Genomic DNA, 57671 nt, shown 5'->3' on the forward strand with positions numbered 1-57671 from the left:
GGAGAGCTCGTCCATGCCGAGGATGGCGATGATGTCCTGGAGCTCCTTGTACTTCTGGAGGATCCGGATGACTTCCTGCGCCACGCGGTAGTGCTCCTCGCCGACGATGGCCGGCTCAAGGATTCGCGACGTCGACGACAGCGGATCGACCGCGGGGTAGATGCCCTTCGAAGCAATCGAACGCGAAAGCTCGGTGGTGGCATCAAGGTGCGCGAACGTCGTCGCCGGTGCGGGGTCGGTGTAGTCGTCTGCAGGGACGTAGATCGCCTGCAGGGACGTAATCGAGCGACCCTTCGTGGAGGTAATGCGCTCCTGCAGCTGGCCCATCTCGTCCGCCAGAGTGGGCTGGTAGCCCACCGCAGACGGCATACGTCCGAGAAGCGTCGATACCTCGGAGCCGGCCTGCGTGAAGCGGAAGATGTTGTCGATGAACAGGAGGACGTCCTGATCCTGAACATCGCGGAAGTACTCCGCCATGGTCAGTGCCGACAGCGCGACGCGCATACGCGTCCCCGGCGGCTCATCCATCTGGCCGAAGACTAGAGCGGTGTCCTGGAGGACTCCCATCTCGTCCATCTCCAGGAGGAGGTCCGTACCTTCACGGGTACGCTCACCGACACCGGCGAATACCGACGTACCGGAGAACTCGCGCGCGATACGGGTGATCATCTCCTGGATGAGGACCGTCTTACCCACGCCGGCGCCGCCGAAGAGGCCGATCTTGCCGCCCTTGACGTAGGGGGTGAGAAGGTCGATGACCTTAATACCGGTTTCAAGGATCTCGGTCTTGCCCTCGAGCTGGTCGAAGGCCGGCGGCTGGCGGTGGATGCCCCACTGCTCGCCGTCACGACCCGTGCCCGGTGCATCGAGGCAGTCCCCGAGCGCGTTGAAGACGTGGCCCTTGACCTCGTCGCCCACGGGCACCGAGATCGGCTTGCCGGTGTCGGTAACGGTCGCACCGCGGACGAGTCCGTCGGTCGACTGCATCGAGATTCCGCGAACCATGTTGTCGCCGAGGTGCTGCGCGACCTCGAGGGTCACGGTCTTGGCGACGGACGGCAGATCGATCTCGACGGTGAGTGCGTTGAACAGCTCGGGCATCGCGCCACGCGGGAACTCCACGTCGACGACGGCACCGAGCACACGGGACACGCGACCGGTAAGGCCGGCGGTTCCGTTCTGGTTTTGCTCCATTACGGGGGTGCTCATTGGTTAATCACTTCCTGCGCTAGCGGATAGCGCACCAGCGCCACCGACAATCTCGCTGATTTCCTGGGTAATCTGCGCCTGGCGGGCCTGGTTGGCTTCACGGCTGAGACCGTCGACCAACTCGGTGGCGTTGTCTGTTGCAGACTTCATTGCGGTTCGGCGGGCTGCCGATTCGGATGCAGCCGCTTCGAGAAGCGCTGCGAATGCTCGTGAGGCAAGGTAACGCGGAAGAATCGCGTTCAGCAGCGTCGTCGCATCCGGCTCGAAGTTGAGCTCCGGCTTGATCTCGGTATCCGGATCGTCTTCCATGATTCCGTCACCGAGGTGGAGCTGTTCTTCGTCAACGACCGTCTGGATCGGGGCCAGACGGCGCGCCTGGGCCGTCTGCGTGAGCATCGACACGAAGCGCGTGTAGACGATATGAACCTCGTCGACGCCGGCATACGTTCCGGCTCCGTCGCCGAGGAATTCAGATCCGTCGACCTCTTCGCCCGCACCCGCCTGGAAAATTGCGGCGAGAAGAGAGAAGGCTCCGCGAACCTTCTCGTACTCCGGCTGCTCCGAGAAACCCGACCACGATCCAGCGAGTTCAATCTCGCGGAACTGGTAGTAGCCGATTCCCTTGCGACCCATGACGTAAAGGTCGACTTCCTTACCCTCCTTCTCGAGGAGAGCACGAAGCTCGGCCGTTTCCTGCAGGACCTTCTGGTTGTACCCGCCACACATGCCACTATCACTGGTCACGACCAGGATGGCGGCACGCTTCGGATCGGGATGCTCGTTGAGCATCTTGTGGTCAAGAGAGGAGGCCGAAGCGAGATCTTGCAGAATCGCGGTGACCTGGTCCGAATACGGGCGCGCCTCTGCGACACGTGCCTGCGCCTTCGGAATCCGGGACGTAGCGATCAGCTCGCGAGCCTTGGTGATCTTCTTGGTCGAGTTAACCGACTTGATCCGGCTTCGTAGTTCACGCAAGTTAGCCATTCGCTATGCCCTCCTCTCGTTGCTTCGACTGGTTGAATCCATCATCTGAAACGAAGCCGCCTTACGAGGTCTTCTTCTTGACGACGAGCTGGTCACGCTCGAGGTCTTCAGAATCAAGTGCGTCAGCGTTCTCCTCAACGACCCTGGAGCCGTCCGATGCTACGAAGCCCTGCTTGAAAACCTTCGTCTTCGAGTTGAGTGTTTCCTTCGACTCGTCGGAGAGAACAGCACCGCCCTCGATCTGCTCGTAGACGCCCGAAGCGCTGTGGTGAAGATCCGAGATCAGCTCGTCCTCGAAGCGGCGAACGTCGTCGACCGGGACGCTGTCGTAGTGGCCCTCACCCGCGAGGTAGATCGAAACGATCTGGTCCTCGACGGCGACCGGGGAGTTCTCGTTCTGCTTGAGAATCTCGACCAGGCGCGAACCGCGGTCGAGCTGCGCCTTCGAAGCGGCGTCGAGGTCGGAAGCGAACGTCGCGAAGGACTCGAGATCGCGGTATGCAGCGAGATCGAGGCGCAGCGAACCGGAAACCTTCTTCATTCCCTTGGTCTGTGCAGCACCACCGACACGGGACACCGAGATACCGACGTTCACGGCCGGGCGAACGCCACGGTTGAACAGATCTGACTCGAGGAAGACCTGGCCGTCGGTAATGGAGATCACGTTGGTCGGAATGAAGGCGGACACGTCGTTTGCCTTCGTTTCGATGATCGGCAGGCCCGTCATCGAACCGCCGCCGAGCTCATCCGACAACTTCGCGCAACGCTCGAGCAGACGGGAGTGGAGGTAGAACACGTCGCCCGGGTATGCCTCGCGGCCCGGCGGGCGGCGGAGCAGAAGCGAGATAGCGCGGTAGGCTTCGGCCTGCTTCGACAGGTCGTCGAAGACGATGAGAACGTGGTTGCCTTCGTACATCCACTGCTGGCCGATTGCCGAACCGGTGAAGGGCGCGAGCCACTTGAGGCCAGCGGAATCCGAAGCCGGAGCAGCGACGATTGTCGTGTACTCCATGGCACCGTGCTCTTCCAGCGTCGCCTTGACGCCGGCGATAGTCGAGCCCTTCTGGCCCACGGCAACGTAGATGCAACGCAGCTGCTTGGTCTTGTCGCCGGACTCCCAGTTGGCCTTCTGGTTGAGGATGGCGTCGATGCACAGAGCGGTCTTGCCCGTCTTGCGGTCACCAATGATCAGCTGACGCTGGCCACGACCAATCGGGGTCATGGCGTCGACTGCCTTGATGCCGGTCTGCATCGGCTCTTCGACCGGCTGACGCTCGAGCACCGAGGGAGCCTGGAGCTCGAGTGCGCGGCGTTCGGTGGATTCGATATCGCCAAGACCGTCGATGGCCTCACCGAGCGGGTTGACCACTCGGCCGAGGAAGTTCTCGCCAACCGGGACCGAGAGAACGTCGCCGGTGCGGCGGACCTCTTGGCCTTCTTCGATCTCGTCGAAGCTACCGAGAATAACGGCACCGATCTCGCGGTCCTCGAGGTTGAGGGCAACGCCGAGAATTCCGCCGGGGAATTCCAGAATCTCGTTGGCCATCGCGGACGGCAGCCCGCTGATGTGGGCGATCCCGTCACCGGTGTCAACGACGGTGCCGACCTCATCGCGAGAGGCGTCCTGGGACATGCTCTGGGTGTAATTTGCAATCGCGCTACGGATCTCGTCGGAGGAGATCGTCAACTCCGCCATGTGTTTCCTGCTCTCACTAAGTTCGTGGGTCGAAAGTTGCTTTCGACTCATATGTTGTCAGGTGGGTGGGCATCGACCGCGAGAACGGCTGCCCAGCTAGTTCATGGCTGCAGCACTAGGGCCGCAGCAGATCAATCACGGAATGTTGCGTCGCATCGCAGCCAAGCGACCCGACACGCTTCCGTCGATGACCTCGTCGCCCACCCGGATGACAAGACCACCCATAATTTTCGGATCGATGTTCATATGAACGGTCATAGACCGACCATAGATCTTTCCGAGCCGAGCCTTGAGGGACTCGACCTGTTCGCTCGAAAGCTCATTGGCGCTCGTGACATCGGCAACTGCCGTCCCCTGCAATTCTGCCGCCATCTGCGACAGTGCGTCCAGGTCGTCGGCAGGCCGATTTTCCGGTCGCGCGATGACCTGGGAGGCCAGGGCCTCGGTAACCGCGAGAACCTTCCCGTACACAAGTTCACCGAGCAGTGCACGCTTAGCCTTGATGGGCGCCTGCCGGTCGGCAAGTGCCTGCTCCAGCTCCGGGTTGCCGGCGATGATCCGTCCAAGTCGGAACAGCTCATCTTCCACTGCCGGAAGCTGGCCCTGTGCCGCAGCCGAAGCCAGCAGTGACAGGCGGCTCAGATCGACGAGGCTGTCACGCAGGTCACGGGGGTTCGACCACGTCTGCCCGACTGCATCCAGAAGCACGTCCAGCGTGCTGTCATCGATCTTCCAGCCGAACACCGAACGCGCGAGATCCTGACGAGTCGCGGCAGGAGCGGAAGAGTCCGCCACTGCGACTCGCAGCGTACGATCGCCCTCCAGAACCTCGGCGACCTGGAACAGCTCGCTCCCGAGCTTCGCTCCTGTGGCACCGCCGTCGGATTTGGCGCCTAGCGTTCCTTGCAACTTCTCGCGGCACTTAGCGAGTGCATCACGGCTAGCTGCGTGCATTGTGCGTCACTTTCCTTACTTCTGGCCGGGCCCGGAAACCTGATCAAGGTCTGCCAGGAAGCGGTCGATGGTGCCGGACTGCTTGACGTTGTCCGACAACTGCTCGCCCATCAACTTCTCGGCGAGGTCGACAGACTGCTTGCCGAGGTCGGAGCGAAGCTCCGTCACGATCTGCTGACGCTGGGCCTGCAATTGTTGCTGCCCATTGGCAACGATGCGATCGCTTTCCTTCTGCGCGTCGGCCTTCATGTCCGAGAGAATTTGCTGTCCCTGGAGACGGGCATCCTCACGGATCTTGGCAGCCTCACCGCGGGCTTCGGCAAGCTGCTCGTTGTACTTGTCGAGCGCTTCCTTGGCCTCGCGCTGTGCCGCCTCGGCACGCTCGATACCGCCTTCGATCTTCTCTGTGCGCTCTTCGAGCACCTTCTTCACCATCGGAAGCACGAACTTCCAGAAGACGAACAGAAGGATGGCGAACGCGATGAGAGACCAGACGATGTCGTAAAGGGCCGGCATCAAGATGTTCGGCTCTTCCTCCAGCGGAAGCGACTCGTCGCCTCCCGCTGCGAGTAATACGAAATCGGAGATCATCTAGTTGGTCCTATCCGGTACGTCGTTGGTCTTACTGGAAGATGAAGCCGGTGACGATGCCGATGAGGGCCAGGGCCTCGGTGAAGGCGATACCGAGGAACATCGTGGTACGAATCTGGCCGGCCATCTCGGGCTGGCGAGCCATGCCCTCGATCGCCTTACCGACGACGATGCCGATACCAATGCCGGGGCCGATGGCGGCGAGGCCGTAGCCCACTGCGCCGAGGCCGGGCATCGTGGTCGTCGTTGCTTCCTGGGCGAGAGTGACGATATCCATCTGGATTCCATTCCCTTTCAATTGGCCGGAGCGGACTGTCCGCCTACCGGTCAGGTCTTGTGGTGGTTTTTGCTGGGCAGGTGGTCTATGTAGATGGGTGCAGGGAAGCGCGTACTACGCCTCGACCGGCCCCACCTGGTCTAGTGGCTATCCGCGTGTATGGCTTGCTCGATGTATACGGCGGTCAGCAGCGCGAAGATGTACGCCTGGAGGAAGATGACCAGCAGCTCGAACAACATGAACGCGATGCTTACGACGAAGGTCACGGCACCGACTGCACTCCAACCGTTGAACTGCCAGAAGAAGAAGTTCGTGGCCGAGAAGAGCAGCACAAGCATGATGTGGCCGGCGAGCATATTCGCCATAAGACGAATCGTGAGCGTTGCCGGGCGAAGCACGAATGTCGAGAAGAACTCGATCGGCACAACCAGGAAGTGCATCGGCAGCGGCAAGTTGGGCACCACAATCGACTTACCGATGAAGCTGAAGAAGCCGTACTTCTTAGCACCGGCGTACACGAATGCGATGTACGCGATGACAGCCAGAACCAGCGGCATTCCGATTCTCGCGTTCGGCGAGATGTTGAGGAATGGGATGACCGAAGGCAGGTTGCTCGCCAGCACGATGAAGAAGATGGTCGCAACGATCGGCAGGAAGCGGTAGCCCTCCTTCTTGCCGATGATCTCTTCGACGATGTTGACTCGGACGAAGTCGATCGCGATTTCCGCGACGTTCTGCACGCCACGCGGAACGATCTTCGCGCCCCGGAGGGCGAAGAAGAAGAACAAAGCCACCAGAACGGTCATCAGCAGGCGGATCAGCATGAGCCGGTCTAGCTCAAAAGGGGTCCCGCCAAACAAGACCGTTTCAGGGAAAAAATCGTCCAACGTTGGGGCGTGAAATTCGCCCTTGAATGCCAGCGTTGTGGTGCTCAGCGTTCTCTCCCCTACTCGGGCCGCTTAAAAGCTGCGGTGCGATTTGTCATTCCGTGCCGTAATACACCGTGATGGCGTACACAGGCCAATGCCCGGGCTACTTGAATCTGCACAAAAGACGTGCAAGCGGCCCGTTTTGACACCGTAGAGAATCCTAACAAAGTCGGTAACAGTTTGGATAACGACCCCCCGGGATTTCGCCCGTTTTCCGGTCAGAAGAACCACGAACGGCCACCATCAACGGTACTGGCCGGTAATATAGTGCGAAACCGCCCGTCGGCAGTTTCACCGTTTAATTCGTCTCGTAAGCAGGCACTTCCGAGGGCTCGCGAATCACAGCACTGGAGTTCACTTCCGCCGCGCAGGTTATTCCGAGCCGGAAATTTTTCTCATGTCGCGAAGATCGTAGTACTGCGATCCGCGCCACGCCCCGCCGTAGAAACGGCCGGACGGACGGTCTCCTCGTCGTGCTAGCGGAAAATATCCGGCTCGACTGCGGGTGCCTTTGCCTTCACGATCGTCCAGGTCTCGAGCGACAAGACGACAACGAGAGACAGCACCATCGTGACGACGAGCGCCGGTCGCGAATAGAAGTCGAAGTCTCGGATGACGAACACAACGCCGAGAACGATGAGCAGCTTGAGCAGCCAGGTCCCCATGAGTACCGCGCCCATCGTCGTGGCCGGGGACTTTGCCGTCGCGAGTGTGGTGATCGCCGTCGTCAACACGAAAAAGCCACCGATGCCGGCACCGACCAGCGCGCCCCACACTCCTGGGGTTCCGTCTACGAGCATCCACAGCACGACCGAGAGCACGCTGAGTGCCAACCAACCGGCGATTCCGACGTAGAGGGCTTTGCGAAGCGCGACGGTATGCGCACTGATGGCGAGCTCGCGCACTTCGCTTTCGGTCTGCGGCGCGCCATTACGGTCTTCGCTCGGCGGGTCCTGCTGGACGGGCTCGTTAGTCATAGGGCTTCATTCTAATGTGGCGTCGCTGCTCGTCGACGGTTGGTTCAGAGAAGAGCGCAGCCAGAGCGGTGTCGCGGTGAAGATCAGCACGACGAGGAAGAGGATCCCGACGATCGGGAGGACGTACTTCGCCTCGAACACGCTGAGCGAGACCGCCCCGAAAGCGAACAGGGCGACCCAGGCGTAAATGACAATGGCGACGAGCGTCTGCGAGTGGCCGAGTTCGAGCAGGCGGTGGTGAAGATGCTTGCGGTCGGCGGAGAACGGGTGTTGACCGGCACGTACGCGCCGAACCACCGCGAGCACGAGGTCGAGAAGAGGCACAAACAGGGCCGCGCCGACGACGATGACCGGGGACAGCAGGACCAGCAGGTTCTGAGAACCGTACATCGATTGCGAGATTCGCCCCGAGACGTTGACGGACGCCGCAGCGAGGATCAAGCCGATGAACATCGCGCCCGTATCGCCCATGAAGATACGGGCCGGATGGAAGTTATGAGGCAGAAAGCCGAGGCAGGCCCCGGCGAGCACGGCGGTGATAAGCGCGGGCGGGTACGCGGACACCGCGCCGCCCTGCTGGAACAAGATCGCCACCGCGAACAGACACAGCGCCATGGCGACGATCGCGCCGATGCCGCCGGCCAGCCCGTCGAGACCATCGACGAAATTGATCGCGTTGACGACGACCAGCGTGAACAGTGCTGTTGCCACACCGGCCTGCAACTGGTCGAGAACGAGGATGTTGCCTCCCCACGGGAGGTAGACGAGGAACCACGTGACACCGCCGACGATGAGAACTCCGGCCGAGGCCATCTGCCCGACGAGTTTCGTCACGGCACCTAATTCGAGCGTGTCATCGACGAACCCGAGGAGAACGATCACCGCCCCTGCGGCGACGACGACCTGAACATCCGACGTAAATGGCGGGAAGGCGCGGTTGAGCGCCGGCAGGTTCGAGGCGAGGAACACCGCAACGCAGAAGCCGGTGAAAATTCCCAGCCCGCCGATCTGAGGTGTGGGGATAACGTGCACGTCCCGACCTCGCGGGTACTTCACTCCCCCGACCATCGGCGCGATGCCCTTCACCAATCCGGTGACGACGAAGGAGACGAGCCCCGCGACGACCGCGATGAGCACGAGCTCGCGATACGGCACACCGGCGCCGCCGACGAATCCGCCGGATTGCGCCAATACGGAGGTGTCCAAGGACATGGGAACCGCGTTTAGCCCTGAAGAGACTGTGCGGGCACTCCGAGAGCCTCCGCGACGCGGTCGGTCGTAATCGCACCTTCGCGGACGATGCGCGGGGTGCCGTGAGTGAGATCGACGATCGTCGAGGCCGTCCCGATGTCGGCGCCGCCGGATTCGAGATACACCGCGACCGCCTCGCCGAGCTGAGCTTTGGCGTCGGCAGCGTTCTGCGCCGGCGGCTGGCCGGACACGTTCGCGCTCGAGACGGCGAGCGGCCCTGTCTCACGAAGCAGCTCAATGGCCACCGGGTGCAGTGGCATCCGCAACATCACGGTGCCGGCGGTGTGGCCGAGATTCCAGGTGAGTGAAGGCGCCTGTGGCACGACGATCGACAGCCCGCCGGGCCAGAACGCGCGGATGAGCGTGCGCGCCTCGGCGCTCACGGACGGTACGAGCCCATCGATCGTGTCCCACGAACCGACCAACACGGGGACGGGCATGTCCGGGCCACGGTGCTTCGCTGCCAGCAGCGCGTTGACCGCGTCCGGGTTGAAGGGGTCCGCCGCGATGCCGTAGACGGTGTCCGTGGGCAGGACGACGAGCCGTCCCGAACGCAGCGTGTTCGCCGCCTGGGACAGGCCGACCTTTCGCCCGCTCTCCTCGCTGCAGTCATAGGTCAGACTCACCGCCCATGCTCCCTTCGGTGTTCGTGAATGAGTGGATTCGTGCCGTTCTAGCGCGTGTTCTCGGTGGATTCGCGTACGCGTACCGCCGTGACGAAACGGGGCCGACCGGCCAGGTCTCTATGCTGGTTCACCCTACCGAAGCCGCCGTGTCGACCGAGTATCTCGGTCACCGCGGCGCCGTTCGAGTCGTCGTGTTCGCACGCGAAGATCCCGCCGTCCGCCAACAGCCTCGCGGCCACCGGAACAAGTCGCTCGATGACATCGGTCCCCTCCGGCCCGGCGAACAGGGCGATCCCGGGCTCATGCTCGGCGACCTCGGCCGGAAGGTCCGCGCCCGAAGGAACGTAGGGCGGATTGCTGAGTACCGCGCTCGCCCGACCGTCGAGTTCGCGCAACAGCGATGCATCGGTCGCATCGGCATCGCACACCGTGACAGGCGTATCGCCCGCCTCTGCCCGCGAAGCGGCATTGCGGCGCAGCCAATCCAACGCCTTCGGATCAGCCTCCACCGCGTACACCTGCGCGCGTGGCATCGCGTGGGCGACCTCGAGCGCGATCGTCCCGCTACCGGAACACAGATCAATAACGACGAGCCCCGCATCTCCCCCATCGTGCGTCGCCGGCATGCTCCTCAGCGCCCAGTCGACGAGGAGCTCGGTCTCCGGGCGCGGGATAAACACGCCCGGGCCGACGGCCATATCGAGACGGCCACTTACGGCGGTTCCCAGGATGTATTGCAGCGGTTCGAGGGTATCGGCGCGGCGGAGCGCCCAGGAGCGCGCCTGCTTCGCGCGCTCGGCGGGGACGTCTGCGAAAGCCAGCGAGGCCCGCGAGGTGCCCAACGCCTGCGAAAGTATTGTCGCCGCTTCCGCGGACGCCGACTCGATCCCTCCCTCAGAAAGGAGGGAGGTGAGTTCGGCGAGAATGCTCGGTGCGTCCGACGTCATACGTGGTGATCCTGCGGCGAAAGAGGAAAGGATTAGGCCTCTTGCATGCGCTCGGCGCGCTCGGATTCGCGCAGTGCGTCGACGAGGGCGCTCATATCTCCGCCGAGAACCTGGTCGAGATTGTTGGCCTTGTACCCGATCCGGTGGTCGGCGATGCGGTTCTCGGGGAAGTTGTACGTGCGAATGCGCTCGGAACGGTCCACGGTGCGGATCTGCGCGGCGCGCTCGTCCGCGGCCTCGGCAGCGGCCGCCTCTTCCTGCTGCTGCAGCAGGCGGGCGGCGAGCACCTCCATGGCGCGCGCCTTGTTCTGCAGCTGCGAACGCTCGTTCTGGCAGGTAACGACGATGCCGGTTGGGAGGTGCGTGAGGCGGACGGCCGAGTCGGTGGTATTCACACCCTGGCCGCCCTTGCCGGAGGAACGGTAGACGTCGACGCGCAGGTCCGCGTCGTTGATCTCGATCTCCTCCGGGGCCTCGGCCTCGGGGAACACCATGACGCCGGCGGCAGAGGTGTGGATGCGGCCCTGCGATTCGGTCACGGGGACACGCTGGACGCGGTGCACCCCGCCCTCGAACTTGAGGTGCGCCCACACGCCATCGCGCGAAGGCTCTCGCGCCTTGATGGAAAAGGTCGCGTCCTTGTAGCCACCCATGTCCGACTCGGTGATGCCGAGGGTCTCGACCTTCCAGCCCTCTTTCTCGGCGTACTTGAGGTACATCCGAGCCAGGTCGGAGGCGAACAGCGCAGACTCCTCGCCGCCGGCACCCGGCTTTATCTCGAGCAGGATGTCGTCACCGTCGTGCGGGTCGCGCGGGGCGAGCAGGTCCGCGAGCTGCTCCTTGAGCCTTGCGACCTCCTCGCGCAGGCGCTCGGCCTCGTCCGCGAACGACTTGTCCTCGTGCGCAAGCTCCTCGGCCGCGGACAGGTCGTCCTCGGCCGCGGTGAGCTCGTTATGCACACCGACGACCGGGCCCAGCTCGGCGAAACGCTTGCCGACACGGCGGGCCTCCGCGGCGTTCTCGTGCAGAGCGGGGTCCGAGAGTTGCATCTCGAGGCCCTGGTACTCGGCGAGAACGTCGTCGATGGCGGAGGGTGACTTGCTGCTCACGTGTTCTTACTCCTCGTCCTGCGGCAACGTCGGCGTGGTCTTCGACACCTGGAGCAGGAACTCGTAGTTGTTCTGAGTCTTGCGGAGCTGGCTCATGAGCAGGTCGATCGCCTGCTGAGAGTCGAGCCCGGAGAGCACGCGGCGCAGCTTGTGCATGATCTGCGCCTCTTCGTTGCTCATGAGCAATTCTTCCTTACGGGTGCCCGAGGGTCCGACATCGACCGCCGGGAACACGCGGCGCTCGGAGATCCGGCGATCGAGCTTGAGCTCGGCGTTGCCGGTTCCCTTGAACTCCTCGAAGATCACGTTGTCGCCCGCGGATCCGGTCTCCACCATCGCCGTGGCGATGATGGTGAGCGAGCCGCCGAACTCGATGTTGCGCGCCGCGCCGAGGAATCGCTTCGGCGGGTACAGCGCGGTCGAGTCCACGCCGCCGGACAGGATGCGTCCGGAAGCCGGCGAGGAGTTGTTGTACGCGCGTCCGAGCCTGGTGATGGAGTCGAGCAGGACGACCACGTCCTGGCCGGCCTCCACCAGCCGCTTCGCCCGCTCGATGGCGAGCTCGGCGACCTGGGTGTGGTCTGACGGCGGACGGTCGAACGTCGAGGCGATGACCTCTCCCTCGACCGATCGCTGCATGTCCGTGACCTCCTCGGGGCGCTCGTCGACGAGCACGACCATGAGGTGGCATTCGGGATTGTTGTGCGCGATCGCGTTGGCGATGTTCTGCAGGATTGTCGTCTTACCGGCCTTCGGCGGGGACACGATCAGCGCACGCTGGCCCTTACCGATGGGCATGACCAGGTCGATCACGCGCGTGGAGAGCTTCGTCTTCTCGGTCTCCAGGCGCAGACGCTGGTTCGGGTACAGCGGGGTGAGCTTGCCGAAGTCCGGGCGGGCCTTGGCCTCCTCGACCGTGCCGCCGTTGATGGAGTCGACGCGCACGAGCGGATTGAACTTCTGGCGCTGATTGTTCTCCCCATCGCGCGGCATGCGCACGGCACCGACGACGGCATCGCCGCGGCGCAGCCCGTTCTTGCGGACCATGTTGATGGAGACGTAGACGTCGTTCTGACCGGCGAGGTACCCCGAGGTGCGCACGAACGCGTAGTTGTCGAGCACGTCGAGAATACCGGCGACGGGCTGCAGGACATCGCCTTCGCGAATCTCGCCCGAATCGCCGTCGTTTCGGTTGCGCCCGCGATCACGGCGGCGACGACCGCGGCGGCCGCGGCCGCCCTCGTCGTCCCGGTTATCGCGATTGTTGCCGCGGTTGTTGTTGCCGCCACCGCTGTTGTTTCCGCTGTTATTGTTTCCGCCGCCGTTATCGTCGGAATCGTTGCCGCGGTTGTTGTTGCCGCCGCCATTGTTGCGGTCGTTGTTGTTGCGATCGTTGTTGTTGCGGTTCCGGTTGCGATTGCGGTTGCGGTTGTTGCCGCGCCCCTGCTGATCGTCGCCGTCGTTGTTGCCGCCGCCATTGTGGTCGCGGTTGTTATCGCGATTTCCACGGTCGCCGTCGTTGTTATTACCGCCGCCGTTGTTGTCGCGGTCGCCGCGATCATTGCGGTTGTCGCGGTTGGAGCGGTTCTTGTCGCGATCGCCGCCCTTGTTGCCGCCGCGGTAGTCATCCCCGTGCTGCGCCGTGCCGTGCTGCGCACCGCCGTCCTGCGCCTGCCCGCTTCCCTGCTCTGCACCTATGACGGCGGAGTCGAGCGTCTGCTGGTCGGGCGCGCCTGCGCCGCGTGAGACTCTGCGCGAACGGCGGCCGGTGTCGGCGTCGCCCTGTGAATCGGCACCTGCGCCGTCAACGGAGGGGTTCTTCTGTGCGGCGGGAGCCTGCGACTTCGACGGGCCGGAGGTCCCGCGTGCCGAGTTGATCAAGGCGACAAGCTCGCCCTTGCGCTTACCCGAGAGGCTCTTGAGGCCGAGCTGCTGCGCGAGAGCCTTGAGCTCGGGAAGGCGCAACGTGCTGATATCGGTTGATGTAGAGGTTTCCGCTGAAGTCACGGAGGTCCTTTCTTTACCGGGAAACGGGTATGCCCGCTTGGTGCAGTGGTGATACCACTCGGTAATCCGGTCGCTAGAGGACCGATAAGTCTATGGAGGTGCACACCGACCGATGAACGTACGTAGGACCATGCGCCGAAAACGGCTGAATCGAACGTAGATGTGGAATCGAATCCCCAACCGCTTCGCTCGCGCGTTCTCGGGAACAAGCCACGACCGGAGGAAGCAGACGGACACGGATTTGAAGAATCCGCGTCAGATGTCGATATGCGTTTTTCATCGTACGCGAGATCGCGCCATTAGACTATTCCGACCCCGGAGCGTGTCCACTCACCTACTAATGTAGGTGGGCACACGAAAGTTTCGCGCACAGGAAGGCGGACCAGGTGAAGCTACGCAGCACGATGATGGCGTCCCCGCTCAACATCGCGCGAATCCTCTCCCACGGGGCCTCCCGCCATCACGCGTCGGTAGTCACCGAGGTACACCCGGACGACACGCAGAATCGGGCGACGTTCGCCGAAGTCGGCCATCGGTGTGCCGCGATCTCCGCTGCGCTGGAAAAGCTCGGGATCGGCGAGGGTGACGCCGTGGGGATGATGCTTTCCAACCGGTTCGAATCGTTCGAGCTCATGCTTGCCGTACCGGCAATGGGCGCGGTGATTCACCCCATCAACGTTCAGCTGAGTCAGTCGATGATCCTCGCAACCATCGCGTCGATCGATAAGTCGGTGCTGGTGACAGGCCCGGGCGCGCTCGAATACCTTGCGAAGCATCGCAAACGATTCCCCTCACTGCGGCATGTGATCCTCATCGGTGGCGACGTCGAGGACGTTGAGCCCGAGGGCTGGGAGGGCGTGTCCGTACACTCCTACGAGCAGCTCCTCGACGGGATGCCCTCGCACCGCGAATGGCCCGATACCGACGAGAACGCCCCGGCAGTCGTCTGCCACACCTCGGGCACGACCGGTATGCCTAAGGCCGTGGTCTATTCACACCGGTCGATCTATCTCCACGCGATGAGCATGGGCGCGGCCGACGGGATGGCGATCACCGCGCGAGACACGGTGTTGTCGATGGTGCCGTTATTCCACGTGATGGGTTGGGGCATCCCCTACGCGACGATGATGTTCGGCAACGACCTCGTCCTGGCGCGTTCGACCTCCGCTGAGACCGGTTCGCAGACGGCGGCGCTCGAGCGCGGCGTCTCCGCGACTCAACCCACCGTTATCGCCTGCACACCTGTGCACTTCGCCGCGTTCCTCCGCGCGATCGACGAACGCAGGGAGTTCCTCGACAACCTCGACCGCGTAATCCTCGGTGGCTCCGCGGTTCCCACGGCACTCTCCGACAAAATCGCCGCCGACTACGACTTCCACGTCATCCACGCATGGGGCATGACCGAGACCGGTCCGCTCGGAACCTCCTCGAACACACTCCACGGCGGGCATCCGATGTCCCAGGGCCGTTTCAATTCTCAGATGTTCGCGCGCGTCATAGATCTCAGCGGCACCCCACTTCGCGGGCAGACCGGGTTCGGCGAGCTCGAGGTGTCGGGCCCCTACGTGACCGGCAGCTATCTCAACGCCGACCCGGAACAAGACAAGAGCTTCGACGACGGCTGGTTCCGCACCGGGGACATCGCCCACGTCTCCGACGACGGCTACCTCACCATCATCGACCGGCTCGCCGATGCGATCCTTTCCGGCGGGGAATGGATTTCCTCGGTGGAGCTCGAGAATGCGGTGATGGAACTGCCGGAGGTCGCCGAAGCGGCGTGCATCGGCGTGCCAGACTCCTATTGGGGGCAGCGCCCTCTGTGCGTCGTGACCATGCACCCCTGGGCCGAGCCGACCACAGCGGAACGGCTGTACGCCGATCTGACGTCGGTGGCGGAATGGAAGAGGCCCGACCACTGGGCATTTCTCGACGAGATCCCGCGGACGAGCGTCGGCAAATTCGATAAGCGAACCCTGCGGCGCTGGTACGCGCAGGGCCGCTTCGACGTCAGCTCGACTAACCGGGACTAGTGGACCGCCGCGGCTCCACTTCTTACTTTGCCCGTGCTCCCTCGGCGACCGGCAGGTCGAGAAGCTTCCAGCCGCGCGACTCGGCGTCCGAGCGCAGCGACGTGGTGAGATCTCCGGTGTGCAGGCACAGCGTGGTGGGGCCCGCGCCCGACACTGCAGCCGCGAAACCGTGCCCGCGCAACAGCGCCATCAATTCGGTCGTCTGCTCGAGCGCCGGCGCGCGATAGCCCTGATGGAGACGATCCTCGGTAGCGGCAAGCAAAAACTCGGGCCGGCTCAGAGCAACAGTGAGTAGCGCCGCCCGACTCGCGTTGAAGGCAGCGTCCGCGTGCGGCACCTGCGCAGGCAGAAGCCCCCTCGTCTCCGCTGTCGAGGACGAGAATTCCGGAACGAACACCGTCGTCCGCAGCTCCGGCGAGGTCGGTACCCGCACAGCCCGGTAGCGCGGCGAATGTCCTGATTCCGCCTCGGTCCAGGCGACGACGGCACCACCGAGCACGGCCGCGGCGGCATTGTCCGGGTGGCCTTCGAATTCGCTGGAAAGCTGGACGAGCCGGTCGTCGTCGAGGGCGTTATCGGCCAGTGCGTTAGCCGCAACAAGCCCTCCCACTGCCGCTGACGCCGAACTTCCGAGCCCGCGGGAATGTGGGATGGAATTCTCGCATTCGATTTCCACTCCCCGCGTACCGATACCCGCAGCTCGGAGGCCGCCTTCGAGAGCCTTGTAGACCAGGTGCGAGGAGTTAAGCGGGACGGTCGACTCCCCTTCCCCTGAGACGCGTAGGGAGAGGCCCCCCGAGGTGGTGCGCACGCGAATCGTGTCGTAAAGACCGAGCGCCATCCCGAGCGTGTCGAAACCGGGACCGAGGTTCGCTGTCGACGCGGGCACGGTGACCGTGACCTCCCGCCCCTCGGGCAGCACTTGGCCCCCGGACGCCCCGAGAACCTCTGGGTACGCGGCTTCTCCTGCCGGCATCGGCAATCCCTTTCCCTCGGGCCGCTTGGCGGGCCGGCCCGAATTCTCTGCGCGCTCCGCGCGGAGCTACTGGTCTTCGCCTTCGAGGCGGATGACGCTCACGATCTCGCGCACCGAATCCATGTCACTCAACGCGGAAACCGTGGCCGCGAGGTCCCGCTCTGCCGCACGGTGGGTCAACACGACGAGCTCGGCGCCGTGTTCGCTCTCTGTCTGGCGGACCTGGGCGATGGAAACCCCGTGGTTGGAGAACTCTGCGGCGACCTGCGAGAGCACGCCGGCGCGGTCGTGGACGCTCATCGACACGTGGTACCTGGTGACGACGTCGTCGATGGTCGCCACGGGAAGCGCACGATAGGTCGACTCCCCCGGCGCGCGGCCGCCCATCACCTTGTTGCGTGCCGCGGCAACGAGGTCACCGAGCACGGCCGATGCAGTCGGCGCGCCGCCGGCGCCCTGGCCGTAGAACATGAGCCGACCTGCGGCCTCGGCCTCGACGACAACGGCGTTGTAGGCGCCGTCTACAGAGGCGAGCGGGTGGCCGAGCGGGATCAGCGCCGGGTACACGCGCGCGGACACCGCTTCCGTGCCGTCGGTTCGACGCACCTTTTCGCACAATGCGAGCAGCTTGATCGTGCATTCCATGTGGCGTGCCGACTCAAACTGCGCAGGGGTGATCGCCGATATGCCCTCGCGATAGACGTCCTTCGCCGTCACGCGCGAATGGAAGGCGATCGACGCGAGGATCGCGGCCTTCGCGGCGGCGTCGTAGCCCTCTACATCCGCCGTGGGATCTGCTTCCGCGTAGCCGAGCCGCGAGGCTTCCGCGAGGGTCTCCGAATACGCAGCGCCTGTCGAGCCCATTTCCGACAGGATGAAATTGGTGGTGCCGTTGACGATGCCGACAACTCGTTCGACCTGGTCCCCGGCCATCGAGCGGCGAAGCGGGCCGAGCACCGGGATCGCACCGGCGACGGCGGCCTCGAAGTACAGATCCGACTCGGTCGAATCCGCCGCCTCTGCCAGCTCGTCGGTGTATTCGGCGAGCAGAGCCTTGTTGGCGGTGACGACGGCCTTCCCCGCATTCAGGGCGCCGATGAGAAGCGGCTTCGCGATATCGATCCCGCCCATGACCTCGACGACCACGTCGACGTCGTCGCGCAGGGTCAAGCTCACCGGGTCGTCGGTAAGGAGAGACGGGTCGACGCCGCGGTCCTTGCTCGTGTCGCGCACCGCGATGCCGCGGATCTCCAGAGGCGCGCCAATTCGTGCCGCCAACTCGTCACCGTTGGTCTCCATGTAACGGAGGACTTCGGTGCCCACGGTGCCCATACCGATCAGGGCCACACCGACAGGACGCTTGGCATCACTCATGGATTCTCCACCTCGTCAACTTCCAGACCGATGAGGTCGTCAAAGGTCTCTCGTCGCAATACAAGCCGCGCCTTACCGTCGCGGACGGCGATAAGAGCGGGTCGGCCTACCAGGTTATAACGACTCGACATCGAATAGCAGTATGCGCCGGTAGCGGCGACCGCAACGAGATCGCCTCGACCGACGTCATCAGGCAACCACAGATCCCGAACCACGACGTCGCCGCTCTCGCAATGCTTCCCCACCAGCCGCGACACGACGGGCGGCGCCTCGGACGCGCGGCCCACCAGGCTCGCCGTGTATGACGCATCGTATAGCGCGGTGCGAACGTTGTCGCTCATTCCCCCGTCGACGGAAAGGTAGCGCCGCTGCTGACCGTCGGACAGTTCGACGTCCTTGACCGCCCCGATTTCGTACAAGGTGACCGTACCAGGGCCGGCGATGGCGCGGCCCGGCTCGACGACCACCGTCGGGAAGTCGATCCCGGCGTCGGCGCACTGCTTCTCGACATTCTCGACGAGCATGTCCGCGAGGTCGGACACTGCAGGCGGATTGTCCGAAGGAACGTAGCTGATGCCCAGTCCCCCGCCGAGGTCGACGGTCGAGATCGCGTCGAGCGCGTCGGCACCGAACTCGTCACGAATCTCCTCCATCAACCCGACGACGCGCCGCGCTGCGAGCTCGAAACCGTCGAACTCGAAGATCTGTGAACCGATATGGCTGTGCAGGCCGGTGAGCGAGAGGTTCTTCGACTCCAGCACCGCGCCCGTGGCGGCGAGCGCCTTCCCACCCGCAAGGGAAAAGCCGAATTTCTGGTCTTCGTGTGCCGTGGCGATGAACTCGTGGGTATGCGCCTCGACGCCGACCGTTACACGAAGGAATACCTCCTGGATGACGTCGTGCTCACGTGTAATCTCATCGAGGAGAGTGATCTCATCGGGCGCGTCGAGCACGATATGGCCGACGCCGCTACGGACGGCGAGCTCCAGCTCCGCGCGTGACTTGTTGTTGCCGTGCATCGTGATGCGCTCGGGGGGGAAGTCGGCACGCAGCGCGATGGCGAGCTCGCCGCCCGAGGCGACGTCGAGCGACAGCCCCTCGTCCTTGATCCACCGCGCGACCTCGGTACACAGGAACGCCTTCGAGGCGTAGTGCACGCGTTCGCCTCCGCCGAATGCCTCGGCGAGCTCACGGCACCGCGAACGGAAGTCGTCCTCGTCGAGGACGAACAGCGGAGTGCCGTATTCCTTGGCCAGATCGTTGACGTCGAGGCCGGCGATCGTCACGGCTCCGCCGGTTTCACGTGCGGCGTTCCGCGGCCACACTCTGGCATCAAGCGACATAAGTGTGTCCGCGTCGTCCGGCCGCTCACCGATAGTCGGCGCGTGCGGGTACTCGTGACGCGGGCCCGCCGGGTGCGCGCTCACATCCGCTCCGGTGCGGATACGCCGATGAGGCCAAGTCCGTTGGACAGCGTCTGGCGCGCGGACTGGCAGAGCGCCAGTCGAGCGGTGTGCAGCGGGCCGGGTTCTTCGTCGCCTTGCGGGAGAACACGGACGTGGTCGTAGAAGCGGTGGTACGACGCCGCAAGTTCTTCGAGGAAGCGGGAAATGCGGTGAGGCTCGCGCAACTCCGATGCCGTCGAAACCACTCGTGGGAACTCTGCGATCGTGCGGATGAGCTTGCCCTCGTACTCGTCGGTGAGCAGCGAGGTGTCGGCGCCTTCCGTGGTGACGCCCAGCGACTCTGCGTTTCGTGCGAGTGAGCACAGGCGGGCGTGGGCGTACTGCACGTAATAGACAGGGTTGTCACTTGTCGCCGAGGCCCAAAGCTCGAGGTCGATGTCCATCGTGTTGTCGACCGACGACCGAATGAGCGCGTACCGAGCGGCATCGACGCCGATGGCCTCGACGAGATCGTCGAGAGTGATCACCGTGCCGGCGCGCTTGGACATGCGGACCGGCTTGCCGTCGCGCACGAGGCTCACCATCTGGCCGATGAGCACCTCGATGGTGTCCGGGTCGTCGCCGAGTGCGGCCGCCGCAGCCTTGAGCCGTGCGATGTAGCCATGATGGTCCGCGCCGAGCATGTAGATGGCCAGGTCGAATCCGCGGGAGCGCTTGTCCTGGAAGTAGGCAATGTCGCCAGCGATGTATGCCGCGTCGCCGTCGGACTTGATGACAACTCGGTCCTTGTCGTCGCCGAAATCGGTCGAGCGCAGCCACCATGCGCCATCGGACTCGTAGAGGTTGCCGTTGCTCTTGAGGGTCGCGATCGCCTTGTCGACCTGCCCGGAGTCGAACATCGAATTCTCGTGGGTGTAGACGTCGAAGACCGTGCCGAACTCGGCGAGGGTCGACTTGATGTGGTCGAACATCAAATCGACTCCCTTCGCACGGAAGGTTTCGTTCTGCTCGGCCTCGTCGAGTTCCAGCGCGTCCGGGTAGGAGGCGAGAACGGATTTGGCGATCTCGTGGATGTATTCGCCCGCGTAGCCGTCCTCTGGCGCCTCGTCGCCCTTGGCCGCGGCGATGAGGGAACGGGTGAAGCGGTCGATCTGGGCGCCGTGATCATTGAAGTAGTATTCGCGAGTCACGGCCGCTCCTTGGGCGGCGAGAATGCGGCCGAGAGCGTCACCGACGGCCGCCCAGCGGGTTCCGCCGAGGTGGATCGGGCCGGTCGGGTTCGCGGAAACGAACTCGAGGTTGATCTTCTGCCCTTCCAGAGCATCTCCGCGGCCGAAAGCCTCCCCCTCGGAGAGAACGAGGTCGACGAGCTTGCCCTGCGAGCCCTTGTCCACGCGGACGTTGATGAACCCTGGCCCGGCGATTTCCGCGCACGACACGCCGTCGCTTTCGGCGAGCGCCGACGCGATCTCCTCGGCGAACTCGCGCGGGTTCGCGCCGATCTTCTTCGCCAACTGGAGAGCGATATTGGTGGCGTAGTCACCATGCTCGGGGTTCCGTGGACGCTCGACCGTTACTTCGTCGGGTACGACGGCGACATCGGCACCGCGACCGGAGACGAGGTCCAGGACGGTTTGGCGTATGAGGAGGGAAAGTTCAGCTGGGGTCACGGTGTTACATCCTATTGGTAGTTCGACTGTTTTCGCTGCCCGGGTCGACCGCATCCCACACGCGGAAACTTTTCGTTCTGTATCGGACGAAATGGGTGACGGCCAAGTGGGTTTGCTAGGCACGCGGTGCTACAGTTGCGTTGCGCCGATGGCCGGTCCCTTGCAACGATGTTGCGGATCGGCCACTGCTGTGCCCGCCCTCGTAGCTCAGGGGATAGAGCGTTGGTTTCCGGTACCAAAGGTCAGGGGTTCGAATCCCTTCGGGGGCACCATTTTCACGTCGTCAGCGCAAGCTGCCGTTTCTCTCGATTCCGCGCATGACGGCCGGTCGTAAGTCCGTCGATGATTCGTTTTACGTGCAGTCGCTCGGGAGAACGATGCCCTCGGCGCTACCGACCTTGCCGATTACCCGCTCGAATACCTTGCTCAAGGTACGTAGTTCCTCGTCGTTGAGATCATCGATAAACAGCGAGCGCACCTGCTCGACGTGCTGTGGCGCCGATGCTTCTATGGCCTTCTGCCCTGCTGTGGTGAGCGCGATCATCGTCCCGCGCCCGTCGGTTTCGCAGGCAGTTTTTGCAACGAGACCGCGCTTCTCCATCCGGCGCACCTGATGGGAAACGCGGCTCCGGTCCCAGCCCAGCTTCGTTCCGAGCTCTCGCGCTCGAAGTCCGTCGGCTTCTGCCTCCGAGAGTGTCACCAATACGCTGTAGTCCGCCAACGACAGTCCCGCATCTCGCTCGAGCTGACGATCGATCGCGAGATCCATGAGCTGCTGGAACTGAAGCGTCTTGCGCCAGAGGTTTTGCTCGTCATCGTTGAGCCAACGGACATCGTTCATACCTTCATGTTAGGTAAAAACTGTTCAATAGTCCTATCAGGAAGACGTGGTTGCTACTCAAACCACGTTTGGGTGGTCTTCCCTTGCGTCTCAGCGTGCACTTTCAAGCGGTGAGAAGGTCACGACATCGAATGCTGCGCGGCGTCGCCGATGGCGTCGAATCTCGCTTCATCACAGGTGAGAATGATGACTTGTGACTTCTTGCCGGCTTCGGTGAGCACTGCCGCCATGGCTTGTCGACGTTGCGGGTCGGTGAACCCCATCGTGTCGTCGAGAAATATCGGCACGGTGGCGTCACCTACTAGTTCGGCACACACGAGCCGGGTCAGCAATCCGAATTGCTCTTTCGCTCCACCTGAAAGGTGTTCGAAACTCACCGTCGTCCCGTCGAGCTTGCGTTCCTTGACGACCAGATGTTCATCAAGCGATACATCGAAGTCAGCTCCGAACACGAGTTTCCCGTACCGGACCAGGCGCTCGCGCAGAGGCGCAGAGTACCGGGAAATCAACTGCTGCCTATGCGTGTCCAGCGTGCTCAATAGCAGGTCCGCCGCGTTCGCTCGTGCCTGCATCGAATCGCAACGCTGCTGGGCCTCGCGCAATGCGATCTCCGCTTCGTCCTTCTTTGTTGCGATGCCTTGCTCGCTTTTGACCTTGATGTGCGCCTCTAGCTCGTTGTATTTGCGGATGAGGTCGTCGAGTACTTGTTGATGGCGTTTGAGCGATTGCTGCGTCGTGTCGAGATCATTCAGCTGCGCCTCGCGCTGTGCCTCGGCGAGGGTTGCAGTGATCTTCTCGCCTTCTTCGGCAAGGTCGTCCACGGACTTTTTCGCGGTTTCGAATGCGGTTTCCAGCGTTTCGTCGGACGCGGAATCACGCGCCTCCTTCAGGGCTTTCTCTGCCTTGTGATGGGCATCCCGTAGCTCTGCGAGCGATTCTCGGTGAGAGGCGGCCTTGCTTCGTGCCTCGGCGTCTCGAACCCTGGCCTGGTTGACGATCCCGGCAGCTCCTGCAAGCGCGCTGTTGGCCACTTCCAAATCTGCTTCCGCTTCGGCGAGCTGTGTCTTGGCGTCGCCCGAAGCATCGTCATCGTCGAGCGAGTCGCCGGGGTCGCTGCCTTCGCTGAGCTCTGCCAGCTTCGCTTCGAGATCAGAGATTCGTTCGCGATTCTCTTCCGCGGTGTTCTCGCCCAGCGCGGATTCCCTCTGGCCCGAACTTTCTGCGATAGCTGTCTCGAGGCCTGCCAGAGTTTTGAGATCGCTCTCTACATCGTCGATCGAGTCGTAGTCCCGGTCGGCGAGTAGTGCGTCGAGTGCCACCCTGGCGTCGTCGAACCGCGACTTTGCCTCGGCTGCATTTTTCGGTGGCACGACCGATACCGTGACTTCGCCGATCTCGACATGCACCGGGTTCTCTGCATAGGCAGACCATCCTTTGGCGGCGTCGACGGTATCACCGTCTATGACCGCTTCACCCACGCCTTCGATGGAGACGAGTGAGGACCCTGCCTTCAAGCCCGCATCGGCCTCGCGCATTGCAGAACGCGCCGAGCGAAGTTGCTCGACGTAGGAGTCGTCCGCCTTGATCAGTCGCTTTTGGGCGTTGAGATCGTTGACGCGGTTGGTGAGTTCTTCAACCCTTTCGCGTCGTCTCTTCCGCGACTCGAGTTCTCGTCTGACCTCTACCACTTCGACGCGGCGACGAGCGTCCGAGACCTTTCTCGCTGCATCGCGCGCCTTCGACTCGGCGCTCTCGTGCGCTTCGGTCGCTGTGGCAAGAGCGGTTTTGGCGGCGTCTTCCTCTTCCGTCGCTTGTTCGGAGGCCGCACCGGTCTTCTGCAGGCTGCCCCGACTCGCCTCCACCGCCTCGGCGAGCTCGCGCCTCCGGTCTCGGGTGTGTTCGGCGTTATCTAGCTTCGCCCGCGCAAGCTGCGAACGTTGCGCGAATTCTTCATGCGCACGTTTGGCATGTGCGAGAACCGAAGCCTTCTCTTCCGCCACGACTAGCGCGGACTTTCGCTCGTCGATCATGCGCTGCTTCTCGGTCCACTTGGCAGCGGATTCTGCGAGCTTGTCGACGTCGCCTTCGAGTTCCGCGGCGGCCATTCGCGCGGCGTCGTATTCCGCGGTGCGTTCTGCGACCTCGTCGTGAAGCTTCCGTAGCTCGCCGATTGGGGCTCCGCTCTTGCCCAAGTACTGTTCACGCTCGGCCTTGACACGGAGGAACAGCGAATCATCGGCCGCGGACAAGGTGTCGCCGGCTTCGGAGTCCAAGGCCTGTTTGAGCGAGCTGATTTCGTCCACCGAATGAAGCTGCGTTGACTCTTGGTCCTGCCGAAGACTGAGCTTCTCCCACAGCTTGATGTTCGCGGAGTCCTCCAGCTTGGCCAGAACGTAGTCGTGTGCTTCGTCATCGCGCAGCGCCGACTTCACCGGTGAGAGAAACTCGAGACGTGTTTCTGCTTTGGTCAAATAGATCTTGGTGTACCGAATACGTTCTCCGCCGATAGTCATCTCGGCGGAAATGGTTATCGGTGAATCGGCACCTACACGCACCGATTCTTTGAGGGCTCGAGGCTTGGACTTGGATTTCGTATTGATAAGGAGCCGGAATGCGTCGAACACGGAGGTCTTGCCGGACTCGTTGCGCCCTTCGATGAGCGTGATCCCGGTATCCCCGAACTCGATAGTCTCACGCTCAATGGCCTTGAAGTTTTCGATTGTCAACGAATGCAGGATCATGATTCGGCCTCCGCACGGGATAGTCGATACAGCAGCGCGAGAGCATCTTCTGCGGTGCGCGCATCCGCTCCACCGGCGATGGACTTCTCCGTGAGATCCTCGGCGGCGTCTCGGGCGTATCCGGAGAACAATTTCGCGATGTCGTCGAATGCCGGTCGCCGCACGATCGTCGACGCCTTTCGGACCCGCACGTTGGCGAAGAGCTCGGCGTAGTCCTCGACAAGCTGGTCGAGGCGACGTCCAAGCTCAAGCGATATCGTGCCGTTGAGCGTGAGCTTGACGATTGTCTTCTGCTTATCCTCGATCCCATCGAGACGGGACTTGAGCAGCTCCAGATCGCCTTCAGAGTCAAGATCAACATCGATTCGCATCATTTTCCACGTGCCCGTGCGGAATGTCTCCACCGAGCATTCGTCACCGACGATCTCGACGAGAAGCGCCTGACCGGAATCGGTCTCCCGATCGTCGAAGGCAGTAACCTCCGGCGCTCCCGAGTACCAAATGCGTCCGGTCGTACCGAGCTCGGTCACCGAGTGGCGGTCCCCGAGCGCGATGTAATTGGCCGCGCCCGAGGCAACCACGCGCTCCATGTCTGCAATCGAGAACTGCCCGCCTTCCTCGTCGTCCGGGTCCGTTCCGGAAAACACGAGGTCGGTGCCGCCGTGAAGCGCAAGAATCCGAACTCCCTCGCTGGCGCCGGTCGTGAACTTGCCGCCCAGATCGCCAAGATTCGCGGGCAACGGATACTTCGACACCACGGGCAGGCCGACAACCTCGACGCCTTCGCACACCTGGACAGGCTCCGTCGACTCGATGACGTGAACATTCGCCGGACGATAACGAGCGAAGGTATTCGACTGGTACACCGAACCCGCCGAATACAGGTCGTGATTTCCGGGAAGGATATATACGGGTATCTCGGTCTCCCCGAGCACCGACAGCGCCCTGATCACGTACTCGGTAGCCACAGTGTTGTCGTCGAACACGTCTCCGGCCGCGAGAATGAAATCCGCACGCTCCGCCTCGGCACGCGCGACGATCGCGCGCACGGAGTCCATGCGGGCATCGTCAAAGCTGGAATGTCGCGCCCCGAGGACGTGACGCTTCATCCCGAGCTGCCAGTCGGCGGTGTGAACAAACTTCACTGTGGACATGGCGCCCACCTTAGTAACCGGCTCCGACAAAGTGGCCTTCCTACTACTCCGGCGAAGGACTGGGGCCGTTACCCAACGAGTGGTACAGGTCCTCCAGGTCCGACAGGATCGCCAGCGTCGCCAGCGTGTTGCCCTGTGCGACGGCGCTCGCGAACGCTCGTGCGCTGGCTCCGTCGAGCAGATCGGAGACCGCACCGGACGGTACGGGTGGAGGCGGAAGCTGCGGGTCGGCGTCCCAGAAAGGTATGACGTCGGAGGTGCCGCTCGCGCCCGGCCGTGCGGCCCGCCCTCGTGATCCACCACTTCCGGCCCGAGGCGGATACCCCCGCATCCGGAAAAGGTCCTGCGGGCTTTTGTCGAGCCGCTCCACCAGTACGCAGGCCACTGCAATCGTGTGCAGGCATGGGCCGGGCTGGTCGGGGCACGAACACGAATGTCGAGTCTGCCCATCGACGGCGGGAAGAAGAACCGTGGCAAGGGCGTCATCGATGCTGCCGGCAAGCGCCGCGGCCAAGCCGACCTTGGTGACCTCGCCTTCGATGACGGGAACGTCGGCCGGGTCGGGCGGGGGAAAGTCGAACGTGACCTCGAACGGACTCGGCTGAGAGCCCTGCACGTGCGCGAACACCTTCTGCCAGCCTATTTGGACGTCGAGCACCCACCGATTGCGGGCCGCGGATCTGCCGCTGGTGATCGCGCTCCGGGTCGCCCTGGCCTCGAGGTCGGCCATCCACCGCCGCGACCACTGATGCTCACCGAAATCGCCTGTCTTGGTGGCGACGGGCACGCCCGGACCCTCCTGCCCGCGGAAAAGCGTACTCATCGGCGGGCCTTTCGTCGGGACTGCAACGGGGGCTGAGGCGTGGTCGACTGCAGGAAGGCATCACGTGCCGAATCCGAGTCCTCGCGCAATGCGACCAGGTCCATGAGCGCGTCATCGGACAGCGCCGTCACGCCGAGGGACCCCACGGTGATCTCCTGCAGTCCCTGTTTGTGGTCGAGCACGTCGGCAATACGTTCCTCGACCGTTCCGGGCGCGACCAACGTGTATACGTTGACATCGCGCTCCTGGCCGATGCGATGCACTCGGTCGGTTGCCTGGTCCTCTACCGCCGGGTTCCACCATCGGTCCAGGTGGACAACGTGGTTGGCAGCCGTCAGCGTGAGCCCGGTTCCGCCGGCTCTGAGTGAGGCGAGGAAGATCGGCGGACCGTCAGGGTCCTGGAAGCTCTCGACCATCCGCGCGCGTTCCTTCGCCGACGACATACCGGAGAGGAACGGGATCGGCTCGCCTGCCCGCCTCCCGAGGAAGGGCAGGATCATCTCCCCGAACGTGCGGTACTGGGTAAAGACGAGAACCTTCTCCCCCGCGTCGCCAGCTGTCGTGAGAATCTCGTCTAGCGCCTCGAGTTTGCCGGAACGATGCTCGCCGCCGCGAAGCAGCGCAGAACCGTCGGCCGCGTAGAGCGCCGGGTGGTCGCACACCTGCTTGAGTGCAGTGAGGCCGGAGAGGATCGCCCCCTTTCGTCCGCCGTCGGAGGCGTCCTTGACGTCCTCCATCATGTTCTTCACGACGGCGGTGTAGAGCGCCGCCTGCTCCGAGGTGAGGTACGAATCAACGCGGTGTTCCAGCTTCGCCGGAAGCTCTACGATGCCGGGATCCGACTTCGTTCTTCGCAACAGGAATGGCGCCGCCAGAGCGACAAGGCGGGTCGCGGTGTCGGTGTCCCCGCTCGTCTCGATCGGCGTGGAAAAACGAGAGCGGAACACTTCCGCGGACCCGAACATCCCGGGGTTACAAAAGTCGAGGATCGCACGCATGTCCTCGAGCCGATTCTCTACAGGAGTACCAGTGAGTGCGACGCGATGCCGCGCTGTAAGTAGACGGAGTGATTTCGCGGCCTGAGTGTCGACATTCTTCACCGTCTGTGCCTCGTCGATGACGATGCGCTGAAAATTAACGGCTTCGAAAGTGGAGAGGTCTCTGACGACGGTGCCGTACGTCGTCAACACCACGTCGCTTCGCTCCATGGCTACGCGCGCCGACTCCGAATCCGAGCGCTCGGGACCATGGTGGATCATCACGTCGAGATCCGGGGCGAACTTAAGGGCTTCCAGCTGCCAGTTCCTTACGAGGGACAGTGGGGCCACGACGAGCGATGGGCGCGCTCGGGTGTCTGCGGGAATCCGGTTGCGTTCGAGCGACTCGAGAGCGAGAACCTGCACGGTCTTCCCCAGCCCCATATCGTCGGCAAGGACGGCGCCGAGTCCTGCCGAGGCCATACCTGCAAACCATCGAACGCCGTCTGCTTGATAGTCGCGCAGGGTCGCCCGGAACGAGGACGGTATGTCTCCGAGCACGTCCTTCGGCTCCGGAAGCTTCCATTCCATCGTGTCGGGCGCCGAGATGGCGACGCCCTCTGCTTCGGGACTCAGCATGTTCGTCACGAACTCGCCGAGCGCGTGCTGCGCTCCGTCCCCCTCCGCGTCTTCGCTTTTGTCTGTGTCGTCCTCCGCTCGCCCTCGAGCCCTTTCCAGGAACGCGGAGGCCCGCCGCAGTGCTTCGCTGTCCGCACGCACCCAGCGCCCTCGTAGCTGCACCAGGTCGCTCGACGCGGCGACCATCTTCTGGAGCTCCACTTCGTCGATCGGTTCCCCGCCGACAAGGACCTCCCACCGGATTTCGCCGAGTTGCTGCACCCCGAGCCGGGCCTCGGATTCGACTGCGGCGACTGTCGGTGTTGCGCGTACCTCGGTGCGCACTCGCGTCCATGCACGCGGTAGGAGAACCTCGATACCACGCTCCTGCAGCGCGGCGGCTCCGCGCTCGACGAGCTCGACGATCGACTCAGCAGAGACGAGGAAATCCACACCGCCGGGGGCCGTCTCCGCCTCGGCGAGAGCAGGGAAGGCGATCTTGGCCGTGTCGAGTATCCCGACAAGCACAGGCGCGACGAGTTCGGGATCATCAAGTGCGTCGAAGGGACGAATCCCGTCGGCACCGATGCGCACGAGTACCTGGATACGCCAGAGTTCTTCAGTGGGTTCGAGTACGCGGAACACCACGTGGATGTTGGCGGCGCCGGCCTGTGTGGCGAAATCACGGGAGCGAGCGACCATCGAATGGGAGCCGGCGACGGCATTGTCCGTAGCGTCGACGAGAGCCTTGACGAAGCTCGGCATCGAGGGACGGACGGACAGTCGCCTGCGAGTTTCCGCATCGGCGATCCAGTCGGCGAAGGCTGCGACCTCTTCGTGTTCCATCGTGCTCAGTAGCCGAGAGACCGAACCCAGCCACGAAAGAATCTCGGGGCTTCGAAGCAGTTCCCAGCGCGCGACGAACTCGTCCTCGTAGGTGACGACAGGGACGACCTGGGCCTCGGCTACGAGTTCGCGCACGCCGGCTGCGAGTTGCGCCAACGCGCGCAAATCCGGGCCCGCCCATCGGTCCGCGTCCTCGGCCGTCGCGTAGTCGAGCAATTCGAGGGCGGACGCGGCACGCAGGTATTTGCCCGGCACCTTCGCAAGGCGCCATCTTCCCGAGACGGGGCCGCGCGCCTCGACCTTGTGGACGAGCCGAATGCCTTCGATGATCTCTACCACCCGGGCTGGGGCACTCGAACCGGAAATCGCCGACGGATCGGCTGCCGGCGCTACCGAGTCTGGCCGGCGAAGTCCGGTCTCACACCATACGGCGAGCGCCCCTTTGCCGAACACCCCGCGCAGACGGTAGGACGGCCGCGGCTTCACCACAGGCACGCACCCGAGAAATCCACAGGGCCGAATTCGTCCACAGAAGCGATTTTCGTGTCGCATTCGCGCGAGTGGAACCGGAGAGGTGCCGAAAAGTCAGTGACCATGGACTCCCCTTCCTCTCGCCGCGTGCACCCTTCACACCATAGTGCCGGTCATCCCCGACATTTCGCGGCGCCTGTCGTCGCAGCGATTGTGCGGCGCGGGCACCGGCTCGCCGGATCGGTGTCGTGGCCGGCGGTCGTGATCGTGGTGGCACTGTGTGTCGCGGTGGCCGCCGTGTTCCACGGCCCGGCGGAGGAGGCGGTGCCGGGCTCGCCGAGCAGGCCCGACGTCATACGCGCGATAGATTCGGTGGCCGAGGTCCCCGACCGACCCGACATTCCCGGGTATGGAAGGGACTGTCCGGGACCCTGCTCGTTCGGAAGAGCATGGTCCGATGCGACGGAGGCGCCGGGTGGCCGGAACGGCTGCACGACGCGCGAGGACGTTTTGGCCCGCGATATCCAGGGCGCCGAGCCCGTCCCTGGGGAGCGATGCGCTCGGACAGGCGGAGTACTTGTGGATCCGTATTCGGGTGAGTCGCTTACGCTGGCGGGGACGTATCAGTCCGTTCATATCGATCACGTCTACGCGCTGTCGGCAGCGTGGGACATGGGTGCTCACGCATGGCCGCAGGAAACGCGCGAGCGGTTCGCGAACGACGTCGACGCGAATCTCCTGGCGGTCGCCGGCCACGCCAATATGGCAAAGGGCGACGCGTTACCCGGCGAGTGGATGCCTGTGGAGCCGTGGCGTTGTTTCTACGCGTGGCGCGTCGCCGTGGCTGCCTCTACATATGACTTACCGCTCACCAGCGCGGACCTGAAGCAACTGCGCGCGAGTGCGCGGAGCTGCCCGGACGGCTGATGAGCGGTATGTGCGAGGCCTGGACGGCATCGCTGGGCCTAGCGGAAGCTTCGGCGATCCCCACGGCGATTGTTGTTTCCGCGGAATCCGCCCTTGCCGCGATCGCGATCTCCGCGGTCTCCACGGTCCCCTCCGGAGCGGTGGGAGCCGGGGCGGCCCGACGGCGGTCCGGCGTCCGGGCGGATGTCGATCGCCTGGCCGGAGACGACGATGTCCTTCATCTGGTCGATGTCACCCGAGCTGAGGTGCGAGGGAAGCTCGACGAGAGTGTGGTCGAAACGGATCTGAATCCGACCGATGTCCGAGCCCTTGAGCCCCGCCTCGTTGGCGAGGGCACCCATGATCGAGCCGGGCTTGACACCCGAACGCTTACCGACCGCGAGGCGGTACATCGAGAAGTTTCCGCCGGAATCGCGGCGGTTGTCGCGACGAGGTCCGCGATCGCCACGGTCGTCGAAGTCGCGGCGGGGACCACGGTCGCCGCGATCATTGCGGTCGTTGCGACGCTGCTTCGGCTGCTCCTTCATGAGGAACTCGTCGGAGTTGCGCGACTGGGTCGCAAGCGCGGCGGCAATGTCCTCCATGGCCACCGAATGCTCGGAAGCGTACTGCTCGACCAGGCGGCGGAACAGCGCCAGGTTGGCGTCCTGCAGCGACTCGGTGATCGACTCGGCGAACTTCGTCATGCGCATCTCGTTGACGTCGTCGACCGACGGCAGCTGGATCTCCTGCAGCGACTGCCGCGTGGCGCGCTCGATCTGCGAGAGCAGACGACGCTCGCGGGGCGTGACGAACAGAAGGGCGTGGCCGCTGCGTCCCGCGCGACCGGTGCGACCGATGCGGTGGACGTACGACTCGACGTCGTGCGGGATGTCGTAATTGACGACGTGGCTGATGCGGGGCACGTCAAGGCCGCGAGCCGCGACGTCGGTCGCGACGAGGATATCGGTGCGCCCGTCCTTGAGCTGGCCGATCGTCCGCTCGCGGAGGTTCTGCGGGATATCGCCATTGATCGGTGCCGCGGAGAAGCCGCGGGCGCGGAGACGCTCGGCGAGCTCCTCGGTTGCCTGCTTCGTCCGAACGAACATGATCATCGCGTCGAAGTCCTCGACCTCGAGCACGCGGGTGAGCGCGTCGAGCTTGTCGCGGTGTTGGACGATGACGTAGCGCTGCTCAATAGTCGACGCGGTGGCGGTCTTCGACTTGACCTTCACCTCCGCCGGATCGGTGAGGTACTGCTGCGAGATGCGTCGGATGCCGTTGGGCATGGTCGCCGAGAACAGCGCGACCTGGGTGGCCTCGGGGGTGTCCTCGAGGACGCGCTCGACGTCCTCCTGGAAGCCCATCGTGAGCATCTCGTCGGCCTCGTCGAGAACGAGGTGGCGAAGCCCGGACAGATCGAGCGTGCCCTTTTCGAGGTGGTCGATCACACGGCCCGGCGTACCGACGATGATCTGCGCGCCGCGGCGCAGCCCCGAGAGCTGGATGCCGTAGGCCTGTCCGCCGTAGATCGGCAGGATGTTGACGCCGCTGAGCTTCGAAGAATAGGTGACGAAGGCCTCGGCGACCTGGAGCGCGAGCTCGCGGGTCGGCGCGAGCACCAATGCCTGCGGGGAACGCAGCTCGTGGTCGATCAGCGAGAGGATCGGAAGCGCGAACGCGGCGGTCTTACCGGTACCGGTCTGCGCGAGGCCGACGACGTCGCGCCCCGAGAGGATCAGCGGGATCGTCTCTTCCTGAATCGCCGACGGCGACTCGTAACCGACTGCGGTGACAGCATCGAGAACCTTGGGGTGCAGGTTCATCTCGGCGAAGGTCGTGCCTTCGTTCTTCTTCTCTTCAGGCGCCGCGTCCACGTCGGCATTCGTCGAGTCGTCTTTGGCCGAATCGGCCTGGTCATTCTCCATTGAGGTCTCCGTTTCCGCGCCTCACTAAATGGAGGAGTGGATCACTGGCCGCACAATCGGCCGTATAGTTTCGTCAGGTTCTCGGCCGGATAGTCGGCCACGAGCGAATCGCCGGCCTCGGTACCGGAATCCGTGATTGGGTGGGCGTCGATCGTCCTCAAGCACGAAATGGTGCTCATCAAAGACTTGAGTCTACGCCGCGACGCCCCGATTCTCTCGGCACGTCTGATGGGTCGTCTGATTCGTTCACCTCATCAGCGGTGACCCGATCGGCTGGCCGCACTGTAGGCAGGCCGAGCCATGCAGTACCAACGATAACGCAAATCGCGCCCGCAGCCGCAAACGCCCAGTCATACCCCACTTTATCGACGATCAGTCCCGCCGCGATCGGGCCGGAAATCGTGCCCGCGTCCTGCACCATCTGGTAGCTGGCCATTACCTTGCCGCCGGATCGTTCCTTTCCGATGACGTCGGCCACCACCGCCTGCTGGGCGGGGTTGAGAATTCCGCCTCCCATGCCGGCGACAATGGACAGCGCAATGAATATCCACTCGTTGTGAACCAGCCCCAGCGTCCCAACGGTGACACCGGTGATGAGGAAGCCCACGACGATGAGCGGTTTGCGGCCGAGCGAGTCCGCCAGGCGGCCCGCGAAGAGCACGACCGCCGCGGTGCCGACGGCGAAGCACGCGAGCGAGATACCCGCGATGCGTGCGCCGTTGTCGAAGGCCTGCGCGGCGAAAAGAGGAACGATCGCCACGCGCATCCCGAATGAACACCAGCCGTTGGCGAAGGCGCCGGCCAGCGCGCCGATGTATCGGGCCTGCCGGATCGCCTCGGAGAACAGCATCGGCGGCTGGGCGTCGTCGCCTGGCTGACGACGTCGGCCCTCGCGCAGGAAGATTGCCACCACGGCCGTAGCGATGAGCAGCGCGCCGGCATAGATGAAGAACGGTAGTCGCATCCCGAGAGCGCCGAGGAGCCCGCCGAAAACCGGTCCGGCGATATTGCCGAGGAGGAACGCCGAAGCGTAGTAGCTCGACACCCTCCCCCGGGCCTCTGAGGGCGCGAGACGGACGAGCAGGGCCGCGGCCGAGATCGTGAACATCGTCGAGCCGAGTCCGCCGAGGCCGCGGAAGATGAGCATCTGCCAGTAGTTCTGAGCCAGACCGGTGGCCAGTGTCGACAAGGCGACGATCACGAGGCCGGTGAGATAGACCTTGCGCTCGCCGAGCCGGTCGATGAGGGTGCCGCCGACCGGCGCGAAAATCATCCGGCAGAACGCGAATGCGCTCACCACGACCGAGGCCGCGGTCACCGACACGTTGAACGAGTGGGCGAACTGCGGCAGAACCGGGGCCACGAGCCCGAAACCGAGCGCGACGAGAAGCGCTCCGGCGATGAGCACCCAGAGGTCGGCGGGAATTTTCGGTTCGCCGCCGGATGCGCCACCGGTGGGCGCCGATCTTCTACCCAAGGCCATCATGCAGTGCGGATGATCCGTTCCAGTACTTGAACACCGAATTCCAGAGCGCTCACGGGGACGCGCTCGTCGACCGCGTGGAAGTGCCCGAAGACGTCGAACTCATCAGGCACGCGCAGTGGAACGAAACCATAGCCGTCGATCCCGAGGGTGGCCAAATGCTTGTTGTCGGTGCTCGCGGGAAGCAGATAAGGCACGACGACACCGTCCGGGTCGTATTCGGCGATCGCCTCGCGGACGCGGTCGACGAGCGGGTCGTCGGCGGGAGCCGCGATCGGCGGCGTCCATCGCCATTGCACCTCCACGTCGTCACCGAGAAGCTCCTCGAGCTCCGGGCGGTAGGTCTCCTCGCTCCCGGGGAGGACGCGCCCGTCGATGGCGCCGGTGGCTTCCGTGGGGATCACGTTGACCTTGTAACCGGCGTCGGCCACCGTCACCGAGGCGGTATTCGACAGCGACGCACGGACCATGGATTCCATGTGTCCGAGCTTGTCGAGGTTTCCCTGCAGATCCGCCAATGACGTCGGAGTTCCGAGGATCTCCCCCACCTGCCGCGCCATTTCGGCCACTGATTCGGTGGGTTCGAGCGGGAAGTCGTGTTCGGCAACGCGGGCCATTGCGCTCACGAGTCTGGCGACGGCGTTGTCCTCGGTGGGCATGGAGGCGTGGCCTGCGGTGCCCTTGGCGAGGAGCTCGGCCCACGCAACGCCCTTCTCGGCGGTGGCGATCGGGTAGAGCCGCTTCTCGCCCAGGGGAACGGAGAATCCGCCGACCTCGCTGATCGCGTGTGTCGCGCCCTCGAACAGGTCGGGCCGATTCTCGGCGAGCCACTTGGCGCCGTAAAAGCCCGCATGCTCCTCGTCCGCGAAGAAGGCGAGAATCAGCGGGCGCCTGGGCGTGACCCCGGCACGCCGCATCGCGCGAACCGAGGCGAGGATCATGCCGAGCATGTCCTTCATGTCCACGGCTCCACGCCCGTAGAGCCAGCCATCGTGGATCTCCCCGGAGAACGGCGGCACCGACCAGTCGTCGGCAGCAGCGGGCACGACGTCGACGTGCCCATGGACCACCAACGCGCCCGCATCGGGCTCGGCCCCCTCGACGCGTGCGACGAGCGATCCGCGGCCGGGGACGGATTCCACGAGTTCGCTGGAGATCCCGACCTCGTCGAGATATTCGGCGATGCGGCGGCACACGCGGGTCTCCCCATCGCCGATGGTGTCGAGGTTGCCCGTATTCGTCGAGTCGATCCGGATGAGATCGGCGGTGATGTCCACGGCCTCGGCGATCATCGAGGGGGTATCGACTCCGCCCTCGTTCGCGTCGTTGCTCTCGGCCATTATCCGAAACACTTCCCTTCACCTCGGTATGTCGCCCACGTGTCGACCACGGCGGGCGTCCCGTCCACCGAATCTACTACCACGATCTCGGCGAAGCGTTCCGCCAGCTCCCCTGCTTTCCCATGGCGCAGCCACGCCCGCCCGCCGATGGGAAGGGGCGCATCGATCGGCGTCTGCACCTCTCCCGCGCCCTCGCGAGAAGTGAATGCGAATCGGGGGCGCACGGGCACCGGGAGCCGGTCGGCGCCGGGTGCGCCCGAAGCGATGTACCCGCCATAGAGCAAGGTCGACATCCCGGGCGCCGGGGAACGCACCGCGTCGAGGCCGAAGAACAGCGCCGGCCGCGGCGTGAAGGACTTGAAATGGTCAAAGGTCCCAGGGACGAAAAGTCCGGAGCCGACGGTCACCTCTGTCACCGCCGGCGCGGATGCGGAGGCTTCGACGGAGCCGGTGCCCCCGGAATTGAGAATCTCGGGCTTGCGCCCGGTGACCCGCTCGAGAGCCTGAGCGACCTCCTGGCGCAGTGGCACAAGTCGGCGCATGGACAGAGCCTTGACCGGCCCGATGCCGAACACGTTGTCCTGCACGCCCGCGACCTGTGCCTCGTAGAACATCGCCCCGACGACCTCGTGCCCGCGGGCGTCGAGCGTGCGGGCGAGCGCTTCGACTTCGTCCACCGTATGCAAGGGCGATCGGCGGGTGCCCAGGTGAACAGGTCCCAGGCGCAGGCTGGAGTCCACATCAATACACATGCGCACCCCGTGCGCACCGGCCGCCTCGGCGATCTCGGCATGGGCGACGTCATCCACCATGAGCGTGATCGCCGCCTTGGCCTCCGCATCGGCGCCGAGGCGAGCGAGGGCCTGCCGGTCGGTCGTGGGATAACCGATCAACACGTCCCGGCAGCCGCATTCGACGAGCCACAACGCCTCGCGTAGCGAATACGCCATGATGCCGCGAATGTCGTCCCCACCCGACAGATCCGCGCCAAGTGCCTGCTCGAGAACCTTGCGCACCCGCACCGATTTCGAGGCGATGCGGACGCGCGTTCGGCCGGCGCGGCGCACCGTGTACTCGAGGTTTGCCCGCAGGCTCGGAAGATGGAGAACTGCGAGCGGCGCGGGGAGATCTCGGGTGGCGCGTTCGATATCGTCCATTGCCGCGTCGAGCGCGCGCATCGACATCGTCCCCCGCGCGTTCTTCCCGGTCTTCGACTTCGACTGTCCGAACGCCATGAAAATTCCGTCCTCCCCGGAGCGTGAGTGCAACCGCGACCGCCGCCACGGCCCAGGCGAGCCCCTGGTGGAGCCGGCCCCGTGGCGTACAGCGCCTCCCTGGGGGCGAATCTACCCGCCGGGACTACCCGTCAGTCGGCCGTGCGCCTTCGACCACGGCCTTGATAGCGATTTCCATGGTGCGGGTGAACGAGTCGTCGTCTCTGTCGATCAACCAGCGCAACACGGCGCCGTCGAGTATCGCCCCGGTGGCGCGAACGATCGCCGGGAAGTCGTCCCATTCCATGTGCGCGGATTCGCCCGCGCGGCGGAGCACCATTTCAACCAGCTCGTCGTATCCGCGGTACTGGTCGAGCGCGAGGTTTTCTTTCTCCGGAGGTCGGAGACGGATCGAATAGGCGGCGATCTCATAGGTGAGAAGCTGCCTGTCGGGTGAGGAGCTGATCACTCTCCACTGCAGATTCAAAGCCTCGTGTACGAGTTCTTCGAGCGCCGCCGGCCCGGTCTCGGCCGAGCTGAGATCCAGGTTGAGAAAGGCGCGCGTGGCGGCGGCGAGTTCCTCGTTGGCGGCGCCGATGACGTTGTCGACAAGCTCGTCCTTGTCCACAAAGCAGTAGTGGACCACGCCCAGCGACACGCCCGCCCGCTCGGCGACCGCGCGAATGGTGAGCGCGCCGAGCCCCTGTTCCTCGGTGATCCGTATGGCCGCGTCGAGCAGCTGTGCTCGGCGTTTATCGGCGGGGAGACGTTTTGACACGAAACCACTATAAAACGGCGCTCCGCCGCGCCGTGGCGCTTTGCGGCCGAGTGCTCGGCCCGGGGTTTCGCGGGAGTCGAACAAGCGACCAATTGTTCGCCGTTTCTCACCACGTTTCACCCCTCCGGTGATTTATAGTTGCGCCCATGACTGAAGCGACGTGGCGCAATTGGGGACGCACCGTGGAGTCGACGCCCACCGAGTCGGTTTTTCCGACCACTACGGCCGAGATCGCCCGCATCGTCCAGCGGGCCGCGGACTCCGGGACCTCCCTCAAGACCGTCGGCGCCGGACATTCGTTCTCTTCCTGCGCTGCGACGGACGGGATCCAGCTCAGTCTCGACAACCTCACCGGCGTCAAGGCCGTCTCCCCCGTGTACGGAGAGGACGGGGAGGCTGCGGGCGCCGACGTCACCCTGTGGGCCGGCACCAGGCTGCGCGACGCCGGCCCACTGCTCTGGGAGCTCGGCCTTGCGCAGGAGAACCTCGGCGACATCGACCAGCAATCGATCGCCGGCTCCATCTCGACCGGAACCCACGGGACCGGCGCGGGATTCGGCAGTATCCACACCACGGTCACGGCGATGCAGATCGTTACGGGGACCGGCGAGATACTCGACTGCGACGCGCATCGGAATCCGGATCTCTTCGCCGCGGCGAAGGTCTCACTCGGCGCACTGGGTGTTCTGTCCTGCGTCACCGTGCGCTGCGTTCCCGCGTTCGCGTTGGAGTCGACCGAGCGGCCCAGCACACTCGACGAGGTGACCGGCGATCTCGAGGGGTTCCTGCGCGACGGTGATCACGTCGAGTTCTTCTGGTTCCCCCACACCGACCTCATCGAGGTAAAGAAAAACACCAGGATCCCGGCGGACTCCGAACTACGACCGAAGAGCGCTTTCGCCCGAAAGCGCTCCGATTTCGTAACAAACAACGTCTTCGAGTTGGTGTGCCGTACCGTCGCCCGCCGCCCGGGGCTCACCAAGCACGCCAACGCGATCTCGGGACGCTTTATGGGCAAGTCCGAGTACTCGGACAGGTCCTATAAGGTTTTCAGCTCGCCCCGGGACGTTCGGTTCCGCGAGATCGAATACGGCGTGCCCATCGCCGATGCGGCGGAGGTTCTTGCCGAGCTTCGCGCCTTCTTCGACGCCGCAGTACACCCGACCCCCTTCCCCATCGAGGTGCGCGCGGTACGCGGGGACGACGCGACGCTGTCCACCGCCCACGGCCGCGATTCGGCCTACTTCAGCGTGCACCAGTACGTGGGCATGGACGCCGAGCCGATCTTCGACCGGGTGGAGTCCATTTTCCGCGCCGCCGGCGGCCGCCCGCACTGGGGCAAGATGCACAGCCTCGGAGCGGAGGAACTCTCGCGTCTCTACCCGCGTTTCGACGACTTCGTCGCCGTTCGCGATTCCGTCGATCCACAGCGAGTATTCCGCAACGCATACACCGAGAAGGTGCTTCCCGCTTAGCAAGTCACTTCAAGTCTGACGTCGGAGATACTTCTCGCAATTGCCTCCACACCCCGCCGATCCAGTATTATCGGCGGGGTCCATGCGTGATCAGTTGAGCACGCCCAGCGATTAACGTGTGCCCACCACCGGGCACACAAGGACGGTGAACAATGGCCTGGCCACGTAAGAATTCCGATCGGTCCGCAGATGCCCCGACCGGCGGCGACGGGGAGCTCTCGGCCTACCGCGACCTGGAGTTGGCCAACCCCGAGGGACGCACGCGTCTCGCCGAGCGGTGGCTCCGTCGCGCGCTCGACCGGGCCATCGACATACAGACCGCCCCGGCACAGTCCTATGTGCGACGCCTGCGCAGCTCCCACCCGAATGAATCGCCGGCGCAGGTCTCCGAGCGCCTCGATAAGAACCTGGTCCGCGCGGTCGGTACCGCCGGAACGGCAGCGGGCGCGACGGCCACTGTCCCGGGGATCGGCACTCTCGCCTCGTTCGGCGCGATCGGCGCCGACGCGGTCGCATTTCTCGAGGCGGTCACCTTCCACACGATCGCCAAGGCCACGGTCTACGGCGTCGACGTCTCGCGAAAAGACCAGCGCGAGCTGCTCGTGTCGATCATCCTTCTCGGCTCGACCGGCAACGCGATCGTCGAGCGCGCGGCCCACGGGCGCAAGGGTAAGTCCGTTGCGCGTAAGGCCACTGAGCTCCCCGAGCTCGGTCGGGTCAATACGATCGTGTTCAACAAGCTCGTGCGTGGGTTTGTCGTAAAGCGCCTCAAGGGCTCCTTCGCGAAGATCCTCCCCGCCGGTATCGGCGCGGTTCTCGGTGGATGGGGCAACGTGAAGGCCGGAAAGCTCATGGTCTCCCGCTCCCGGGAAGCCTTCGGCGTCGCGCCGACGACATGGCCTTCCACCCCCGAATTGGAGTCGGCGAAGAAGTAACGGCGCCTCCGACGTCATATGCGGGTGTGCTTCTACTGCGCAGCTGGGGCGTGGGGCACCGCAGTGACCGGGGGGCGATAACCATCCGATTCGAACATGTTCGGCGTCCTCCTACGGAGGGCGCCGAACGTGTATGCGGGGCGAATCCAGGCGCCCATTAGCCGCGACTGGTGGACACTGCAACATGTTCGCGCAGTGCCTCGCGGGCGGCACCGCGCGGCGCGCCGAGACCCTCAAACGGCGACAGGCTTACGGCGCGCCGACTAGCCTTGAGCACGGATGTGCCGAATACCCGGAAAACGGGTAGAACGAAGGATGACGGAGGTTCCGCCTGCCCGCATGGCACTACCGTGCGTCGGGAACGGAACTACGGGCCCGGAGCCCTCTCCACCAGCAACAATAGAATCGTCGCTGTTTTAGGCGCGGTGGGACCCACCGAGCGCAAATAGGTAGAAAAACAAGGAAGGCAGTTTTCGGTCGTGAGCGTACAAGACTCGCAGTTCGGACAAAATCAATGGCTCGTGGATGAGATGTACGAGCGATTCCGTAGCGACCCGGATTCTGTAGACGCCAGCTGGCACGAATATTTCGAGAAGAACGGCGCCCCCTCCGCACCGAATGTCTCGGGCGGGGACGAGAAGGCACCGACCGCGGATAAGAAGAAGTCGGCTTCCGCCGAGAAGAAGCCCGCGGCGAAGAAGGCCGCGACGGCGAAGAGTGAGAAGCCTGCGGCCAAGGCGTCCCAGGCTCCGGCGTCCGACGATGCCGAGTCGAAGGCATCGCAGAAGAACGAGCGCCCCCGCAGCGATGCAGATCGTGCCACGCGTAGCTCGTCGGCGATACTCCCGGACGTTCCGGACTTCCAGCCGCCTGCGGAGCCGGAGAACAAGGTGTTGCGCGGCGCTGCAAACGCGATCGCGAAGAACATGACCAAGTCGCTGGAAATCCCGACGGCGACGTCGGTCCGCGCGGTCCCCGCGAAGTTGATGATCGACAACCGCATCGTCATCAATAACCATCTCAAGCGCACCCACGGCGGCAAGATCTCCTTCACTCATCTCATCGGCTACGCGATGGTGCAGGCCGTCAAGGCGCACCCGTCGATGAACAACCACTTCGCCGAGATCGACGGCAAGCCGAACATGGTGACCCCTTCGGGCATCAATCTCGGCCTCGCTATCGACCTTGTGAACAAGGACGGATCGCGCACACTCGTGGTCGCGGCGATCAAGAACACCGAGCGCATGAACTTCCGCGAGTTCCTCGACGCCTACGAGGACATCGTCAAGCGCGCGCGCCTCGGCAAGCTCGGCATGGACGATTTCTCCGGGGTCACCATCTCGCTCACCAACCCGGGCGGTATCGGCACCGTGCACTCGATGCCGCGATTGACCGCCAACCAGGGCACCATCCTCGGCGTCGGCGCGATGGAATACCCGGCCGAGTTCCAGGGCGCGTCCGAGGAGAAGCTGGCTGATCAGGGCATCGGCAAGATCACGACGCTCACCTCGACGTACGACCACCGAATCATCCAGGGCGCCGAATCGGGCGAGTTCCTGCGCGAGATCCACCGTCTGCTTCTCGACGATTCGTTCTACGACGTGATCTTCTCGGCGCTGCGCATCCCCTACGAGCCGGTCCGCTGGCGCCGCGACATCACGGACCCGCGGGTGGACAAGGACGCCCGTGTCCTCGAGCTCATCGCCGCCTACCGCAACCGCGGCCACCTTATGGCCGATGTCGATCCGCTCGACGGCATGCACGCCTTCAATCGTCGCGAGGTACACCCGGACCTCGACGTCAATACGCACGAGCTCTCGCTGTGGGATCTCGACCGCAAGTTCTCCGTCGGCGGCTTCGTCGGCAAGGACAAGATGAAGCTGCGCGACGTGCTGTCGGTACTGCGCGCGGCCTACTGCCGCAAGATCGGCATCGAGTACACCCACATCATCGAGAACGAACAGCGGATGTGGCTGCAGGAGCGCCTGGAGGGCGTCAACGACAAGCCCACCAACGCAGAGCAGAAGTACATTCTGAGCCAGGTCAACGCCGCCGAGGCATTCGAGACCTTCCTGCAGACCAAGTACGTCGGCCAGAAGCGCTTCTCGCTCGAGGGTGCCGAGTCCGTGATCCCGATGATGGACGCGGTCATCGATCAGGCCGCCGATTACGCCCTCGACGAGGTCATCATCGGCATGCCACACCGCGGCCGTCTCAACGTGCTCGCGAACATCGTCGGCAAGCCCTACGGCGCGATCTTCACCGAGTTCGAGGGCAACATGGATCCCTCCGCCGCCCACGGTTCGGGCGACGTCAAGTACCACCTCGGCGCCAGCGGCACGCATTACCAGATGTTCGGCGACAACGAGATTACGGTCTCGCTCACCGCGAACCCCTCCCACCTCGAGGCAGTCGACCCTGTTCTCGAGGGCATTGTCCGCGCGAAGCAGGACGAGCTGCCGGCGGACAAGGCCGCGAATTTCCCGATCGTGCCGCTCATGCTGCACGGAGACGCCGCGTTTGCCGGTCAGGGTGTTGTCCCCGAGACGCTCAACCTCGCGCTCCTCGACGGCTACACCACCGGCGGCACGGTGCACATCGTGGTGAACAACCAGATCGGCTTCACCACCGCTCCGGAGTCCGGGCGTTCCAGCCAGTATGCGACGGATATCGCGAAGGGCTTCGGCGTACCGATCTTCCACGTCAACGGCGACGATCCGGAGGCCTGTGTCCGAGTCGCAAAGCTCGCCATGGACTTCCGCCAGGAGTTCCACAAGGACGTCGTTATCGACCTCATCTGCTTCCGCCGCCGCGGACACAACGAGGCCGATGATCCGTCGATGACCCAGCCGAAGATGTACGAAATCATCGACGACAAGCTGGGCGTTCGCGAGGTCTACACCCGCGACCTGGTCGGTCGTGGCGATATCACCGAGGCCGAGGCGGACACGGCGCTGCGCGACTTCCAGGGGCAGCTCGAGCAGGTGTTCAAGGAGGTCCGCGAGCTGGAGAAGCACGCGGTCAAGCCTTCGCGCTCGATCGAGGCCGAGCAGCCGTTGCCGTCGAGCCTGGTCACCGCGGTCGACGAGGACATGATCCACGAGATCGGAGACGCCTTCGCCGCGCTGCCGGAGGGCTTTGCCATCCACCAGCGCGTCAAGCCGGTGTACGAGCACCGCCAGAAGATGGCCTACAACGGTGGCATCGACTGGGCGTTCGCCGAGCTGCTCGCGATCGGCACGCTCGTGCAGGAGGGTCGCACGGTCCGCCTCGCCGGCCAGGACTCCCGCCGCGGTACCTTCACCCAGCGCCACGCAGTCGTCGTGGACAAGGAGGACTCCTCGGTCTACTCCCCGCTCGCCCACCTTCCCAGCGGCGAAGGCACGTTCAACGTGTACAACTCGGCGCTCACCGAGTACGCGGGCCTCGGCTTCGAGTACGGGTACTCCGTGGGCAACCCGGAGGCGCTGGTGCTGTGGGAGGCGCAGTTCGGCGACTTCGTCAACGGCGCCCAGACGATCATCGACGAATACATTTCGTCGGGTGAGGCCAAGTGGGGGCAGAAGTCCGCGGTGACCCTCCTCCTGCCGCACGGCCACGAGGGCATGGGCCCGGACCACACCTCGGCCCGCCTCGAGCGGTTCCTGCAGCTGTGCGCCGAGGGCTCGATGACCGTCGCACAGCCGTCCACCCCGGCGAACTTCTTCCACCTGCTTCGCCGGCATGCGAAGGGCATCGCCCGCCCGCTCATCGTCGCTACCCCGAAGTCGATGCTGCGCAACAAGAAGGCCGTCTCGGCGGTCGAGGACTTCACCACGGGCAAGTTCCGCTCCGTCCTCGACGATCCGACGTTTGCGTCGGGCTCCGACAAGGATCCCGAAAAGGTGACCACGATGCTGCTGGTCTCGGGCAAGCTCTACTACGAGCTCGCGGCCCGACAGGAGAAGGAGGACCGTGACGATATCGCGGTCGTCCGACTCGAGCAGCTGCACCCGGTCCCGTACCGCCGCCTCACCGATGCGCTGGAGCATTACCCGAACCTCAAGCAGGTCCGCTGGGTTCAGGAGGAGCCCGCGAACCAGGGTGCGTGGCCGTTCCTCGCGCTCCAGCTGCCCGAGGTCGTCGACGGCTGGCCGCCGATGAAGCTCGTCTCCCGCCGAGCCATGGCCGCCACCTCCACCGGCCTGTCGAAGGTGCACGCGGTCGAGCAGAAGAAGCTCGTCGACGAGGCCTTCGAGTAGGCAGGATTTAGAGCAAGGCCAGTCAAGACAAGACAAGACAGCACAGTCCACCGTCCGGTGGAAGAGTTCCGCCCCTCCCGCAGCATTACGCTACGAGAGGGGCGGAACTTTTTTATGTATGACGGCGGACCCGCGAAGCCCGCCCTGCCGAGATCAGGCAGCGGTGTAACTTGTCATCGATAGCGAGCCCCACGTGTAGCCCTTGTCGAAAGTTTCGGCATTCCGCCCCAGGGCCGCCGTCCAGGCTGCGGCGTGGACGACCGGCAGAAAGTGGTCGGGCGTGGGCACGGCGCGGGCGAAGTCCGGGTGCTCGAGAATCTCGAGGATGTCCTCGGGCCGGTGTACGAGCAGCTCTTCGACGGCGTCGTCGAACCGATGGGCCCAAGCCTCGCCGGTGTCCCCGACCGCCGGATTGACCATACGCAGGTTATGAACCACGTTCCCGCTGCCGAGCAGCAGAACGTTGTCGTTGGCTAGTTCGGCCACCTTGGTGCCGAGATTAAAATGGTATTCCGGAGACTTGGTGGCATTGAGCGACAGCTGCGCCACCGGGACGTCGGCCTCGGGCAGCATATGCGTAAGCACCGACCACGCCCCGTGGTCGAGTCCCCACGAATCCTCGTCCGCTCCAACCCATTGGGGCCGAGCGAGCTCTTCCACCTGAGAAACGAGCTCGGGAGCACCGTCTGCCGGGTACTCGAATTCCGATAGCTCCTGCGGGAATCCGAAGAAGTCGTGGATCGTGCGCGGCTTCGACATGGCCGTCACCGCAGTGGCTCCGATAAACCAGTGCGCGGAGACCGTGAGCACCGCACGCGGACGCTGCGGCAGCGACTCGCCGATCTTCTTCCACTCCTTGGTCCACGTATTGTCCTCGATGGCGTTATTGGGTGCTCCGTGCCCGATGAATACCGCGGGCTGCCGCCCCGTCGCCTTCGGTGAGCTAATGTCAGACATGATGTTCGTTCCCTTTCGCGAAGTAGTCACTCGCATTTAGTTGATACATCAACAATATCTCATTCGGTGTCGTTCCGGTAGTGCCTCACGCCGCTTTCGTTCGCGTTCCACCAACCGGAGTCGTTCGTGGAATAAGATCACTGCGTAGTCATCTACGCCGCCATGAAGTCCGCCACCTTCGCCGAGGAGCGTCGTCCGTGTCTCCCTCTTCGTTCGGATTCGACAAGATCGTTCCGAACCTGAGCACCAGCCCATCCGGTTCCTCCAAGCAGGACTCGACTCCCGGTGGCCCCAACGTGCCTGCCGAACGCGCCGTCGTCAACTGCGCGGTATACGTCGATGGGGCCCGCGTGCCCGGACAGCAAAATCTCCGCACCGCACTCGACTACGTGCGCGACCGCGGTGAGGGCTTCGTGTGGATCGGCCTTTTCGAGCCGGACGAGCGGCAGATGGCCGGGATCGCGGAGAGTTTCGGGCTCCACGAACTCGTCACCGAAGACGCGACTACCGGCGGACAGCGCCCGAAACTAGAGCGATACGACGACACTCTCGTCCTCAACCTGCGCACCGTCGATTACCGCGAACACGACTCGGTCAAGAGCGCCAAGGAGATCGTGGCCACAGGCGACATCCTCATCGTCGCCTCGCGTGAGTTCGTGCTGACTGTCCGGCACGGGGATTTCGGCGGCCTGGCGAACCTGCGCAGCCACATGGAAGACCGCCCGGAACTCCTGGCCCTTGGGCCTTCGGCGGTGATGCATGCCGTCGCCGACCACATCGTCGATGCGTACATCAAGGTCGCCGATGCGGTCGAGGTCGACGTCGAGGAGGTCGAATCTGTCGTGTTCTCGCCGAACGAAAATCTGGAGATCGAACACATCTATCTCCTCAAGCGCGAAGCCCTCGAGCTCAAGCACACAATCACCCCGCTCGGCACGCCGCTTCGACGGCTCACGCAGGACGAGTTCGAAGTTGTGGTCCCCGAAATCCGGCACTACTTCCGTGACGTGCTCGACCACCACACGCTCGTTGCCGAAGACGTGACCGGATACGACGAGCGCCTGACCTCCCTGGTCAATGCAGCGATCGCTCGGGCAGGGAACAAGCAGAACCAGGACATGCGGCGAATCTCGGCGTGGGTCGCAATCGCCGCCGTCCCCACTATGATCGCCGGCATCTACGGCATGAACTTCGACAACATGCCGGACCTACACTACAAATACGGCTACTATGCCGTTCTGGCGTTCATGCTCGCAATCTGTGTCGTCCTGTACTGGCTTTTTCGCCGCAACAAGTGGCTCTGACTAACCAGCGTCCAGGGACGACTCGAAACCATTGTCGTTGAGCCAGCCCGAGGCCGCCGCGATGGCGTGAGTGCGCCCGGACTCGACCGCGGCGTTGAGCTTGCTCATCTCCTTCGTACTCATCTTTCGGGAGACCTTGGCGAGGACCTCTTGGTCCTCTTCACTCAGCGAGCCGGAGGTGAAAACAGGCACGGGAGTCTGCGCCTGGATCAGGTTCCGATCGTCATCGAGCCGGATCATGTCCGGTGGGAAGAGCGCCGGATCACTGCTATAGATGATTCCCGCCCCGACATCGCCGCGCCGCAGCGCCTCGCGAATCTCGGTGGGATTCGGATAATCGGTCACCACATCCGAGAACTGGCAGTCGTATCCGCGAAGCGCACTGCGCACCTCTGGCGCGTGCGCGGTCTGCGGCGACACGGCGAGGCGAAGCTCGTCGCAGCGACCCGACAGATCGGACATCGTGCGCACGCCCATCGTCGTCGAGGTGTGCTCGGTGACGACCACGACCGGCTTGTCCTGCCCCCTGGCCGCCGGGCCGACGCTCACGGTGTCCGGCACGGAATCCTCGAGCTGCTCGTACACCTCGGTCGCGGACATCGGAGAGTCGGCAGACGCGGAGGAATCGGCACCTTCGACGTCATCCAGTAGTTGTCCCGAGTACCCGATGGTGAAGTCGGACGTCCCGGCGAGCACCTTGTCGGTCGCGTCGGTGGTCGTCCCGGAGGGTTCGGCGATCTCGACGAGCACACCTTCGCGACGCAGCGCGAGCGCGTACACGTCGGTGAGCACCTCGTGCCCGATGACCTCCGAGGGTGCGACTGTGAGTGCGTCCCTCGACGGGTAGGTGGGCACCATGTCGTTGGGCACCGCACATGCGGCGAGCGTGGATGTTGCCGCCGCGGCGCACACACCGACCCGGACTCGCCTCGACAAACGTAGTGCGATTCGCTTCACGCCTTCTCTACCTGTGCCCTTCGTTCGTTCAGTCTCCATCGGTCTCGCCGCCGGCGGCTGTTCAGTCGCGCGGTTGCACTGCCGATCGGTCTGGATCGAGTATGTCGACCCCCGCCTCCGTCCACGCCTCGCGCAATGTGTCCGCGCTCTTGAGGCGAACCCATGCCGCCTCGGTTTGGGTGACAGGGACCGCCTGGTAGACGACCACATCAGCACCCCAGTCCCCTGCCACATCCGGCACCTGGGACGGCGTGAGGATGACGGCGGTGAACGACGACCCCGGCCACAACGGGGATTCGAGGTCGATGAGCAGACCCTCGCGGAGCACAACTCCCTCGACGGAGGGGCTTGCTGCAATAATGGCCAAGGTTTTGCCCACCGCATCGATGCCGCGCCGAACGCCGAGAACGATTTCCGCACGCGGAGCGCCCGGGTCGGGGTTGATGGCCTCTGGGTCCATGGGATGGGACGAGCACCCGAGAGAGGCGTACCAGACGACATCGTCGTCGCCGGGGCCGGAATTGGGCACGAAGCGCAGTAGCCGCATCGGCGCGTTGCCGAGGAAGGTGATTTCGGCTTCGTCGCGGTGATAACCGGAGAAGTGCTGGTCCAACTGTTCGGATACGGCGGTGGTGACGTCGCTCATCTAAAGCCCCCTAGGCCGGCCGCATGCCGAGGCGGTAGAGCTCGTCACGCACCTTCTCGGCGCCGTCGGGCTCGCAGAGGATGTCGTAGCGGTTGGCGACGAGTTGAGAGGTCGACGCGAAATCCCGCTGGCCGCGGGTGGCCGCGTAGCTTATCGCCGCGCCGATCATGCCGAAGATGCCGCCGCCGATGATGCCGAAGAGCACCGGGCCGAGTATCTCGGTGGCGAAAATCCCGAGCATGAGCCCGATGAACAGGCCGAACCACACGCCCGTCATGAGACCGCTGAGCAGTACCCGGCCCCACGACAGGCGCCCCATTACGCGCTCGACCTGCATGAGGTCGACGCCTACGATCGTGACCTTCTCGACGGGGTATTCGTGGTCGGCGAGATGGTCGACGGCACGCTGGGCCTCCAGGTAGGTCGCGTACGACGCGACGACCCATCCGGTCGGCGGAGTGGGCACGCCTCGAGCCTGTGCCCGGCCACGGTTTTGACTGTTCGCCGACGTCATCTCGTGAACACGTCCTTCCTCCTGCGCATGGGGTGCGATCGCTGCCTCAACGCTACGGCCCCGGCCAGATACCGGCGGCCACGGCCTTGTCTCGGACTGTCAGTGCCATTTTACGGCCCGCCTCGTCGACCATCTCGTCGCCGACCATGATCGCTCCGCGCGCACCGCCCGAGACCGATGTCGACTTATCGTAGACAGCGAGGATCTCGGCGGCGCGCTCGATGTCGTCCTCACGCGGAGTGAACACCTCGTTGCCCTTGTCTACCTGCGCCGGGTGCAGAACCCATTTTCCGTCGTAACCGAGGCCGGCTGTGTGGCGTGCGGCCTTCTCGAATCCCTCGACGTCGCGAACCTTTACATACGGCCCATCGATGGCCTGGATGCCGTGGGCCCGGGCGGAGACGAGGATACGCGTGAGCGGATAGTGGTAGGCATCGCCGACCTCGTACCCCTCCGGCTGCGCCCCGACTGTAAGCGAGCGCATCCCGAGAGAAGCCATGAAGTCCCCCGGACCGAAAACCAGGGAGACTACGCGTGGGCTGGCCGTGGCGATTGCATCGACGTTGATGAGCCCCATCCCGTCTTCGATCTGAGGTTGGAGCCCGATAGCACCCTCGATGAGCCCGTGGGTGCGCTCGAGTTGACGGAGAATGAGGTCGACCGCCGCGACTTCCCCGGCCTCGCGCACCTTCGGCAGTATCACGGTGTCCAGCGGCACTTGCCGCCCGGCGCCGCCCTCGGCTCTCGCGCCCTCGCTACGGGCCGCGAGGCCCGAGACGACCTCGGTGAGGTCGCCCACGGTGTATTCGGTGTCCCAGGCGTTGACACGTACGGCGAGCTGTCGTGCGCGGAAACCACCCGCCGAGAGCGCGTCGACGACTTGGGAGCGAGCTTCGATCTTCGCCGGCCCCGCCACGGCGTCTTCAAGATCGAGAAACACCTCATCCGCCTCGAGACCGGTCGCCTTGGCCAGCATCTTCACGCTCGAGCCGGGCACGGCAAGCGTCGTCCGCCTGGAAGCGCGACGCAGCCCGGCGATAATGTCGGAGGGACTATCGGAGCTCATGAGAATCCGCCTTCCTGCCGCTTCGTCCTCCCGCAGCTTCGCGCGGGGCGGCGTTCGTGGGAGCGTCAAACCCGGTCCGCCCCCGCCACTGTGAGCACTCGAACGGAAATTTCGTAATGTTGTCACTATGTCAACGAGCAAAGTCTTCGTAGCCAGGCTAGCCGGGATGCCCGTCACAGGGCCCGATGGTGACGAAATCGGGCGCATCCGGGACGTCGTTGTCACCAAGCGCACCGATAGTCTGCCGCCCCGAGTGTTGGGACTCGTCGTCGAGCTCCCCACGAGGCGCCGGATCTTCGTGCCGATCTTGCGCGTGTCCGCGATTGAACCGACTGCGGTTTCGCTCGCCTCGGGAGTGATCAACCTGCATAAGTTCTCCGTCCGCGAGGCGGAGGCTCTCGTCCTCGGTGAGATCATCGATACCGTCGTCACGGTTAAGGACGATCAGGTGCCGGCGAATGCAGAGTCGGGCGCGAACGTCCGCCAGTCCCGCATCGCCGATATCGAGATCGAAAGGCAGCGAAGCCGTGACTGGGCCATCTCGCGGGTGGCGGTGCAGCCGCGTCGGCGTGGACGGATCGGTCGCCGCGGCGCCGTGAGCGTCGTCGAGTGGGAAGAGCTCGTTCGCGAACAGAACGAAGACAAACTTCAGGATTCCGGAGATGCCGCTCATTTGTTGTCGGAGTTCGAAGACATGCGTGTGCCGGACGTTGCTCGTGCGATGCGCGAGCTACCCGAGCAACGTCGTCTCGCCGTGGCGATGGCTCTCGACGATGAGCGACTCGCCGATGTCCTCCAGGAGCTGCCGCACGACGAGGCAACGGAGATCGTGACGCATCTCGAGCTCGCGCGTGCGGCGGACGTCCTCGAGGTCATGAACCACGACGACGCCGCAGACCTCCTCACCGAGCTACCTGATTCGGAAGCCGAAACCTTCCTGTCGATGATGAACCCGTCCGAATCGGGATCGGTCCGGCGCCTCATGCAGTTCGACCCGAACACGGCAGGTGGCGTGATGACCCCGGAGCCCATCGTCCTCGACCCGCAGACCACGGTCGCCGAGGCTCTCGCGCATTGCCGGAACCCTGAGCTCAGCCCCGCCGTCGCCTCCCTTGTCTTCGTCGTACGCCCGCCTACCGCGACGCCGACCGGACGCTATCTGGGCAGCGTGCATATCCAGTCGCTCCTGCGAGAACCGCCCTCGTCCATGGTCGCCGAGATTCTCGATTCCTCGTTGTCTCAGCTGCAGCCCGATGACTCGATCAACGCGATCACACGATACTTCGCCACCTATAACCTTGTGTGCGGACCGGTGGTGGATGACGAGGGGCACCTACTCGGCGCCGTTTCGGTTGACGACCTACTCGACAACCTGTTGCCGAAGAACTGGCGAGACCTCGACATCCACGACGGCGACGCCCAGGACGACTCGAATCCCACAAAGCAACAGGGGGCACGCGCATGAAGGACAAGCACGCATCAGCCCAGGGAATGACGTCACTCAATCAACCGGTGACCTCGCGCCGTCGTCCCCGCGTGAATATCGACCCAGACGCCGTGGGCCGCTACAGCGAGATGATTGCCAGGTTTTTCGGCACCGGCAGATACCTCATGATCCAGACCGTCGTCGTGGTCGTTTGGATCATCATCAACGTCTCGTGGGTTGCTTTCCGGTTCGATCCCTACCCCTTCATCCTGCTCAACCTCGCGTTCTCCACGCAGGCCGCATACGCAGCTCCGCTGATCCTGCTCGCGCAGAACCGACAAGAAGACCGGGACAAGGTTTCGATCCAGGAAGACCGCCTTCGCTCCACACAGACCAAGGCCGATACCGAATACATCACACGCGAGCTCGCGTCCGTCCGGCTCTCGCTCGGCGACACGGTGTCTCGTGACTACCTGCGCCGTGAACTCGATGACATCAAGGATGTCTTGGCGAGAGTGGAATCGAAGCTTGCGGCGGGAGAAGCCGATGAGGACCAGCCTGCGGAACAGGCACGTCCGACGTCATAACCGAAATTGGACGCCGAAAGAACATAAACACAAATTAATATTACCAGGACGCATGCAAGGAAAGCGCAGCGAATCCAAGGTAGGGCGCCGACGCTAATTCTTAGTTACCACAGTGACTGATGTGATTACGCTGACGGGCGAAACATTTTCGGCGAAAGATCTCTCAAATCACGCTGAACTTGGCTTACACTTCTCGTGTTGCATTTTTTCCGATGTGCCATCGAGCGGGCATACGCCCCGACGATCACTTGTCCGTAACTTTCCGCCCGCCCGCCGGTGCGGAGAAGACGGTGACCACCGGCGCAGCACGAAGCAGTAGGGGAATTTTCCGGGTTTATGCAGAACACGAGCAAAGGCGACGACTCACGGCAAGGCCGCGGGGCGACACCTAACCCGGAATCGAAGTTGGAGGATGAACAGGTGCGACGCAGTCCACTGATTCACAATCGTCGAACCACGATCGGCATCGGCGTCACCGCCACGGTGATCGCTGGTATTTGCGGCACCGCAATCGTTGTCGAGTCCAATCGCGACAATGACGAGCCCGCGCGCGAATATCGTCAAGTTGCCGAACAGGTCACCCCTCAGCCCACGACCGAGACCTCCAGCGAGACCCCGCCCCCGCCGGCGGAACCCGCCAATCTCCCCGAGGGGCCGCTTGGCATCCCGGGTATCGCGCTCAAGGCATACCAGGATTCCGCGGGTCGACTCGCCGAGGAGCAGCCTGCCTGCGCGATGGACTGGACGTTGATCGCCGGTATCAAGAAGGTTGAGTCCAACCACGGAAACTCCGGTGAGTTCGACGTGAATGGCAACTCACTCAAGCCGATCTTCGGCCCACGACTCGATGGCAAGCTCTCCGGATCCGCCGTGATCAAGGACACCGACGGCGGAAATGTCGACGGCGACAAAGAATACGACCGTGCAGTCGGCCCCGGCCAGTTCCTCCCCGAGACCTGGGAGCGACTGGGCCGTGACGGAAACGGTGACGGGAAGGCTGACCCGCACAACATCTTCGACTCCGCCTACTCCACCGGAAACTACCTATGCGCCTCTGGCGGTAGCATGGAGGATCCGGCGCAGCGCGAGGCCGCGATCCTGTCGTACAACAACTCCAAGGCGTACGTGCAGAACGTCAACGCGTGGGCGCAGGCCTACGCGACGGGCATCGCACCGGATCCTGCCGACCTGCCACCGATCCACCCCGAGCCCGAGCCGGTCCCGGAGAAGTGCCCCGAGGGCACCGAGGGTGAGCCGAAGGCCGCTCCCGAGACCGAGGCGCCCGGGACTCCGGACGAGAAGGTCACCGTCGAGGGCTGTGAACCGCGTCCGGAGCCGGCGCCCGCACCGCCCGCACCAGAGGGGAACGAACCTCCGCCGCCTGCACCGGCTCCCGCGCCTGCGCCGGCACCAGCGCCGGCTCCCGCGCCTGCACCGGCACCGGCTCCCCCAGCGCCGGAAAATGTTGCTCAGAACGAGGGACTACAGATCCCCGGCTTGCCGGTGACGATTCCGCCTCTTGGCCCCTAGTTCGCTCGGCCTCGAAGAATCCGCCCGCCCCCGGACTATTTCAGGGGCGGGCGTAGTCCTGGGCGATTGTCTAATGAGACCGCCCGGGATCTAGACTGGGTATATTATGAGCGCTCCCAGCCAAGATGCAGTTCGCGCCGCGTTGGCGAAGGTGGACGACCCGGAGATTCGCAAGCCCCTTCCAGAATTGGGGATGATCAAGGGCGTCGATATTTCCGATTCCGGTGACGTATCGGTCGGTGTCTATCTGACGACGGCGAGCTGTCCGATGAAGACCGATATCGCCGATCGAGTGCGCAGTGCCGTTCTCGACGTACCCGGTGTCGCCGACGTCGATATCGAGCTCGACGTGATGAACGATGAGCAGCGCACCGAATTGCGTAAGAGCCTCCGCGGAGACTCGGCCGAACCGGTCATTCCTTTCTCCCAGCCCGGGAACCTCACACGCGTCTACGCCGTGGCGTCCGGAAAGGGCGGTGTCGGCAAATCCACTGTTACCGTCAACCTCGCGGCAAGTCTTGCCGCGCGCGGACTGTCGGTGGGCGTGCTCGATGCCGATATCTACGGTCATTCCGTGCCGCGCATGCTCGGTTCGACGATCCGTCCGACACAGGTCGAGCAGATGATCATCCCTCCTGTCGCGCACGATGTGAAGGTCATCTCGATTGCGCAGTTCACGTCCGGCAATGCGCCTGTCGTGTGGCGTGGTCCGATGTTGCACCGGGCGTTGCAGCAGTTTCTGGCCGATGTGTTCTGGGGCGATCTGGATGTGCTCCTCATGGACCTGCCGCCGGGCACCGGCGATGTCGCGATCTCGATCGGGCAGCTGATTCCGACCGCCGAGATTCTCGTTGTCACGACCCCGCAGCAGGCCGCAGCCGAGGTCGCCGAACGAGCCGGTGCGATCGCGCTTCAGACGCGCCAGAAGATCGCCGGTGTCGTGGAGAACATGTCGTGGTTCGAAGCGCCGGATGGGCAACGCATGGAGCTCTTCGGCTCCGGTGGCGGCGAGACGGTGGCCGCCAACCTGACCCGTGCCGTGGGCGCCGAGGTACCGCTGCTCGGGCAGATTCCGCTCGACCCGCAGGTGCGCGAGGATGGGGACGAAGGTACGCCGATCGTGCTCACCCAGCCCGAGTCTGCGCCGGCCAAGGCGTTCTCTTCGCTTGCCGACAGTTTCGCCATCCGGAAGCGCGGACTGGTGGGGATGAATCTGGGGATCGACACCACCCGCAATCTCATGGGCTGATCCCGCTCCTGCGGACTTGGAACCAGCGCCGTTCGCGGACGCCGGAACTTAGCGCGCGGGTTGGTGGGCCCTACGTGGCCTCGTCGTAGTTCGGAAGGTCGCCTGCCGGGCCCTGCACAGGCGCGGACGGGCTTCCCTGCTGTGCGGCTTGCACGCCGCCGTGCTGCACCGCCCCGCCCTGTGTCTGCGCGCCGTTCGTCGGCGTCTGAACGTGGGCCTGCGTGGGAGTACCGTTGCCTGGCGCCTGCCCCTGTGGCGAGCCTTGGGAGTCGAAGTTCCCGGTGAACAGCGAATCGTCTCCATCCAGAAGGTGCTTGGTAACGAGCGAACGCGGGCTCATGCTGCGAAGCTGGTTGATCTCCTGCAGCGGCTTGCGGAACTCCTCGAAGTCCGTGCCGAAATCATCTTCCAATTGTTTCTGCGCCGAGCTGGCGAAATCGCGCACGCTACGGATCCCGTTGGCGACCCAGCGCATGGCATCAGGAAGTCGCTCGGGTCCAAGGACTACAAGGGCGACTACCGCGACGATGAAGAATTCGCCCCAACCAACGTTTGGCAACATCGTCTCCTAGGATAGCCGGGCTACCCGCGCTGCATTCAATTGGAAACGCCTCCCACACCAAACGCCCAGCTACCTCGTGGCCCGCATACAGCAGACGCATCGCCGCGGCCGGCGCCTTGCCTTGTCCTATTCGGCCTCGGGCCGCACGGAAAGCTCGACTCGTCCGCCGTCACGAACGACCGTGATGGGGACGTCGCCATCCGCGCCCGCGTTGCGCACCGCGACGACAAGTTCGTCACTGGAATGGATGTCGCGATCGCCGACCTTGACGACGACATCGCCTTCACGCATGCCGCCGCGCTGCGCGGGGCCACCTTCGGCGACATTGACAACTTCGGCGCCGTCGAGCGACCCGTTGGCGGCTGTGCGCGCATTGACGCCGATCGACGCGTGACGCACTTCCCCATCGGTTATCAGCTTTTCGGCGATGCGCTTGGCTTCGTTGATGGGGATCGCGAAACCAAGCCCATCCGAGCCGCCGGACTGGGAGAAGATCAGGGTGTTGATGCCCACGACCGCGCCGCGCGTATCGACAAGCGGCCCACCGGAGTTGCCCGGGTTGATCGCGGCATCTGTCTGCAGTGCGTCGATGACGTCCCCGTTCTCCGAAGCGTCCTTGCCGAGCGCCATTGCGCGCTGAGTGGCCGAGACGATCCCCTGAGTCACAGTTTTCGGCAGACCCAGCGGTGAGCCGATCGCGATGATCTGTTGGCCCACCTCGACCTCATCCGAGTTGCCCAGCTGCGCGACCGTGAGGTTCTCGACGTCGACCTTGATGACCGCGAGATCGGTCTTCGGATCCGTGCCCACGATTTCGGCATTCGCGCGTTGCCCGGTGGGAAAAACTGTTTCGATGACGGCGCCCGGGCCCGCTGCGCCCTCCATCGTCACGACATGGTTGTTGGTGAGAATGTAGCCGCGGTCATCGATGACGATGCCGCTTCCCTCGCCCATGCCGCTGTCCGACGTCACCTGAATGTTGACGACGGCGGGCTGTACCTCATTTGCGACCGCGCCGATGACATTGTCCTCAGACAAATGCGCCGGCGGCGCCTCTCGAAGTCGGACGTCGTTACTCGTCAGGCTCGTCGAACTCTCAGCGAGAAAATGTCCCGCAGCACCACCGAATAGTCCGATGACGGCGCACGCCGCCCCCACCGAGGCGAGCGCCTGCCACGAGAGCCTCTTTCCGAAGAAGACCTCGCGGACCCCGAGCTTGCGGGGCTCCTCGTCATCGGCGCTGCCGCGCCTCTTGTTCCCCACCAGGTCGAGAACCGGGCGTTCCGGTGGTTCCCTTCGGGCCGGGGAACCCTCTTCGACAACGCTTTCCGGATTCCGCCACGGGTTCGCCAATTCGGCGATGTCCGTCGAATCGGTTTCGTCGCCCTTGCCCGTGTCGTTGCCGGGAATACGCTCGAGCATGTCCGTCGCGCCGGCGGGGCGACCGAATACCTGTTCGTGGACGGGGTTCCTGGGTGGCACGGTAATGCGGTCCTGGTGCCGCGAGGATCCCTCGAGATCGCTGGCCCCACTCACACCAGGTGGCCTCCGGAACGCCTTCTCGGTGGCGTTGTCGACTGGTGGGCGCCATTGCCGCTGCGGCTGGCGCAAGGGGCGCCGAGGTGCACCTTCTTCGGGAGGTCGGAAGCCTTCGGGCGTTCCGGGCCGATCCTCACCTGGCACTATGCGACTCTCCTGTACTGCTGACGGCTGTAAAACTCTGCGAGTGGCCGCGGGGCGGCACTCCTTGAACGAGCCTAGCGTCTAAACACCCAGGACTTCAGACGCTGCCACGCACTTCGACCAGATGACGCCCCGCCATGCCCGTTCTCCGCTGAAGACGAGACTTTTCCGCAATGTGGCGGTTCCTCGGCGATATGCGCGAGACGTTCGGCGAGAGTCCCAGGCATCGGAATAGGACCAGAATGCCGCAATGCGTATCTGGCTGAGCGCTGGACCTGCAATGCATCCATGCATTCGGGGCACTGTCCCAGATGCTTCAACGCGCGATCACGTGCGGCGGTGGGCAGGCGCTCGTCGGCGAAGGCTGCGACGGCCTCGCTGGAGAGGTGCTCGGTGGGAGCGAATTCTCCGGGTTGCGGCTGCGCGACCATTCCCACTGTCCTTTCCGCGTCCGATGTCGTCCAGTGTCGACCAGGCGTGACTATGGTGCCGAGTCTCCTTCGGTAGGCACGGCGCCCGGGCACCTTCACGTGGCGCCCAGTATAGGCGCCGAAAGCGTCAGCTACCGCCTAGAGCCTCGGCCATCGAGTTGACGCCGCCGGCTGCGAGCTCGGCGCGCAGCGCTGCACGCCCACGGTGGATTCGGCTGCGCACAGTGCCCATCTTGATGCCGAGGATCCGGCCAACCTGTTCGTAGGTGAGGTCCTCGATATCGCACAACACAACGGCGGCGCGATAGTCCGGCGGAAGGTTGTCCAACGCCCGCTGGAGCACGGGATCGAAGGTCTCGCCAACCACGACCTGTTCGGGACCGCTATGGCCGGACGGAAGACGTTCTTGGTCCTCGGGCAGCGCATCCATCCGGATGCGCGCCTTGCGGCGGACCTGGTCGAGGAAGAGATTGGTGACGATGCGGTGCATCCATCCCTCAAAGGTTCCGGGCTTGTAGCGGTCGAGGGATTTGAACACGCGGATGAAAGCATCCTGCGTTAGATCCTCGGCGTCTTGAGCATTGCCCGTCAGACGGAAGGCGAGGCGGTACACGCGGTCGCCATGATCTGCGACGATCCGGTTCCACGACGGCAGATCGGCTTTGTCGCCAGAACGATCGAACGCCGCGGTGGCGGCTTCGACCTCGGCAACGGAATCGGCGCCTCCATCCTGCGGAGCGCCAACCCCGGCGTCAACGTGCCGATGCGTGTTCGGCGTATTCGGGAACTCGTACACCCGACGCCTCCTTCCTGTGCCCGAACAGGGTGGGTCCGGACCATCTGCCTATACCTTGCCGAATAGGTCTGGGCCGCACGTAGTGTTGCGCTGTGTGTGCCCTGAGAATGTGAAGGAATCTTCGGAAACCGGGAAACACGCCGACGGCAGTTCTTCGGCCTGCCGGAGGCCCCGCGGGT

The 57671-nt window shown here is 64.1% G+C and carries 47 protein-coding genes and 1 tRNA gene; 11 read left to right on the top strand and 37 right to left on the bottom strand.

Annotated features, from left to right (window positions below):
* From atpD to rho, 13 genes are all read right to left on the bottom strand, one after another.
* Nucleotides 1–1209: F0F1 ATP synthase subunit beta (gene atpD, locus K8V11_RS11450; protein ID WP_303914252.1), on the bottom strand; the 1209-nt coding region annotated here is incomplete at its 3' end.
* A gap of 3 nt (nucleotides 1210–1212) precedes the next feature.
* Nucleotides 1213–2193 (bottom strand): F0F1 ATP synthase subunit gamma, encoded by a 981-nt coding sequence (locus K8V11_RS11455; protein ID WP_303914254.1) that lies wholly within the window; start codon nucleotides 2191–2193, stop codon nucleotides 1213–1215.
* A 61-nt stretch (nucleotides 2194–2254) separates the two neighbouring features.
* The gene (gene atpA / locus K8V11_RS11460; protein WP_303914257.1) at nucleotides 2255–3889 is read right to left on the bottom strand and encodes a F0F1 ATP synthase subunit alpha; all 1635 of its coding nucleotides are present in this window, start codon (nucleotides 3887–3889) and stop codon (nucleotides 2255–2257) included.
* A 135-nt stretch (nucleotides 3890–4024) separates the two neighbouring features.
* On the bottom strand, nucleotides 4025–4843 hold the full coding sequence (locus K8V11_RS11465; RefSeq protein WP_303914260.1) for a F0F1 ATP synthase subunit delta: 819 nt from the start codon (nucleotides 4841–4843) through the stop codon (nucleotides 4025–4027).
* Between the two features lie 15 nt (nucleotides 4844–4858).
* Nucleotides 4859–5434: a F0F1 ATP synthase subunit B gene (locus K8V11_RS11470; protein WP_303914262.1), complete on the bottom strand. Its 576-nt coding sequence runs from the start codon at nucleotides 5432–5434 to the stop codon at nucleotides 4859–4861.
* A 31-nt stretch (nucleotides 5435–5465) separates the two neighbouring features.
* Entirely contained in the window at nucleotides 5466–5711 is a 246-nt protein-coding gene (locus K8V11_RS11475; protein WP_067472038.1) for an ATP synthase F0 subunit C, read from the bottom strand.
* A 140-nt stretch (nucleotides 5712–5851) separates the two neighbouring features.
* Nucleotides 5852–6631, bottom strand: coding sequence for a F0F1 ATP synthase subunit A (gene atpB, locus K8V11_RS11480; RefSeq protein WP_303914393.1), 780 nt, complete (start codon nucleotides 6629–6631; stop codon nucleotides 5852–5854).
* Nucleotides 6632–7116: 485 nt separating this feature from the next.
* Nucleotides 7117–7617 (bottom strand): hypothetical protein, encoded by a 501-nt coding sequence (locus K8V11_RS11485; RefSeq protein ID WP_303914265.1) that lies wholly within the window; start codon nucleotides 7615–7617, stop codon nucleotides 7117–7119.
* Between the two features lie 6 nt (nucleotides 7618–7623).
* On the bottom strand, nucleotides 7624–8829 hold the full coding sequence (locus K8V11_RS11490; protein WP_303914268.1) for an MraY family glycosyltransferase: 1206 nt from the start codon (nucleotides 8827–8829) through the stop codon (nucleotides 7624–7626).
* Nucleotides 8830–8840: 11 nt separating this feature from the next.
* Entirely contained in the window at nucleotides 8841–9494 is a 654-nt protein-coding gene (locus tag K8V11_RS11495) for an L-threonylcarbamoyladenylate synthase (protein ID WP_303914271.1), read from the bottom strand.
* A 47-nt stretch (nucleotides 9495–9541) separates the two neighbouring features.
* Nucleotides 9542–10441, bottom strand: a complete 900-nt coding sequence (gene prmC, locus K8V11_RS11500; protein WP_303914274.1) for a peptide chain release factor N(5)-glutamine methyltransferase — start codon at nucleotides 10439–10441, stop codon at nucleotides 9542–9544.
* A gap of 32 nt (nucleotides 10442–10473) precedes the next feature.
* Nucleotides 10474–11550, bottom strand: a complete 1077-nt coding sequence (gene prfA, locus K8V11_RS11505; protein ID WP_303914277.1) for a peptide chain release factor 1 — start codon at nucleotides 11548–11550, stop codon at nucleotides 10474–10476.
* Between the two features lie 6 nt (nucleotides 11551–11556).
* Nucleotides 11557–13557, bottom strand: coding sequence for a transcription termination factor Rho (rho, locus tag K8V11_RS11510; RefSeq protein WP_303914280.1), 2001 nt, complete (start codon nucleotides 13555–13557; stop codon nucleotides 11557–11559).
* A gap of 386 nt (nucleotides 13558–13943) precedes the next feature.
* On the opposite strand from rho, the gene K8V11_RS11515 reads away from it, so the two are divergent.
* The gene (locus K8V11_RS11515; RefSeq protein WP_303914283.1) at nucleotides 13944–15587 is read left to right on the top strand and encodes an AMP-binding protein; all 1644 of its coding nucleotides are present in this window, start codon (nucleotides 13944–13946) and stop codon (nucleotides 15585–15587) included.
* Nucleotides 15588–15609: 22 nt separating this feature from the next.
* Here K8V11_RS11515 and thrB read toward each other — a convergent pair whose 3' ends face one another.
* The 4 genes from thrB to argS form a co-directional block, all read right to left on the bottom strand.
* Entirely contained in the window at nucleotides 15610–16563 is a 954-nt protein-coding gene (gene thrB, locus K8V11_RS11520) for a homoserine kinase (protein WP_303914286.1), read from the bottom strand.
* 66 nt (nucleotides 16564–16629) lie between these two features.
* Nucleotides 16630–17937, bottom strand: coding sequence for a homoserine dehydrogenase (locus tag K8V11_RS11525; RefSeq protein WP_303914289.1), 1308 nt, complete (start codon nucleotides 17935–17937; stop codon nucleotides 16630–16632).
* Entirely contained in the window at nucleotides 17934–19364 is a 1431-nt protein-coding gene (gene lysA / locus K8V11_RS11530) for a diaminopimelate decarboxylase (RefSeq protein ID WP_303914292.1), read from the bottom strand. Before lysA ends, K8V11_RS11525 begins: the two co-directional genes overlap by 4 nt.
* Nucleotides 19361–21013: an arginine--tRNA ligase gene (gene argS / locus K8V11_RS11535; protein ID WP_303914295.1), complete on the bottom strand. Its 1653-nt coding sequence runs from the start codon at nucleotides 21011–21013 to the stop codon at nucleotides 19361–19363. Before argS ends, lysA begins: the two co-directional genes overlap by 4 nt.
* A gap of 196 nt (nucleotides 21014–21209) precedes the next feature.
* Between argS and K8V11_RS11540 the strand changes: the two genes are divergently transcribed.
* Nucleotides 21210–21285, top strand: a tRNA-Arg gene (locus K8V11_RS11540).
* An 80-nt stretch (nucleotides 21286–21365) separates the two neighbouring features.
* Here the strand turns inward: K8V11_RS11540 and K8V11_RS11545 are convergent.
* The 6 genes from K8V11_RS11545 to K8V11_RS11570 all read right to left on the bottom strand — a co-directional run bounded on the left by K8V11_RS11545 (nucleotide 21366) and on the right by K8V11_RS11570 (nucleotide 29885).
* The gene (locus K8V11_RS11545; RefSeq protein ID WP_303914298.1) at nucleotides 21366–21854 is read right to left on the bottom strand and encodes a MarR family winged helix-turn-helix transcriptional regulator; all 489 of its coding nucleotides are present in this window, start codon (nucleotides 21852–21854) and stop codon (nucleotides 21366–21368) included.
* Nucleotides 21855–21973: 119 nt separating this feature from the next.
* A complete protein-coding gene (locus tag K8V11_RS11550; protein WP_303914301.1) occupies nucleotides 21974–24580 on the bottom strand; it encodes an AAA family ATPase in 2607 nt (868 codons plus the stop codon).
* A gap of 11 nt (nucleotides 24581–24591) precedes the next feature.
* Nucleotides 24592–25749, bottom strand: coding sequence for an exonuclease SbcCD subunit D (locus K8V11_RS11555; RefSeq protein WP_303914304.1), 1158 nt, complete (start codon nucleotides 25747–25749; stop codon nucleotides 24592–24594).
* A gap of 43 nt (nucleotides 25750–25792) precedes the next feature.
* Complete coding sequence (locus K8V11_RS11560; RefSeq protein WP_303914307.1) at nucleotides 25793–26572, bottom strand: SWIM zinc finger family protein; 780 nt, start codon at nucleotides 26570–26572, stop codon at nucleotides 25793–25795.
* A complete protein-coding gene (locus K8V11_RS11565; protein WP_303914310.1) occupies nucleotides 26569–29508 on the bottom strand; it encodes a DEAD/DEAH box helicase in 2940 nt (979 codons plus the stop codon). Before K8V11_RS11565 ends, K8V11_RS11560 begins: the two co-directional genes overlap by 4 nt.
* Before the next feature lie 149 nt (nucleotides 29509–29657).
* Nucleotides 29658–29885 (bottom strand): hypothetical protein, encoded by a 228-nt coding sequence (locus K8V11_RS11570; RefSeq protein WP_303914313.1) that lies wholly within the window; start codon nucleotides 29883–29885, stop codon nucleotides 29658–29660.
* Between the two features lie 178 nt (nucleotides 29886–30063).
* Between K8V11_RS11570 and K8V11_RS11575 the strand changes: the two genes are divergently transcribed.
* Entirely contained in the window at nucleotides 30064–30411 is a 348-nt protein-coding gene (locus K8V11_RS11575) for an HNH endonuclease family protein (protein ID WP_303914316.1), read from the top strand.
* A 38-nt stretch (nucleotides 30412–30449) separates the two neighbouring features.
* Here K8V11_RS11575 and K8V11_RS11580 read toward each other — a convergent pair whose 3' ends face one another.
* From K8V11_RS11580 to K8V11_RS11605, 6 genes are all read right to left on the bottom strand, one after another.
* A complete protein-coding gene (locus tag K8V11_RS11580; RefSeq protein WP_303914319.1) occupies nucleotides 30450–32318 on the bottom strand; it encodes a DEAD/DEAH box helicase in 1869 nt (622 codons plus the stop codon).
* Nucleotides 32319–32359: 41 nt separating this feature from the next.
* Complete coding sequence (locus K8V11_RS11585) at nucleotides 32360–32497, bottom strand: hypothetical protein (RefSeq protein WP_303914321.1); 138 nt, start codon at nucleotides 32495–32497, stop codon at nucleotides 32360–32362.
* Entirely contained in the window at nucleotides 32497–33804 is a 1308-nt protein-coding gene (locus K8V11_RS11590) for an MFS transporter (protein WP_303914324.1), read from the bottom strand. The genes K8V11_RS11585 and K8V11_RS11590 overlap by 1 nt, the downstream gene beginning before the upstream one ends.
* A complete protein-coding gene (locus K8V11_RS11595; RefSeq protein WP_303914329.1) occupies nucleotides 33801–35141 on the bottom strand; it encodes a M20/M25/M40 family metallo-hydrolase in 1341 nt (446 codons plus the stop codon). Before K8V11_RS11595 ends, K8V11_RS11590 begins: the two co-directional genes overlap by 4 nt.
* A complete protein-coding gene (locus K8V11_RS11600; protein WP_303914396.1) occupies nucleotides 35141–36319 on the bottom strand; it encodes an amino acid deaminase/aldolase in 1179 nt (392 codons plus the stop codon). Before K8V11_RS11600 ends, K8V11_RS11595 begins: the two co-directional genes overlap by 1 nt.
* Nucleotides 36320–36500: 181 nt before the next feature.
* Nucleotides 36501–37133 carry a TetR/AcrR family transcriptional regulator gene (locus K8V11_RS11605; protein ID WP_303914332.1) on the bottom strand — a complete coding sequence of 211 codons (633 nt, stop codon included), beginning with the start codon at nucleotides 37131–37133 and terminating at the stop codon, nucleotides 36501–36503.
* 146 nt (nucleotides 37134–37279) lie between these two features.
* On the opposite strand from K8V11_RS11605, the gene K8V11_RS11610 reads away from it, so the two are divergent.
* From K8V11_RS11610 to K8V11_RS11620, 3 genes are all read left to right on the top strand, one after another.
* A complete protein-coding gene (locus tag K8V11_RS11610; RefSeq protein ID WP_303914335.1) occupies nucleotides 37280–38608 on the top strand; it encodes a D-arabinono-1,4-lactone oxidase in 1329 nt (442 codons plus the stop codon).
* Between the two features lie 152 nt (nucleotides 38609–38760).
* On the top strand, nucleotides 38761–39543 hold the full coding sequence (locus K8V11_RS11615) for a hypothetical protein (protein WP_303914338.1): 783 nt from the start codon (nucleotides 38761–38763) through the stop codon (nucleotides 39541–39543).
* A gap of 479 nt (nucleotides 39544–40022) precedes the next feature.
* Nucleotides 40023–43784 carry a multifunctional oxoglutarate decarboxylase/oxoglutarate dehydrogenase thiamine pyrophosphate-binding subunit/dihydrolipoyllysine-residue succinyltransferase subunit gene (locus tag K8V11_RS11620; RefSeq protein ID WP_303914340.1) on the top strand — a complete coding sequence of 1254 codons (3762 nt, stop codon included), beginning with the start codon at nucleotides 40023–40025 and terminating at the stop codon, nucleotides 43782–43784.
* Between the two features lie 153 nt (nucleotides 43785–43937).
* Here the strand turns inward: K8V11_RS11620 and ygiD are convergent, their stop codons facing one another.
* Nucleotides 43938–44741 (bottom strand): 4,5-DOPA dioxygenase extradiol, encoded by an 804-nt coding sequence (gene ygiD / locus K8V11_RS11625; RefSeq protein WP_303914343.1) that lies wholly within the window; start codon nucleotides 44739–44741, stop codon nucleotides 43938–43940.
* 197 nt (nucleotides 44742–44938) lie between these two features.
* Here ygiD and K8V11_RS11630 point away from each other — a divergent pair, with 197 nt between their 5' ends.
* Nucleotides 44939–46045 (top strand): magnesium and cobalt transport protein CorA, encoded by a 1107-nt coding sequence (locus K8V11_RS11630; protein ID WP_303914345.1) that lies wholly within the window; start codon nucleotides 44939–44941, stop codon nucleotides 46043–46045.
* Here K8V11_RS11630 and K8V11_RS11635 read toward each other — a convergent pair whose 3' ends face one another.
* The 4 genes from K8V11_RS11635 to K8V11_RS11650 all read right to left on the bottom strand — a co-directional run bounded on the left by K8V11_RS11635 (nucleotide 46046) and on the right by K8V11_RS11650 (nucleotide 49228).
* The gene (locus K8V11_RS11635; protein WP_303914348.1) at nucleotides 46046–47002 is read right to left on the bottom strand and encodes a glycine betaine ABC transporter substrate-binding protein; all 957 of its coding nucleotides are present in this window, start codon (nucleotides 47000–47002) and stop codon (nucleotides 46046–46048) included.
* Nucleotides 47003–47063: 61 nt separating this feature from the next.
* Nucleotides 47064–47648 carry a suppressor of fused domain protein gene (locus K8V11_RS11640; RefSeq protein WP_303914352.1) on the bottom strand — a complete coding sequence of 195 codons (585 nt, stop codon included), beginning with the start codon at nucleotides 47646–47648 and terminating at the stop codon, nucleotides 47064–47066.
* A 10-nt stretch (nucleotides 47649–47658) separates the two neighbouring features.
* Complete coding sequence (locus K8V11_RS11645) at nucleotides 47659–48162, bottom strand: general stress protein (RefSeq protein ID WP_303914355.1); 504 nt, start codon at nucleotides 48160–48162, stop codon at nucleotides 47659–47661.
* 52 nt (nucleotides 48163–48214) lie between these two features.
* Entirely contained in the window at nucleotides 48215–49228 is a 1014-nt protein-coding gene (locus K8V11_RS11650) for a CoA ester lyase (protein ID WP_303914356.1), read from the bottom strand.
* Nucleotides 49229–49355: 127 nt separating this feature from the next.
* On the opposite strand from K8V11_RS11650, the gene K8V11_RS11655 reads away from it, so the two are divergent.
* The 4 genes from K8V11_RS11655 to K8V11_RS11670 all read left to right on the top strand — a co-directional run bounded on the left by K8V11_RS11655 (nucleotide 49356) and on the right by K8V11_RS11670 (nucleotide 54020).
* Nucleotides 49356–50693, top strand: a complete 1338-nt coding sequence (locus tag K8V11_RS11655; RefSeq protein WP_303914359.1) for a magnesium transporter MgtE N-terminal domain-containing protein — start codon at nucleotides 49356–49358, stop codon at nucleotides 50691–50693.
* Between the two features lie 26 nt (nucleotides 50694–50719).
* The gene (locus K8V11_RS11660; protein ID WP_303914399.1) at nucleotides 50720–51241 is read left to right on the top strand and encodes a DUF1003 domain-containing protein; all 522 of its coding nucleotides are present in this window, start codon (nucleotides 50720–50722) and stop codon (nucleotides 51239–51241) included.
* Nucleotides 51242–51661: 420 nt separating this feature from the next.
* Complete coding sequence (locus K8V11_RS11665; RefSeq protein ID WP_303914362.1) at nucleotides 51662–52771, top strand: lytic transglycosylase domain-containing protein; 1110 nt, start codon at nucleotides 51662–51664, stop codon at nucleotides 52769–52771.
* Between the two features lie 106 nt (nucleotides 52772–52877).
* Nucleotides 52878–54020, top strand: a complete 1143-nt coding sequence (locus K8V11_RS11670) for an Mrp/NBP35 family ATP-binding protein (protein ID WP_303914364.1) — start codon at nucleotides 52878–52880, stop codon at nucleotides 54018–54020.
* A gap of 70 nt (nucleotides 54021–54090) precedes the next feature.
* Here K8V11_RS11670 and tatB read toward each other — a convergent pair whose 3' ends face one another.
* The 3 genes from tatB to sigE all read right to left on the bottom strand — a co-directional run bounded on the left by tatB (nucleotide 54091) and on the right by sigE (nucleotide 57492).
* On the bottom strand, nucleotides 54091–54582 hold the full coding sequence (tatB, locus tag K8V11_RS11675) for a Sec-independent protein translocase protein TatB (RefSeq protein WP_303914367.1): 492 nt from the start codon (nucleotides 54580–54582) through the stop codon (nucleotides 54091–54093).
* Nucleotides 54583–54708: 126 nt separating this feature from the next.
* On the bottom strand, nucleotides 54709–56064 hold the full coding sequence (locus K8V11_RS11680) for a S1C family serine protease (protein ID WP_303914370.1): 1356 nt from the start codon (nucleotides 56062–56064) through the stop codon (nucleotides 54709–54711).
* A gap of 759 nt (nucleotides 56065–56823) precedes the next feature.
* Nucleotides 56824–57492: an RNA polymerase sigma factor SigE gene (gene sigE / locus K8V11_RS11685; RefSeq protein ID WP_303914373.1), complete on the bottom strand. Its 669-nt coding sequence runs from the start codon at nucleotides 57490–57492 to the stop codon at nucleotides 56824–56826.
* Between the last annotated feature and the right edge of the window lie 179 nt (nucleotides 57493–57671).

It is taken from the genome of Dietzia timorensis (assembly GCF_020742175.1).
GTDB classification, from domain to species: Bacteria; Actinomycetota; Actinomycetes; order Mycobacteriales; family Mycobacteriaceae; genus Dietzia; species Dietzia timorensis_A.

Bases quoted from the DNA above. Each gene is read 5' to 3' on its own strand.
- K8V11_RS11455 (WP_303914254.1), bottom strand. From the start codon at position 2,193: ATGGCTAACTTGCGTGAACTACGAAGCCGGATCAAGTCGGTTAACTCG.
- atpA (WP_303914257.1), bottom strand. From the start codon at position 3,889: ATGGCGGAGTTGACGATCTCCTCCGACGAGATCCGTAGCGCGATTGCA.
- K8V11_RS11465 (WP_303914260.1), bottom strand. From the start codon at position 4,843: ATGCACGCAGCTAGCCGTGATGCACTCGCTAAGTGCCGCGAGAAGTTG.
- K8V11_RS11470 (WP_303914262.1), bottom strand. From the start codon at position 5,434: ATGATCTCCGATTTCGTATTACTCGCAGCGGGAGGCGACGAGTCGCTT.
- K8V11_RS11475 (WP_067472038.1), bottom strand. From the start codon at position 5,711: ATGGATATCGTCACTCTCGCCCAGGAAGCAACGACGACCACGATGCCC.
- K8V11_RS11485 (WP_303914265.1), bottom strand. From the start codon at position 7,617: ATGACTAACGAGCCCGTCCAGCAGGACCCGCCGAGCGAAGACCGTAAT.
- K8V11_RS11490 (WP_303914268.1), bottom strand. From the start codon at position 8,829: ATGTCCTTGGACACCTCCGTATTGGCGCAATCCGGCGGATTCGTCGGC.
- prmC (WP_303914274.1), bottom strand. From the start codon at position 10,441: ATGACGTCGGACGCACCGAGCATTCTCGCCGAACTCACCTCCCTCCTT.
- thrB (WP_303914286.1), bottom strand. From the start codon at position 16,563: ATGCCGGCAGGAGAAGCCGCGTACCCAGAGGTTCTCGGGGCGTCCGGG.
- K8V11_RS11525 (WP_303914289.1), bottom strand. From the start codon at position 17,937: ATGAGTGATGCCAAGCGTCCTGTCGGTGTGGCCCTGATCGGTATGGGC.
- K8V11_RS11545 (WP_303914298.1), bottom strand. From the start codon at position 21,854: ATGAACGATGTCCGTTGGCTCAACGATGACGAGCAAAACCTCTGGCGC.
- K8V11_RS11555 (WP_303914304.1), bottom strand. From the start codon at position 25,749: ATGTCCACAGTGAAGTTTGTTCACACCGCCGACTGGCAGCTCGGGATG.
- K8V11_RS11560 (WP_303914307.1), bottom strand. From the start codon at position 26,572: ATGAGTACGCTTTTCCGCGGGCAGGAGGGTCCGGGCGTGCCCGTCGCC.
- K8V11_RS11570 (WP_303914313.1), bottom strand. From the start codon at position 29,885: ATGTCGGGTCGGTCGGGGACCTCGGCCACCGAATCTATCGCGCGTATG.
- K8V11_RS11580 (WP_303914319.1), bottom strand. From the start codon at position 32,318: ATGGAGAATGACCAGGCCGATTCGGCCAAAGACGACTCGACGAATGCC.
- K8V11_RS11585 (WP_303914321.1), bottom strand. From the start codon at position 32,497: ATGAGCACCATTTCGTGCTTGAGGACGATCGACGCCCACCCAATCACG.
- K8V11_RS11590 (WP_303914324.1), bottom strand. From the start codon at position 33,804: ATGATGGCCTTGGGTAGAAGATCGGCGCCCACCGGTGGCGCATCCGGC.
- K8V11_RS11595 (WP_303914329.1), bottom strand. From the start codon at position 35,141: ATGGCCGAGAGCAACGACGCGAACGAGGGCGGAGTCGATACCCCCTCG.
- K8V11_RS11600 (WP_303914396.1), bottom strand. From the start codon at position 36,319: ATGCGCGCGCTCGACGCGGCAATGGACGATATCGAACGCGCCACCCGA.
- K8V11_RS11610 (WP_303914335.1), top strand. From the start codon at position 37,280: ATGACTGAAGCGACGTGGCGCAATTGGGGACGCACCGTGGAGTCGACG.
- K8V11_RS11615 (WP_303914338.1), top strand. From the start codon at position 38,761: ATGGCCTGGCCACGTAAGAATTCCGATCGGTCCGCAGATGCCCCGACC.
- ygiD (WP_303914343.1), bottom strand. From the start codon at position 44,741: ATGTCTGACATTAGCTCACCGAAGGCGACGGGGCGGCAGCCCGCGGTA.
- K8V11_RS11640 (WP_303914352.1), bottom strand. From the start codon at position 47,648: ATGAGCGACGTCACCACCGCCGTATCCGAACAGTTGGACCAGCACTTC.
- K8V11_RS11645 (WP_303914355.1), bottom strand. From the start codon at position 48,162: ATGACGTCGGCGAACAGTCAAAACCGTGGCCGGGCACAGGCTCGAGGC.
- K8V11_RS11650 (WP_303914356.1), bottom strand. From the start codon at position 49,228: ATGAGCTCCGATAGTCCCTCCGACATTATCGCCGGGCTGCGTCGCGCT.
- K8V11_RS11655 (WP_303914359.1), top strand. From the start codon at position 49,356: ATGTCAACGAGCAAAGTCTTCGTAGCCAGGCTAGCCGGGATGCCCGTC.
- K8V11_RS11660 (WP_303914399.1), top strand. From the start codon at position 50,720: ATGACGTCACTCAATCAACCGGTGACCTCGCGCCGTCGTCCCCGCGTG.
- K8V11_RS11670 (WP_303914364.1), top strand. From the start codon at position 52,878: ATGAGCGCTCCCAGCCAAGATGCAGTTCGCGCCGCGTTGGCGAAGGTG.
- tatB (WP_303914367.1), bottom strand. From the start codon at position 54,582: ATGTTGCCAAACGTTGGTTGGGGCGAATTCTTCATCGTCGCGGTAGTC.